We start from the raw sequence: 55,568 nt of genomic DNA, 5'->3' as shown, positions 1-55,568 counted from the left end.
CACCTGTCTCCGGCTTGGAACATGTCTATGCGCTGATAGGCGGCACGCCCTTCGGCGTGTTCGAGGTGGTTCAACAACAACAGGCGCAGGCGCTCACATTCGTCGGCACAGGCTTGCAGGCCTTCACCGTGGAGCTGCTTGAGGCGGTTCTTGGCAGCGTGGGTCGGCTCGTCCAGCTCAAGCCGCCCGGCCAGTGTTTCGAGACACTGTCGGATCGCCGCGTCAACCGCGGCGACTGCCGTCCAGTCGTTGCTCTGCAACGCCTGCTGCAATTCGCCGTGCAGCGCCATCAGGCGCTCGCTGTCACTTACGGGCGGCACTGACGCCCTCCCAGCCCTCGCGGAGAATGCTGAGCAGGTTGATCACCTCGTCCAGCCCTTCCAGCGACAGCGACACGCTGACGTCCGAAAGCCGATAGATGCAGTACTCATACAGACGCGCCAGCCCCTGAACCACCTCGCCACCGCCCTCTTCGTCGAGCGCACCGTTGAGGCCGTTGAGGATGTTCATGCACTTTTCCAGCGATACGCCCTTCTGCTGGTAACGCTTGTGTTCGATGTGGCCGCGGGCACGGGCCAGTTCGTCCAGCAGGCCGTCCATCAGCACCAGCACCAGTTCGTAAGGCGAAGCCGAGGCTGCACGCGCCTCAAGGTCTACCGAGCGGTAGCTGTCATAACTGTCGTTAGGGTGATAGCTGTTCATGAGAACAATCCGTTAGCTTGCGGTGTGGTTGGCATCGAGAACATTCCGCTGGTCTGCTCCATGCTCTGCATGGTCTGCATCATGGTGGTGAACTGCCGCAGGTAGCGGCTGTAATGGGTGTCGTACTGCTGCTGGAGGTTCTCGAACTGCTCGTCGATACGGCGCAGGTTCATGTCCAGCGTGTCCATGCGGTTCTTCAGCAGCCCGTTGGTGCTGCTGGTGTACGCGGCGACGGTCTTGTCCATGCTGTCGAGCAGCTTGTCGGTGCCAGTGAACAGCTCCTCGAAGCCCGCGGGATCATTAGCGACCGCGGCTTCGAAACGCTTGGCGTCGATCGTCAGCTTGCCGTTACGGTCGGCACTGATGCCGAACTCGATCAGGCTCTTGCCACCGAAATCGGCACGCAGCAGGCCGTTCAGGCGGCTCTCGATGGAGCGCACGCTGGAATCGCCGGCCAGAGCGCCACGCTTGGCACTTTCACCGCCACTGGCGGTCAGCGAATCGAAGCTGGTCATCAGCGCATTGAAGGCGTCGATAAAGGTCTGCGCCTTGGCCTGGGTGCCGGCCTTGTCCTGACCCACCGTGACAGTCAGCGGTGTGTCGCTCGCCGCGTGGGTCTTGCTCACGGTCAGGCTGACGCCATCGATGACGTCGGTGAAGGTATTGCTGGCGCTGGTCAGCTCGATGCCGCCGGCGCCATAGCTACCACCCAGCCGCACCATGGCGTCCTGAGCAGTGGATAGCTGGGTCGTGGTTGCGGTTGCGTTGCCTGCCATGGTGAGACTGAAGGCATTGGCGGCGCCGGTTTGCTCGCTGCTGACCACCAGGCTGACCGCGCCGTCGCTACGAACCAGCGTCGCTTGCACGCCCAGACCGGCGTCATTGATAGCCGTGGCGGCATCGCTCAGCGTGGCGTATTGGCTCAGGTCGAAGGCCTGGGCGTTCAGCGTCAAGGTCCCGCTCAGGCTGCCATCGACCAGGCCCTGCACCGCGACCTGTTGCTTGCTGGCCAGACGCTCGACGAAGAAGTCGTAGGTGCCGGCCTGTGCCGTAGTGCCCACGGAAGCGGTGGCGTAGCCCTCCTGACTGAAGGTCGCACTGTTGGTCAGCATGCTCGTCGTAGTGCTGTTGAGCTTGGTGATGGCCGACTTGAAGGTCGTCATCGACGTGCGCAGCGAGCTCAACGCGTCGCGCTGAGCCTTGTAGCGCGATTCGTTACGGTTAAGCCGATCCAACGAACCCTGAACTTCGTAGGTGGCCAACTGCGTCGACATCTGTTGTACGTAATCGGAATTTATAGCCATCACCATCCCCTCTTGAAACAGGTAGAGCAAGTTGGATGCCAGTTCTCGAATACCCGTATTACGGGCGTTTCAGAGCCGGCCATGCAGAAAAAAGGCTTCCGCAACGCGACAAGACGAGGAAACGGGGAAGCACCGTTTCCGCCTCGGCCGATGGCGGAACATCTGTCTATAAAGGCGACGTGAAAGGCGAGGGAGTTAAAGCGGCAACCGAAAAGGATTAATCCTTGTCAGCGCGAGCGGCTTGACGATCGTGGGTCGCGCCCCAAAGCGCCATGCAGTGGATTGCGCTGTGGAAGGCTTGGGCTCGAGACGAGCCTTTTGATCTGATGGCGCTCGCAGACTTTGATCGCCAGCAAGCTGGCTCCTACCAAAGGCGATACCTGCAGGTTGGGTGCGTCACGACAGACATCCGCCGCCGCGATATCGCGCTCCTGTAGGAGCCAGCTTGCTGGCGATCGGCGGACTAGAGGAAACCTCGACCGCCACTGGACGTAAGACGGGTGCGCTTTTCCCATCCAACGTTTCGCTTTAAAACACGCTGCATGGCTTATCCCGCCATGAGGCAGCGCGACGCGCTCTGCTCATGGGAAGGCGCTGAGAGGTCGAACGTTGCGCCTCAGTAGGCCTGAGGCGAGTAAAGCCGCGCGTCCTGCCCACCGGCGAGCAGTTGCTGAAGGATGTCGTGGTGCATGGCGAGCAGCTTGCCGTTGTGCTCGTTGAACTGCTGGCACTGAACGGCGAGGTCACCGACCTGGCGCCAGTGTTGCTGAAGGGATTCGCCGCGCTCACCCGTGCAGCTGGACAACAGCCGCCGCATGCCCACGCCCGAGGTTTCCAGACGGAAAGCCGCCAGTACCTTGCTGCGGCGCTGGGCACGCGCGGCAATGGCTTCGACGCGGACGGTGATCTGCAGGTTGATGCGATCGATCTCCGGAACATCGCGTTCCAGCAGCCGGCCGTAGAGCTCCTGCATCAGCTCGCGGAGGGCGAGGTAATCGCCGCAGTCCTGTTGCAGGTCGTCATCGACGACTGACAGCAACTTCTCACGCTGGCTCACGCATCGTTTCCACGGTGGTAGCTGAGCATGCTGCTGGCCAGCTCACCTACGTCGGTGGAGATCTCGCCGCGCTGCAGGGCTTGCTTGATGGCCGCTACGCGATCCAGATCAACCTCGGGCATAGCGCGCAGGGCATCCTGCATTTGCTCCAGCGGCAGGCTTGCGGCTGGACGTGCGGCTGCCTGGGTAGCAGGACGGGCGCTGGCCGGACGCGCCGCGGCGGTCTCGGTGGGCATTGCAATGGCGGGCTTGAACTGCCGGCTGATTTCCATGATTTCGTTCCAACTCAGTGGTTACTGCCTAACAAGCGACCGCTCGGGCGGATTACTTAAATCTTTTTTGCAATCGGACGGACGAGTGGCGGCGTTAGCGCCGTGCGGCGCCGGGTGTACCGTGATCGCCAGCAAGGACTTGGCGTCCCCCTGGCTCCTACAGCCGAAGCGACCTAGGCAATCTGGTTGCGCCACCAGGTCTGCGCCGCGAGGCCATCCTGAATCTTCTGTTCCTGCGCCATCAACAGTTGCTGCCACTGCTGCATCTTGGCCTCGATCACATGCTCGACCACCTTCTCGCTGCGCATGGCCTGCAGCAGCTCCTGCTGAATGCGCGTCAGGGCCTGCTCGGCCACCGCCAGTTCGCGGCGCTGCAGCTCGACCATCTTGTACAGCGTGGCCTTGTAGCGCTGCTGGTTGTCACGCTGGAGAGGGGTGCTCATCGGCACACTGAAGCCGCACAGGCGACTCAACCCGGTGATGTTGTTGCGATAGCGCTGGCAGAGGTTCTGCTGATACTGAACCTGCCCGAGCATCTGCTTGACCCGGTTGCCACGCAGGCTGGCCAGGCGCGTGAGCGTTTCGATCTGCTGCTTCATGGTTGTTTGATGATGCTCTGCAGGATGGTGAGACTGGTTTCCAGCTCCGCGGCCTCGCCCACTTCCTGGCGCAGGAAGCGCTCGATGGTGGGTGCCAGCTTCACGGCGCGGTCGGTTTTCAGGTCCGCGCCCGGACTGTAACCGCCCAGCGGGATCAGTTCCTTGATCTTCTCGTAGGTGCTGTAGAACTCCTTGAGCTGGCGCGCCGCGCCGAGATGCGGCGGCTGGCCGACCTGGCTCATGCAGCGGCTGACCGATGCGCAGATGTCGATGGCCGGGTAGTGCCCGGCATCGGCCAATCGGCGCGACAGCACGATGTGGCCGTCGAGAATCGCCCGTGCGCAATCGACGATGGGGTCCTGCTGGTCATCGCCTTCAGCGAGTACGGTGTACAACGCACTGAGGCTGCCATTGTCGTTGGCACCATTGCCGGCGCTTTCCACCAATTCCGGCAGCATGCCGAATACCGACGGCGGATAGCCCTTGGTGGCCGGCGGTTCGCCCAGGGCCAGGGCGATTTCGCGCTGGGCCATGGCGTAGCGGGTCAAAGAATCGACCAGCAACAGCACGTCGTTGCCCTGGTCGCGAAAATAGGCAGCGATGCTGTGGCACAGCTCGGTGGCCTTGAGACGCATCAAGGGCGACTCGTTAGCGGGCGCGACGACGACGACTGCCTTCTTCAGGCCCTCCTCGCCCAGCGAATGCAGCAAGAACTCCTGCACCTCACGACCCCGCTCGCCAATCAACCCGACCACCACCACGTCGGCCTTGGTCTGCCGGGTGATCATGCCCAGCAGCACGCTCTTGCCCACACCGGAACCGGCGAACAGGCCGACGCGCTGGCCCTTGCCGAGGGTCAGCATGGCGTTGATCGCGCGTACGCCGACGTCCAGCGGTTCACTTACCGGCTTGCGCTTGAGCGGGTTCACCGATGGCAGCTCGGTGGGCAGCGGATCGCGCCCGCTGAGCTTGCCCATTTCGTCCAGCGGCTCGCCAAGGCCGTTGACCACCCGGCCCAGCCAGGATTCGTCGATATGCAACTTGGCGTCATCCGGTGCCGGAAACACGCGCGAGCCGGAGGTCAGCCCCACCGGCTTCTTGAACGGCATCAGATAGGTGATATCGCGGTTGAAGCCCACCACCTGCGCTTCGAGCATGCTGCCGTCGCCCTGTTCGACGAAGCAGCGCTGGCCGGTCATGCGCTGGCAGCCGAGGCTTTCCAGCAACATGCCGGAGACGCGCACCAACCGGCCGCTGACCTTCGCCAGCTGCACCGTGTCCAGCGAGCGCAGCGCCTCGTCGAGCCGGAAGCTCTCGCGCAAGGACATTTCAGGCTTCCGCCCTGATGTGCTCGCCCAGCGTGTCCATGCATGAATCCAGGCGCTGCTGGCAGCCGATATCGGCTTCGGCCTGAGCCGTCACTACACGGCATTCGCCCAGCGCCAGCTTCTCGTCCGGGACCAGCCGCCAGACCGTTGCGCGCTCGGGCGCCAGCTCCTTGATGCGGGTGCATTCCTCTGGGTTGAGCAGGATGCGGACGTCTTCCTGATCGCCCGGCATGGCGGCCAGGGCTTCCTCGGCCAGCGTCAGCAGCTGGGTCGGATGGAGGGTCAGTTCGCAGCGAATCACCTGCTTGGAGACTTTCTGCACCAGCTCCAGTAACTGTTCGCGACGCGCCTGCTCGAACTCTTGTCGGAAGCGCTCGAAGCGCTCGACCAGTTCATCCATCGGCCGGGCCGCTTCGTCGAATGCGCGACGCCCCTGGGCACGGCCTTCTTCACGGCCGATGGCCTTGCCGTCCTCGACACCACGCTCGAAACCTTCGCGATGCCCGGCCTCTCGGCCCTGCTCCAGCCCCTGCTCGTAACCCTTGTCGATGCCTTCCTGAAATCCATCGGCGACCGCACGTTGCAATGCGGCCGGGTCGCCAGCGACGCTGTCGGCCAGTTCGGCGACGGTGCGCACGCGAGGCGGAAAGCGGAACGGACGCCAGGAGCGGCCCTCACCCTTGATGATCTTGATGCTCATCGGCGTTTACTCGACGGTCTGTTCGCGGAACAGCTGAACCTGCAGATCGCCGTCGTTGGACATGTCGCGAACCACCGCCATGATGTCCTTGCGCACCTGCTCCACCCGCGACAGCGGCACCGGGCCCTGGCGACGGTTGATCGATTCCATCTGCTGCGCCTGTCGCTTGGGCATCGCACCCTGGATGGCCTTGACCAGCGCGGGTTCGGCGCCCTTGAGCGCAACCACCCACTCTTCCAGCGGGATCACTTCCAGCAGGGTCTGCAATACGTCCTGGTTCTGCCGCGAGAGGATGAAGAAGTCATACATCTCATCCTCGATCTTGCCCACCAGCTCTTCGTTGTGCGCGCGCAACAACTCGAACATCTGGTCACGGTTGCCCTTGAAGCGATTCATGATGTCCGCCGCCTGCTTGACGCCGCGCACCTGCGAACCCTGATTCGAGAGCACCTGCAGGCTGCGATCGATGAGCTGTTCCAGCTCGGCGATGACGTCACTGTTGACCTCGTTGAGGTTCGCGATGCGGTAGAGCAGCTCGTCCTGACGCTCGGCCGGCATGCACTCGAGCACGTCGGTGGCCATGCCCGGCGGCAGGAAAGCGAGGAACACTGCCTGCATCTGCGCGTGCTCCTTGGCGATCAGCGCGGCGAACTGCTTCGGATCGAGCCACTCCATCTTGGCCATCTTGGCGCGGATCTCCTCGCCATAGATGGAGTCGAGCAGCGAACGGGTGATGTCGCCGCCCAGCGCCTTGCCGAGCATGCCGGACAGGTAGGTGCGCGAGGCGCCCTTGATGCTGCTCTGCTCCTTGTAATCGTCGAAGAAGCGGCTGATCACATCGGAAACCATCGGCTGCTTGACGTTGGACAGACGCGCCATCGCTTGGCTGATGCTGATGATTTCCTCACGGGAAAAGTTGCGCAGGATGCCCGCGGAAATGTCGTCGCCCATGCTCAGCATGAGGATCGCCGCCTGATCCAGCGAACTCACCGAGCGCAACTGCACCGGGCGCGCCTTGATTTCCTTGCTCGAGCCGGTCACCGACTCAGCTGGCTGGGTTGAGGTCTCTTTCATTGCGGCCTATCCAATGCTTGATGACTTCCGAAACGCGCTCCGGGTCGTTCTTGGCGAGCATCTGTAGATGCTCGATCTGTAGCTCCAGCCCCGAACCAGGCGCTGGCAGGCGAATTTCCGAGAGCGGATTGAGTTCGCCGAATACGTGGATGCCGTCGCCACTGGGCCGTGGGCTGGCCAATGCCGCGCGGGTCTCGGCCTCGATGGGCAGCGGCCCGGGCGCAGCCGCCAGGGTGCCTTCCAGTGCAACCGGGTCAGCTTCGCCTGGCGCGTTGCGCTGAGTCAGGCTGCGAACAGCCGGACGTACCACGATCAACAGCAGCAGCAACGCGATCAGGCCGGCCACGCCAAGCTTGGCCAGGGCATGCACTTGACTGTTTTCCCACCACGGCACTTCTTCAGTAACGGTTTCAACAGCGGCGAAGGGCAGCACGCTGAGGGTCAGCAGGTCGCCGCGCGCCTCCTTGAAACCGACGGCGCTGCGTACCATGGCTTCGAGCTCGGTACGGGCCTCTTCACTCCAGCCGCCTTCCGGCGCGGCGGCGGCGTTGAGCACCACAGCCACACTCTGCTGGCGCAGGGCAAAACCGGCGTGCTTCACGTGGATCACGCTCTGGTCGTAGTCCAGTTGACGGGTGGATTCTTCGCGCAGGGAGGTCGCGCCCTTGGTCTCGCCTGGGGCCGGCTTGGGCTCCTCGCCTTCCTTCGGCGGGGCCACAGGTCGGTTGGCCAGCGAGCCGGGCACGCCGAGCGCCAGTTGATCCAGCGCGCTTTCATTGCTCAGCACTTCGCGACGCAGGCGCGGGGTTTCGCCGTAGGACTGGAGCGTCTCTTCCTTCTGGCTGAAATCGATGTCAGCTGCGACGCTGATGCGGTAGTTACCGCTGCCCAGCACCGGCGCCAGCACTTCCTCGATATTAGCCACAGCTTTCTGCTGGTACTCCTCCACCGCACCCCAGCTCTGCGACGGGCCACCACCGACATTCAGACCGCGAGACAGCAGTGCACCGTATTGATCGACCACGCCGACATCTTCGCCCTTGAGGTTGGGCACGCTGCCGGCCACCAGATTGACGATCGCGCCAACCTGATCCGCGCTCAGCTTGTAGCCCGGTTCGAGCTGCACCATCACCGAGGCCTTGGTCGGTGCGCGCTTGCTGACCACGAAGGAGCTGTTCTCCTCCTGCGCCAGGTGCACACGGGCATGCTGGATGCCCTTGAGCGACATCACGGTGCGCGCCAGCTCGCCTTCCAGGCTGCGCTTGAGGCGCACGTCCTGGACGAACTGGCTGGTGCCCAGCGGCTCTTCCTTGTCGAACAGCTCGTAGCCGGCCGGCAGTGCGACCTTCACACCCTTGGCGGCGAGCAGCATGCGCGCACGGGACAGCTGGTCCTCACGCACCAGAATCTGCCCACTCTGCGGATGGATGCGGTATTGCACGGCTTCGGCATCGAGCACCTGCATCACCTCGGCGACCGGAAAGGCTTCACCGGCGCCATGCAGCGGCCGGAACGAGCCGTTGTCGCGCCACAGGTAAAAGGCCACGGCCACCGCCAGCGCGGCAGCGATCACCGCCATGCCGGCGAGCGTTACCCGCGGGTCGAGTTGGAAGCCACCTGCTGGCATCCTGCTTTTCAGTTTTTCAAACACGGCTTAGCTCTCACGCTCGATCACAGCGGCATTCTCATGACGTCATCGAACGCCGTGGTCAGTTTGTTGCGCACTTGCAGCAACGCGGAGAACGACACGCTGGCCTTCTGGCTGTCGATCATTGCGCCCACCAGGTCATCGCTCTTGCCGCTGTCCACCGCGGCCATGGCTGCGCCGGCCTGGTGTTGCTGGGCGTCGACCGAACGCATCGCCGCCATGAACATCCCGCCCGCATCGGGCGCCGCCTGTTCAGCCGGCTTGATGGTCGCGCCTGAGGCGACACCCTGGAGCTGCTGCATCCGGCCCAGCAGTTCCTGCTGTACCTGAGTGATTGAACTCATCGCTGGCTCTCCCTTGACTTGTTTGAATCAGAAATTCAGCTCAATGCCCTGCTCGCGCATGGCATTGAGGCGGTAGCGCAAGGCACGCGAGGTCATGCCGAGGCTGGCAGCGGCCTTGGTCTTGTGCCCGTCGAACTTGCGAATCGTGTCGATCACGTGCTGGTACTCGGCCCACTTGCCGCTGGCGCGCAGGGCGGCCTTGCCGGTCTCGGCGTTGGGTAGCGGCAGCCGCTCGGTGCGCACTTCGGCTTGTGCCGGTGCTGCCAGGCCGAGATCCTGCGGCTGAATGAACAGGCCGTTGCGCAGGACCAGGGCGCGCTGCACGGTGTTCTCCAGCTCGCGAGCGTTGCCCGGCCAGTCGTGTTGCAGCAGGGCGCGGCAGGCATCGCTGGTGAACAGTTCTTCACCGGCCTCCTGCGGCGCGTACTTGGCCACGAAACGGCGAGCCAGCGGCAGCACGTCTTCCTTGCGCTCACGCAGGGGGCTGATGTGCAGCGGCAGCACGTCGAGACGGAACATCAGGTCGGCACGGAAGCGCCCTTGCGCCACTTCCAGCTGCAGATCGCGGTTAGTGGCGGCGATGATGCGCACGTTGAGTTCGATTTCCTTGCGCCCGCCGAGGCGCTCCACACGCTGCTCCTGCAGTACGCGAAGCAGCTTGGCCTGCAATCCCAGCGGCAGCTCGCCGATTTCGTCGAGCAGCAGGGTGCCGCCATTGGCCAGTTCGAACTTGCCCGGCTGGGCCGTCACCGCACCGGTAAAGGCGCCCTTCTCGTGACCGAACAGAATCGATTCGAGCATCTGCTCGGGGATGGCCGCGCAGTTGACTGCAATGAAGGGTGCGTCGGCGCTGGCCGAGAAACGATGGATGTAACGCGCCATCAGCTCCTTGCCGGTTCCGGTTTCACCGGTGATCAGGATCGGCGCCCGGGTCAGTGACACACGCTGCGCCATGGCCAGCAAACGGCGGCCAGCCTGGGAACAGGAAACGAAACTTTCCTGGGCTGCATCGGCGAATTCCTGACGACGCAACAATGCGCTTAATTGGCTTTCGCTGAACGGAGACAACAAGTAGTCGACACAACCCAGTTCAAGTAAGGCGGCGGCCTTTTCCTGATCGGCGTATTGCACGACGGGAATAACGCTGATGGCGCGTCCACGACGAATCAGTGAATCGACCTGCGTATAAAGAGTTGGCTGTTGCATGCCGCTGATCAGGATAAAAACCAGCGACGCACCCTTCAATGCGGCGTTATCCAGATCATTCAGGCCGGCATAGGAAAAGACCGCACAACCTTCCTTGCGCAGACCCGCTTCAAGGAACTCGCAACCCGCCTCTGCGGGGTTGCCGACAATAAGTATTTTCTTGCGCGCCGGCGCTGGAGCGAATAGCTCTTCGCGGGAGTAGTTCATTGCATGACTGACACTATTCAATGTGACCACCTTGGCGCTGTTACGCCTGTTGCTCGAGCACAACGCCGGATTCGCTGAAAAATTTATTTAAGTCTTTCGGAACTTTTGTCGCCCTGCCTGTCCAACTCGCCGAACGAGACAGGTAACTGCAGCCGACCACTCCGAAACAATTGCGCGCACGCTAACAAGCCCGCCCGGAACTGCCCAATCAGTTCCGCTAAATTAAAATCAAATGCTCATCAGTGATCTCAAAAAAGATCAATTGATACCTATTGATTTAATTCTTTCTCGCGCCCAAGCCTAGACTGGCGGCACGCTAGAGCCGTGCCCGTGACCTCAGGCATTGCACACCCGCCCTGGCCAAACCTTCTTCTGCTTATACCAGCGCGACAGGCCTTCGCCAGCCGTGCAAGAACCAGGAACTACCGTTCACAACATGTCTGGCAATTCAAAAGTCCACCATGGCGTGCCCGCCCAAAGCCTGACTGTATTGAAACCGCAGAAGCTTGGCCGGCATCACCACAAGATTCCTCAGTTCATCAAGGAAACCACCAACAAGAACCCTCGTTTGATCGGCGACTACTTTCTGCGCAATTACCGGATCAGCCTTGAGCTGAGTAGGGTCGATGTTCAGGAGCCGGCAGATAACGCACCAGAATGCATCTACCGTTCGCCGATGGGAAAAGTTGGTTTTTCAATTGACCGGGCCCTGCTCACCGAGGCACTCGAGTGCTATTACGGCGGAACAATCGTGCCCAGTCAGGAAGCACCGCCGATCAGCACTTCCGAACAACGGATGCGTGATCGCCTGGGCTTGGATCTGACTTATATTTTTGCGCGCTCGATATCATCCGGCGACACATTCGGCGCACTTGAGCGCTATGAAAACGATTACGAAGAAACCACCTGGGAATATGTCGCTGAGTTCGAATACATCAGCCACCTGACCAATAGCCGCTCATCGATTTTCATTCATTTGGACACCGATCTGGTCGATGAACTGACCAGTCGCCTGGCCGGCCCGTTGCCTGCTCGGCTGACCGGCAATCCGGTCGATCACATCAAGCACCTGCCGGTACGCCTGGATTGCGTGGTCGCCTCGGTGCAGATGCCGCTGTCGCAGGTGCTTGCCCTGCAGCTCAACGACATTCTCATGGTGCGCCCGCTGGACCGCTACGAAGTGCGCATCAACCAGCAGAAGCTCTATCGGGGGACTGTCTTCGAAGAAGACGGCGCCTTGTTCCTCACTTCACTTGAAAGCGTGAAATCCCAATGACCGGTCAACTGTCCGACAACGAATTCGAGAACCTCATCAACGAGGGCGACCTGAGCCTCGACGGCACCGACGAGCCAGCCGCCGCGCCCGCTCCCCAGCCCCAGGCACCACGCCAGGACCTGAGCTTCTTCGGCAAGATCCCAGTGAACGTCACCCTGGAAGTGGCCTCGGCAGAGATTTCGCTGAAAGAATTGATGGAGTGCGACACCAGCAGCGTCATCGTGCTCGACAAAGTGGCCGGCGAGCCGCTGGACGTGAAGGTCAACGGCACCCTGTTCGCCAAGGCCGAAGTGGTGGTGATGAACGGCAGCTACGGCCTGCGTATCGTCGAACTGTCCGGCGTCGGCCTGGATGCGCTGACGCAATGAAGCTGCGCCACGGGCTGTCGCTGCTGTGTCTGCTGCTGGCCAGCCTGTTCCCGCTGGTGGCGCAGGCTGCCGGTGGCGAAATCACGTTGTTCAACCTGAACGATACCGAGAACGGCCAGGAATTCAGCATCAAGCTGCAGATCCTGATCATCATGACGCTGCTCGGCTTTCTGCCGGCAATGCTGATGATGATGACCTGCTTTACCCGCTTCATCATCGTGCTGGCCATCCTGCGCCAGGCCATTGGCCTGCAACAGAGCCCACCGAACCAGGTGCTGATTGGTATCGCGCTGATCGTCACCCTACTGGTGATGCGCCCGGTCTGGCAGGAAATCCACAGCGCCGCCTTCGAGCCCTTCCAGAACGACGAGATCAGCCTGGAGCAGGCGCTGGACGTGTCCAAAACCAGCCTCTCGGCGTTCATGCTGGCGCAGACCAACAAGACCTCGCTGGAAACCATGGTCTCGCTGGCAGGCGAGGAAGTGCCGGAGAATCTCGACGACCTGGACTTCTCCCTGCTGTTGCCGGCGTTCGTGCTCAGCGAGCTGAAAACAGCCTTTCAGCTCGGCTTCATGATCTTCGTGCCGTTTCTGGTAATCGACTTGGTGGTCGCCAGCGTGCTGATGGCGATGGGCATGATGATGCTGTCGCCGATGATGATTTCGCTGCCGTTCAAGTTGATGGTGTTTGTGTTGGTGGATGGGTGGGCGTTGTTGATGGGTACGCTGACCACCAGTATTCAGCCGTTTTAGGTGATGGGGATGAATGCTGTTCATGCGCGCTTGAACCCACCCATCGGACCCTCCTGTAGGAGCGCAGGGGGACGCCTAGTCCTTGCTCGCGAAGCTTTTTGGGTTCGGTGCCCTAGGCCCATTGCCCTGGCAGCCCGACGCATTGGTTTCGCCCTGCTGGGCGACTCACTTTTTTCAGTTGCCAAAAAAGTAAGCAAAAACGCTTGCCCCTGCATCCGGGTCTCGCTTCGCTCGACTTCCCTCATTCCATCCACGCTCCGGGGGCCGGCGTACAAGGGCCATCCCTGGCCCTTTACGCCTCTCGCGGCATCCATGCCGCTCGCTCCCCTCCGCGCGGATTCCATTCGGCCTCCTGAAAGGGGCGTTCGGCGTCGTCTGATGGTTCGTTCGCGGAAAAACCGGAAAAGCGTCTCGAGCCAACAACGCTGTGTTTACGTCCCGAGCAGAAACGAAAATCTCGTAGGGTGGAAAACTGCGAAGCATTTTCCACCGCAATCGTCGCTGCGAGGGATATCGAACCTTGCCCGCGAAAACCGGTGGGTAAGCTTCGCGTTACCCACCCTACGTCTAGCTTTTACAACCGCTTCGTTGCACGGGCCATCAGACACCACCGAATCGCCCCTTTCAGAAGGCCGAGCGCAGGTGGCGTGGAAGGGGTTGAGCGGCATGGATGCCGCGAGAGGACTGGGCGTACCCCCGACGATGGGCCAGGGATGGCCCTTCGCGGCGAGCCCCTGGAACGTCACCGGAGCGAGGGAAGTCGAGCGCAGCGAACCGGGGACGCCTAGTCCGGTGCAGGGGCAAGACTTTTTGGTTCCTTTGGGCGGGGCCGGCCATCCGGCGACTGCCAAAAGGGACTCGCCCAGCAGGGCGAAACCAATGCCTCAGCCAACCCTGCAAATAGGCCGTACCTCCCGAAGCGCAAACCTAAAAGCTTCGCGAGGAAGCTCGCTCCTACATGGGCTTACTGCCGCGCTAACCGGCATAACCACCCTCACCTCCCAGGTGCTCCCATGCTGACCCCAGACACCGCCGTCAATATCGTCTCCAACGCCATCCACGTCATCGTACTGGTGGTCTGCGTGCTGGTGGTGCCGAGCCTGCTCGGCGGGCTGCTGGTGAGCATTTTCCAGGCGGCCACCCAGATCAACGAACAGATGCTCAGCTTCTTGCCGCGCCTGCTGATCACCCTCGGCATGCTGGTGTTCGCCGGGCACTGGATCCTGCGCACCTTCAGCGACCTGTTCATCGAAACCTTCACCCAAGCCGGGCGGCTGGTCGGTTAGCCGTGGGCAACGAACCCATCATGCAGGCCGGTCAGTACCTGCAGTCGCTGCTGGGTTACTGGTGGCCGTTCTGCCGGATCATGGCGGTGTTCAGCCTGGCGCCGATGTTCAGCCACAAGTCGCTGAGCATCCGCGCGCGGGTGCTGCTGGCGATCGCGCTGACGGTGGTGCTCACCGCCGCCCTGCCGCCCACAGCGTCCATCGACCCGCTGTCCATGAAGGGCATTCTCACCGCGCTGGAGCAGATCGCCATGGGCCTGCTGCTGGGCGTGGCGCTGATGTTGGTGTTCACGGTATTCACGCTGATCGGCGATATCGTCTCGACCCAGCTGGGGCTGTCCATGGCGGTGTTCAACGACCCCATGAACGGTGTGTCGTCGGCCTCGATCGTCTACCAGCTGTATTTCATCCTGCTGGCGCTGCTGTTCTTCGCCACTGACGGCCACCTGGTGATCGTCACCATCATCTATCAGAGCTTCATCTTCTGGCCGATCGGCAGTGGCATCCATTTCGACGGCCTGCAGACCATCGCGATGTCGCTGAGCTGGGTCATTTCCGCCGCCCTGCTGATCGCGCTACCCATCGTCTTCTGCATGACGCTGGTGCAGTTCTGCTTTGGTCTGCTCAACCGCATCTCGCCAGCGATGAACCTGTTCTCCCTGGGGTTTCCGATGGCGATCATCGCCGGGCTGATCCTGATTTTCCTGACCCTGCCAAACCTGTCGGAAGCCTACCTGCACCTGACCCGCGAGCTGCTTGGCAACATCGGCGAGATTCTGCGGAGCGGCCGCGATGTCTGAGCAGAACAGCAGCCAGGAAAAAACCGAAGAGGCCTCCGAGCAGAAACTCAAGAAGAGTCGCGACGATGGCCAGGTCACCCGCTCCAAGGACGTCGCCACCACCGTCTCGCTGTTGGCCACGCTACTGGTACTCAAATTCAGCTTGGGCTTTTTTTTCGACGGCCTGCAGCAGGCGTTCAGTTACTCGTACATCGACTTTCACAAGAGCGAAATCACCGTCGACGACCTGCAGTTGATCCTCACCCACAACCTGCTGGTGTTCATCAGTGTGCTGTTGCCGCTACTGATCACGCCGATCCTGGTGATCGCCTTCGCCTTGGTGCCGGGCGGCTGGGTGTTCGCCTCGAAGAACTTCGCCCCCAAGTTCAGCAAGCTCAACCCCATCACCGGGCTGGGACGAATGGTTGGCGCGCAGAACTGGTCCGAGCTGCTCAAGTCGATGCTGAAGATCACCGCACTGCTGAGCATCGCCGCTGGCCAGCTGTACTACGCCGCGCCCAAGCTGATCGCCCTGCAGCGCAGCGACATCAGCAACGCCATTGGCAGCGCCTTCTCGCTGACCTTCGACCTGGCGATCTCGCTGCTGCTGGTGTTCGTGCTGTTCTCGTTCATCGATATCCCGCTGCAGCGCTTCTTCTTCCTGAAGAAAATGCGCATGACCAAGCAGGAGCGCAAGGAAGAGCACAAGAACCAGGAAGGCCGGCCCGAGGTAAAGGCGCGGATCAAGCAGCTGCAGCGCCAGCTGGCCCAACGGCAGATCAGCCGAGTGATCAAGGACGCCGACGTGGTGATCGTCAACCCGACGCATTACGCCGTGGCGCTCAAGTACGACCCGAAGAAGGCCGAAACACCTTTCGTCATCGCCCGTGGTGTCGATGAAACGGCGTTGTACATCCGCAAGCTGGCCCAGGCCAACAACCTGGAGGTGGTCGAGCTGCCACCGCTGGCACGGGCGATCTACTTCAGTACCCAGGTCAACCAGCAGATCCCGGCGCCGCTCTACACCGCGGTGGCCCATGTGCTGACCTACATCCTCCAGCTCAAGGCCTGGAAGCAGGGTCGCCGGGCCAAGCCCAAGCTGGCGAGTGACATCCATATTCCCGAAGAACTGTTCAACCGAGCCCGATCATGAATTTGATTCAGAAACTGACGCCGACCTTCAGCAGCGGACGGATTGGGATCCCGCTGATCATCCTGTCGATCCTGGCGATGATCATCCTGCCGCTGCCACCGCAGCTGCTGGACGTGCTGTTCACCTTCAACATCGCCATGTCGATTCTGGTGTTGCTGGTCAGCGTGTCGTCGAAAAGTCCGCTGGATTTCTCGCTGTTCCCGACGGTGATCCTGATCACCACGCTGATGCGCCTGACGCTCAACGTCGCCTCGACGCGGGTGGTGCTGCTCGAAGGTCATACCGGCACAGGCGCCGCGGGCAAGGTGATCGAAGCCTTCGGTGAGGTCGTCATCGGCGGCAACTTCATCGTCGGCCTGGTGGTGTTCATCATCCTGATGATCATCAACTTCATCGTCATCACCAAGGGCGGCGAGCGGATCTCGGAAGTGACTGCGCGCTTCACCCTGGACGCCCTGCCGGGCAAGCAGATGGCCATCGACGCCGACCTCAACGCGGGTCTGCTGAGCAACGACGAAGCCAAGGCGCGCCGCCAGGAAGTGGCCAAGGAAGCCGACTTCTACGGTGCAATGGACGGCGCCTCGAAGTTCGTTCGCGGTGACGCCATCGCCGGCATCCTGATCCTGCTGATCAACCTGTTCGGTGGTTTCGCCATTGGCGTCTTCGTCCACGATCTGGCGGCGGGCGAAGCCTTCAAGCAGTACGCCCTGCTGACCATCGGTGACGGTCTGGTCGCGCAGATCCCGGCGCTGCTGTTGTCCACCGCCGCAGCGATCATCGTCACCCGCATCAACGAATCCAGCGACATCACCAGCCAGGTTCAGCGCCAGCTGCTGGCCAACCCGGCATCGCTGTATACGGTGGCCGGCATCCTGTTCGTGCTCGGCCTGGTGCCGGGCATGCCGCACCTGGCGTTCATCGGCTTTGCCGCGCTGATCGGCTTCATCGGCTGGCGGGTGTCGCTGCACGAGCCGCCAGCCGCCGGTGCCGATCTGAAGGAAATCCAGGCCATCGGCCAGGCGATGGACAAGGAAAAGGCCCAATCGCTGGCCTGGGAAGACATTCCCCTGGTCGAGCGTTTGTCAATTTCGCTGGGCTATAAGCTGGTCGGGCTGGTCAACGAAGCCTCCGGCGCGCCGTTGCCAGCGCGGGTGCGCGGCGTGCGCCAGACGCTGTCCGAGCATCTCGGCTTCCTGCTGCCGGAAGTGCAGATCCGCGACAGCCTGCGGTTGAAGGCGTCGCAATATGACATCTACATCAATGGCGAAAAGATCGACGGCGCCGAACTGCATGCCGACCGCCTGATGGCGATTCCTTCGCCCGAACTCTATGGCGAGATCGACGGCATCCTCGGCACCGACCCGGCCTATCGCATGCAGGTGGTGTGGATTCAGCCCTCGGATAAATCCCGCGCGCTGAACCTTGGCTACCAGGTGATCGACTGCGCCAGTGTGGTCGCCACGCACCTGAACAAGGTGGTGCGCGAGCATTTGCCTGATCTGTTCAAGCACGACGACGTCGAGCACCTGATGCAGCGCCTGACCCTGCAGGCACCGAAGCTTGCCGAGAGCCTGAAGAACGCGCTGAGCTACACCCAGCAAATGCGCGTCTATCGCCAATTGCTGCTGGAAGAGGTGCCGCTGCGCGACATCGAAACCATCGCCAGCACCCTGCTCGAATGCAGCGAAACCACCAAAGACCCGGTGCTGCTGGCTGCCGACGTACGCTACGCATTGCGCCGCAGCATCGTTTCGATGATTGCCGGCGATCGTCGTGAACTGGCGGTGTTCGTGCTGGAAAATGCGCTGGAAAACACCTTGCTCAATGCGCTGGCGATTGCGCAGCAAGCCGGTCAGGTGAGCCTGGACAACATCCCGGTGGAACCGAGCCTGCTCAACCAACTGCAGAACAGCATGCCGGTGGTGAAGGAAAAACTGCGCAAGGATGGCCACCCACCAATCCTCACCGTGATGCCGCAGCTGCGTCCGTTGCTGTCGCGCTACGCACGGGTGTTCAGCCCGGGCCTTCATGTGCTGTCGCAGAACGAGATTCCAGATCGGGTCGGGGTGAACATTCTCGGGACGCTGGGTTAACCAGTCGCAGTCCTTGGCCCGCCGTGAGACGGCCAAGGGCGCCCAGTTCGTGCTGCCTGTCAGCGGCCTGCCCGAACGTCCAAGGATCGCCAGCAAGCTGGCTCCTACAAGTGCGGAACGGCGCTCCCGCTCACTGTCCGTGCGGGCTGCTTATGTAGGAGCGACCTTGGTCGCGATCAAGGATCCGTCGTGGCGACTCGCACGCAGACCAAGGATCGCCAGCAAGCTGGCTCCTACGGGTGCGGGGAGGCGGCCCCGCTCACTGTCCGTGCGGGCTGCTTATGTAGGAGCGAGCTTGCTCGCGATCAAGGGGCCCGCCGCGGCTACCTCTCGAAGCAGCGCTTGCTGCTATAGCGCCTACTGGGCAAACACGGCCCGCTTGGATTACTACAGGTTCTCGGCCAAGAACACCAAGCTCCGCCCATGGGCCAGCGCCGCAGCGTTCTGGTTGTACATGGGCCGTGCCCAGCAGTTGAAGCCGTGGTCGACGCCCGGATAGGTCTCGATCTGCGCTTGACCGACCTGGGCCATCTTTTCCTGGACGGCGGCCACCGCGTCGGAGTCGATGTGGTCGTCTTCTTCGGCGAAGTGGAACAGCGTCGGGCAGGTAATCCGCTCGGCCTGGTCCAGGCGTTTCTCGATGCTGCCGGGGTAGTAGCAGACTGCGGCATCGACGCCCGCATTGGCCGCGCTCAGAAACGACAGCACGCCGCCCATGCAATAGCCCACCGACGCCACGCGGCCGTTGCAGTCATCGCGCCCGCGCAGCAGCTCGACGCTGCGCCGTAGATCGTCGATCGCCAGGTCGAAATCCAGCGCCTGCATCAGCGAGAAGGCCTGCTCCCAGTCCTCCTCGCCATAACCAAGCTGGACACCCGGTTCGCTGCGCCAGAACAGGTCCGGGGCCACTACGACGTAGCCATCGGACGCGTACTGGTCGGCGACCGACTGGATGTGTTCGTTCACACCGAAGATTTCCTGAATCAGCACGATGCCCGGGCCATGGCCGGCGGGCGGCAGTGCCAGGTAGCCCTTGAAGGTCTTGCCGTCTTGCGCGGGAATGTCGATCCACTGTGAAGTCATGCCTGTCTCCGTTGGGTTGCGAGTTGCCGGACAATTTCAGGCGCACCTAAGAGCACCGGTCGAACAGGTGCGACAGGTACAAAGGGGCTGAGTTCGCGCGGGCTCAGCCCTGTGTTCAGTCACGCTATGTCCGCCTGTCATCACGGCAGAGGCAACGAGGAACATTCCGCCGCGCGCCTTGGGTCAGAGGTTCTGACTCGGCAGCCCGGCTCCATTAACATGCCGGGCTTGCTTCGACACATCACCAACACGGAGACGACCGATGCCTCAGGCGCCCGCGCCAGACGCTCATGCCCTTAGCGGCGAGCCGAACAACCCGCGTCTGTATCGAAAGATCGCCTGGCGGCTGATTCCGTTTCTGTGCTTCTGCTACCTGGCCGCCTACCTGGACCGCATCAATGTCGGCTTCGCCAAGTTGCAGATGGCCGAGCAACTGCAGCTCAGCGAAGCGGCCTTCGGCCTGGGTGCGGGCCTGTTCTTCGTCGGCTATATCCTCTTCGAAGTGCCCAGCAACCTGATCCTCAAGCGTGTTGGCGCGCGGGTCTGGATTGCGCGGATCATGATCACCTGGGGCGTGTTGTCGGCCTGCACCATGCTGGTCACCACGCCGGCGCAGTTCTACGTGGTGCGCCTGCTGCTGGGCGTCGCCGAAGCGGGCTTTCTACCGGGCGTGCTCTATTACCTGACATTGTGGTTCCCGACCTATCGCCGAGGGCGGATCATCGCGCTATTCATGATCGGCCTGCCGCTATCAAGCGTGATCGGCGCGCCCTTGTCCGGCTGGATTCTCGGTGCATTCGATCAGGTGCAGGGCCTGCGTGGCTGGCAATGGCTGTTCCTGCTCGAAGGCATTCCCAGCGTGCTGCTCGGCCTGATGGCGCTACGCGTGCTGCCCGACAGCCCGAAGCGCGCCGACTGGCTGGATATCAACGAGCAGGGCCAGGTGCTGCGCGACCTTACCCTCGATGAGGCGCAGAGCCCGGCCAGTGGCGAGACCTTTCGCCAGGGCTTCTTCAACCTCAAGGTGTGGATGCTCGGCGGCATCGACTTCGCGATCTTGCTGAGCGCGTATGCGCTGGGCTTCTGGATGCCGACCTTCATCCGCAACGCCGGCGTCAGTGATGTGTCGGAGATCGGCCTGCTGACCGCCGTGCCCAGCATCGCCGCGGTGCTCGGCATGCTTGTGCTGGGCGCCAGCTCCGACCGCTTCCGCGAGCGCCGCTGGCACATCATCCTGCCGTTCTGGATTGGCGCCGTCGCCATGGCAACCAGCACCGCGTTCACCGACAACGTGATCATGACGGTGCTGCTGTTCTCCATTGCCCAGGCGGCCATCATCGGGGCGGTTCCGGTGTTTTTCAGCCTGCCGGCGACATTTCTCACTGGCACCGCGGCAGCAACCGGCTTCGCCCTGGCCTGCTCCTTGGCGAACATCGCCGGCCTGGTCAGCAATACGCTGATTGGCGTCACGCTCGACCTCACCGGGGAAAGCGGTGCGGCGTTGTGGTTCTTCGCGGCGTGTCTGGTGCTCGGCTCGCTGCTGGTGATCGCGCTGCCGGCCAAGGTGGTGAATCGCTAATCGCGCCGCTTGGGCATCAATTCGCCAATCAACCGGGTGTATTCCTCACTCGGGCGATCCAGGGAGAAGCCCATTTCGAAACTGTCGCGGCGGGAATCTTTGCGCACCCACTGGCAGAGCACCACGATCTGCACTTCACGGGTTCGATCGCCCACGGTCGGCACGTGCAGGCACATCTCATAGCAGCCGTTCACGCCCAATGGCTGCTTGGCGACCAGGCGCAACCCGCCTTTCGACAGGTCAGCCACGTAACCCATAGGGTCGCCGCTGAGACGATTGGTGACCTGGATACGGCTGAGATGGCGGAAGGTGAGTCGGCTGTGTTGGCGCATGGCGAGGCTCTGGCAGTCCTTTGTTCCGCTGCGAAACGGCTGGGATCGTCCTCCCAGGCATAACGGTGGCGGCGTGCTTAAAGGCTGCAAGCGACCGAAACACAACGGAAATTAAGGGATCAGCCAATTATTTTTACAGCTAGCGGAGCGGGGCCAAGGCTCCGCTCCGCAACCCTGGCTAGCGCTCGGGGCGATCCTGCTTGTTGCGCTTCAACGCTTCTTCATCGCTGACCTCATCGGCCATGCCCGGCGGGACGTTGTAGGCGCCGCCTGGGACATCGTCACGATCACCGCCAGCAGCTTCGCCATTGGTGGTCCTGTCCGCCTGGTCGATGCGCTCCTCGTTGCGATCGTTGATCGTTTCCAGGTTTTCCTTGCCGCGTTCGGATTGATTCATGGGGACCTCCGTCTGGTTGCTCATTCGGACACCGCTCGGCATCTCTATAGGTTAGGAAGACGCGCGATCGCAGAAGTTGCATGCAAATCTGCCGAGATGGCCGGCCATTCGGCAGGCGCGCTGAACTAATCCGGCATAGCAACGGCCAAAAAATCATCTGGGGGTTTCCCCACTGCCACCGTGTGAACCTATGCAACTGACTCGAAGCCTGCCCGTCGACACCACGCCTGTAACCTGTGAGGTGGCAGCGCCTTCCAGGGCGCTTTACTTCGCCCTGCTCGACGCTCCCGATGACGCAGCCGTGCGCAATCGCGCCGCTGACTACCTCAATGCACAGTTGGACGAAGCCTCAGCGCTGCCCTGCGACCTGCCGCACGACCCAGCCGGGCTCGGGGATTGGCTGGACGCACACACGGCAAAGGTCGGCGGGCAGTATCAGGCCTACCTTGACGAACGCCGCGCCGGCGGGCCACGCCGCTACTTCACCAGCAAGGCTCATGCGCTGCACTTTCTGCGCGGTGTAGCGCCGACCAAACTGGTCGATGGCGCCTGGCTCTATGGCCTGCTGCAGCGCTGGGACGATGCGCGTTTCACTTCGCTGATTCAGACCTATCTCGAGGAGCTGGGCGAAGGTCAGCCGGAAAAGAACCACGTGGTGCTATACCGCAAGCTGCTCGCCAGCCAAGGCTGTGACGACTGGCAGACGCTGGATGACGACAACTTCGTCCAAGGCGCCATCCAGCTCGCATTGGCCGAGCACGCCGAGCAGTTCCTGCCTGAGGTGATCGGTTTCAACCTCGGCTACGAACAACTCCCGCTGCACCTCTTGATCAGCTCCTACGAGCTCACCGAGCTGGGCATCGACCCCTATTACTTCACCTTGCACGTGACGGTCGACAACGCCGACAACGGCCATGCGAAGAAGGCCATTCAAGGCTTGCTTGCGGCCTGGCCGCAGGTGGGCGACAGCGAAGAATTCTATCGACGAGTCATGAACGGCTATCGCCTGAATGACCTGGGTGCGAGCACGCTTTCGGTGATTGGCGGTTTTGAACCCGAGCAGGAAGTGATGCGCGTGCTGGAGAAAAAGGCCGGCGTCGGCCAGTTCGTGCATTCGGACTACTGCCGCTTCGATGGGCGTACCGTGAACCAATGGCTGGCCGAGCCGGAACAGATCCCGCAATTCATCGAGACGCTACAGCGCCGCCGCTGGATCAAGCGTCACGAAGACCCACAGCACAGCCGATTCTGGCAGCTGATTACCGGCGAACAAGCCCCGATGTTCGGCGTTTTCAGCGCCCACGAGCAGCAATTGATTCACGACTGGATCGCTGGCGACTGGCTGGCCGAGCAGACACCCACCCGTGGCAAGCCGCACCCGTCGCTTGCACAACGCCAGGTGCCGTTCAGCAGCCGTCGACGGACATCTACCGAGCGGCCGGCAAAGCCGGCGCTGGTGCAGCAGGGCCAGCACGTCAGCGACTTCGATCAGGAAGCCTTGCTGCTTGAACAGCAACTGACACAGCTACCCACACGTGAAGCACGCATGCGCCACCTGCTGCCGCTGTTGGCACCGACGCGCCACCACAGCGCGGCCGGACTGCTGGCCACCCGCATCTTCACCGGATTATTCAATTGAGGCGAACTCGCCAGGGAATCTGAAATGCCCACGGAAACTGCCCAGGACCGCGCGCTGCTGCACCTGGCCCAGGCGCTGCGCGAGCGCGGTTATCACTTCATCACCCCCACGCCGCTGACGCACGAGCGGGTCAACGCGCGGGTGGAAAACCAGCTGGCTAAAGATCTGGAAGGTGTCTTCGGCTGGAGCCGGCCGTTCCAGCATGAGCTGCTGCCGCCGGCAATTTTCAGCCTGATGGATCAAGCCGGCGTGCTTGCCCCCAGCGACTCACGCTGGCGTAGCCGGGTGCGGATGTCGAGCCTCGACGGCCAATTGTTCGTACACTCGGCCTACCCCACCGACGCGTCAGACGCCGTGTTTTTCGGCCCGGATACCTACCGGTTCGCCAATGCCATCCTGGCCCACCTGAACAACCACAAAGGTCAGATCGGGCGTGCCGTGGACATCGGATGTGGCTCCGGTGCAGGGGCCATCCTGACGGCACTGGCACGGCCACAGGCAGAGGTGCTGGCGGTGGACATCAACCCGGCCGCGCTGCGCATGACCCGCATTAACGCGGCGCTGGCCGAGGCTGACAACCTGAAGGCCCACCACAGCGATCTGCTCAATGACATAGATGGTCAGTTCGACCTGATCCTGGCCAACCCGCCCTATCTGGTCGATCCGGACGAGCGCGCCTATCGCCACGGCGGAGGACCCTTGGGGGCTGGGCTTTCCTTGGCGATTTTCGACAGCGCACTGGCGCGTCTCGCCCCGTGCGGCACCTTGCTGCTCTATACCGGCGTAGCGATGAAGGGCAATCAGGACCCATTCCGCCGCGAAATCGAGCAGCGTCTCGACGGTCACGGGCTGGAATGGCGATATCGAGAAGTCGATCCCGATGTCTTCGGTGAAGAGCTGCTCGACGGCGCCTATACCGAGTGCGACCGGATTGCGGCGGTGGTGTTGGAAGTCACCCGATCGGCGGGCTGAACGTTACCGCGTTGAAAACGCTTCGCGGTTTTCCACCCTACGACCGGCCCAGACGTAGGGTGGATAACGCCGCAGGCTTATCCACGGGCACCAGGACCTTTATATGGGCAGCAGCACCAGGCAGACCGACAATGTGATCAGCGAGCCGAGCGTCGAAAGCAACACCACGCGCGACACTCGCGACGCCTCGCGTCCATAGAACTCTGCGAGCATGTAAGGCCCGGTGCCGGTGGGTAGTGCGCTGAGCAAGAGCGCCGAATACGCCCACAGGGTCGGCAGCTCGAACACCTGAAAGGCCAGATACCAAGTGATCAGCGGCTGCACCACCAGCTTCAACGTGACCAGCGGCCAGACACCACTCACCGTGCCACCCGGCTGCGGTTGCGCCAGGAACAACCCCAGCGAAACCAACGCGCACGGTGCCGCCGCCGCGCCCAGCAACTTTAGCAGCGTCGCCACCGGCACCGGCAGATCCAACCCGCTCGCCGCCCATAACCCACCCAGCAGGGGCGCCACCACCAGCGGATTACGCAGCAGCGCGACACTGACCTTTCGCAACGTCTGGTTGAAGCCCTGCCCGGCGTGCAACCCGGTCTCCACGCACGCCAGCGCAATGGCGAACAGCACACAGACGACGATGATCGACGCCACCATAGCTGGCTGCAGCGCTTCGTCGCCCAGCACCAACATGCACAGCGGAATGCCGATGTAGCCGGTATTGGCATAGGACGCACCGAGCGCATCGAGACTGGCGTCGGCCAGCGGCTGCTTTTGCAACAGTCGATAACCAAGCGTGAAGCCGAACACACCGAGGCAGCCCACCGAGAACGCCGTGATAAAGCCTGGTTGCCAAAGCTGCTCCCAGGTGGAATTGCCGACGACACTGAAGAGCAGCGCTGGCAACCCCAGCCAGACCACGAATCGGTTCAGCTCGGAGGCGCCCGTCGGGCCCATGCGCCCGGTACGGCGACAGATGAAACCCAGCAGGATCAGAGCGAAGACTGGGAGGACGATGTTAACGACGGCGGACATGGACTCTCATTGTGTGGTGGCCGCCAGAGGGTGGTGGAAGGGGGCCGGCTGCCGACCTTAGCAAAAAAATGGCTCATCGCATGCCTGGAGGCGGATCGTCACTCGACTGGCAAACGGGTTTGGCTGGGTGTTTCGCTTTTCACAGCGATGGACCAGTGGGTTGGGACCTTGGTGGTGGACGGTTTTGCTTCGCTTGTTAGCGCACGGCCTGGCAGACAACCCCAGCCGCGCCTTTCATGAGGCCTGAACGCAGGCCGCACGCAGGGGTTGAGAAGCATGGATGCCGCGAGAGCCGCTAGTGGTTCGGGACGCGCAGCCGTGGAGGGCCCTTCGCGGCGGGCGCTGGAACGTCAATGGAGAGGGGGAACCCCGGCGCAGCCGGGGTCAGCGTATTTGCTAACTTTTCAGGGCCGGCCTTCCGGCGACTGACCAAAGTGAGTCGCTCAGCAGGGCGAAACCAAGCCCTCAATCAGCCCGCTAATCGCCGTGAAAGCGAAGCGCCTAACCCATACACCCAACCTCGCAAAATCGGCTACCGCCGAGCACGCTCCTTCTAATGCAACAAAGTCGACACCGGATACCCGTTCGGCTCGGCACGCCCTGCGGCAAACTCCGCTTCGACTCGGCCACGCATGGCATCCGCACCCTGCGGGAAGCCACTGCGGTCGCTGTAATCCCATTCCGTCACCAACTGGCCTTCGCTCGCCAGCCCCTTTGCACAGGAGATGTCCAGCGCAGTGATGCCGGCCACAGCGCCCGCTGCGATGGCAGCGTTGACCTGCTCGGTGCCCTTATCGATGCTCAAGCCGAGGCCGATAAGGTCCAGCGCATCGCCGCCGATGCGGCCGTAGATCCAGGGCTTGGGATCGTCACTCAGCAATAGCCCGACGCCGGTGGCGATTTCCCGCGCGCCACAGGCGCGAATCAGTCCTTCGTTGCCGGGCACGCCGAGAAAGCGCGCCAGTTTGCCGGGCATCAGCACCTCGGCCAGACCCAGCCCGATGCTGAACCAGCCGAGGCCACGGGCCAGCGTACGGGCAGAGTGGTTGGTATGGGTGACACGATGTGGAACGCTCATGAATCAGTCCCTCCTCAGGGCATGGAGAAGCAGCCGACCACGTCCCGCTAGCGAGACGCGAGGCCCGGCCCTCAGGGTTTGAGAACGACCTTGATACAGCCGTCATGCTTGTCGCGGAAGGTCTTGTACATCTCCGGACCCTGCTCGAGGCTGACGCTGTGGGTAATGACGAAGCTGGGGTCGATTTGTCCTTCCTGAATCCGCTTGAGCAGATCATCGGTCCAGCGGTTGACGTGGGTCTGGCCCATGCGGAAGGTCAGGCCTTTGTTCATCGCCGCGCCGAATGGAATCTTGTCGATCAGCCCACCATAGACGCCGGGAATCGAGATGATGCCAGCCGGACGGCAGACATAGATCATCTCGCGCAGCACGTGAGGACGGTCGGTTTCCATCATCAGCGCCTGCTTCGCGCGGTCGTACATGGAGTCGATGGAGCGCGCCGCATGGGCCTCCATGCCCACCGAGTCGATGCACTTTTCCGGGCCCTTGCCGCGGGTCAGCTCCTTGAGGCGTTCGAGCACGCTTTCTTCATCGAAGTTGATGGTGATGGCGCCACCGGCGCGGGCCATGGACAGCCGCTCGGGCACGTTGTCGATGCAGATGACCTGCTCGGCACCCATCATGATCGCGCTGCGGATGGCGAACTGGCCGACCGGACCTGCACCCCAGACGGCCACGGTATCGGTGGGCTGGATATCGCATTGCGCCGCGGCCTGCCAGCCGGTGGGCAGGATGTCGCCGAGGAACAGCACCTGCTCGTCGGTCATGCCATCCGGCACCACGACGGGGCCGACGTCGGCATAGGGCACACGGACGAATTCGGCCTGGCCGCCGGCATAGCCACCGGTGAGGTGTGTGTAGCCATAGAGGCCGGCGGTGGTGTGGCCGAAGACCTTGTCGGCCACGTCCTTGTTGCGGTTGGTGCGCTCGCAGACGGAGAAATTGCCGCGCCGGCACTGATCGCACTCACCGCAGACGATGGTGAAGGGCACCACAACACGGTCACCGACCTTGAGCTTTTTGTTCGCCGAGCCGACCTCCATCACTTCGCCCATGAACTCATGGCCCATGATGTCGCCGTGCTGCATGCCGGGCATGAAGCCGTCGTACAGGTGCAGGTCGGAGCCGCAGATGGCACAGGACGACACTTTGATGATGGCGTCGCGGGGGTCTTCTATCGACGGATCGGGTACATGGTTGTCGCAGCGAATGTCGTGCTTGCCGTGCCAGCGAAGGGCTCTCATTGGAAAAATCTCCTGCTTCGGTGTTCGAAAACGCCGCCGTGGTTGGTTCTTCCTGATGTCTTCGCCGCGCTGCGGCAGCTGCTCCTGACCCGACTGCTGCCATGCGGCAAGGTGTACGGCGTGCGTGCTATCAGATTTTTAGTAAGCAGCGTGCCGGCAGAGTTGCCTGGTTCCGGCGCAATGAAGCGAAATCACCGACGAACAGTGATCGTTTGCGCCGAATTGAAACGTTATATCAACTATTCACAGCGCGTTCGTGTCATTTCTGTGGCGATCATCGCGGGCCGGGCATAGCGCTTTTCGTAGGAGTGAGCTTGCTCGCGATCAGGGGCTGGCGCGGCTCCGGTGCAACAGCAGAATACGGATCGCCAGCAAGGACTGGGTGTCCCCCTGGCTCCTACAGAAGCCGCGGCCATCATCGCGGGCCTCATTGCCGCTCAGCCTTTGCCCGGGCGGATGGAGGCGTAACCGTTGCGATAGCTGGGGTATTGCGGCACCCAACCAAGCGCCCGCGCTCGGGCGTTGCTGCACCGTTTGCTGCCAGCACGGCGGGTCATGGCCTGCTCGGCCCATTGGGTCACGCCGAGTCGCTCGCGCAACCAGTCCACCACTTCGTGCAACGGCGCAGGGTCATCGTCGACACCCAGGTAGCAATCTTCCAGAGCGCCACCGTTCAGATCGGTCTGCAGCAGGCAGGCCAACAGGGCCGCAGCATCATCGCGATGGATGCGGTTGCTGTACTGCGGCGGATCGCGTTCGACCCGCAGACCCGAGCGCACCTGGTTCTGCATCCATGGCCGCACCGGGTCATACAACCCCGCCATGCGCACCCGCGTCGCTGGAAAGCCGCACTCAAGCGCCAGCTGTTCGGCCTCGAGCATCACCTGCCCGGTGTAGCCAGTAGGCTCGGTGGCCGAGGTTTCATCAATCCACTCGCCGCCGTTCTGCGCGTAGACACCAGTGCTGGAAACAAAGAAAACGCGCTGCGGGCGTTGCCCCCGCTGCTCAAGCCAGCCAAGCGCATTGCGCAGGCCCTCAACGTAGGCCTGCCGATAACCGGGCTCGTCGTGCTGGCTGGCCGAGGCGGCATACACCAGGTAGTCCAGCTTGCCATTAGGCCAGCCACGCGGCACCTCGCTCGAGGCAAGGTCGCCACGTACTGGAAGGATAGGTACCGGCAGGCTCGCCGCCTGACGTCGCAGGCCGTACACCGTCCAACCTGCGCGGCTCAGCTGCAGGCCGAGGCGAATACCGACATCGCCGCAGCCGGCGATCATTACAGAGGGTCGAGTTGCCATGGCGGTTGCTCCATAACCGATGCGGACCACCGATTCGGCCCGCCTTTTTTGAGTGTACTGCTGTCAGCAGGATTTCCGCTGATCCCTTAATAAGGGAACGGCTGCTGGCCAGTTGGTTCGAACACGAGCAAAGGCTATGCTAGCCCGCACTCTGATGGAATAACGCTATGACACTGACCGAACTGCGCTACATCGTCACGCTCGCCCAGGAATCTCACTTCGGCCGCGCTGCCGAACGTTGCCACGTCAGTCAGCCTACCCTCTCGGTGGGTGTGAAAAAGCTCGAGGACGAACTCGGCGTGCTGATTTTCGAGCGGACCAAAAGCGCGGTACGGCTGACACCGGTCGGTGAAGGCATCGTCACCCAGGCGCAAAAGGTGCTGGAGCAGGCGCAGAGTATTCGCGAGCTGGCCCAGGCCGGCAAGAATCAGTTGGCCGCCCCGCTCAAGGTTGGCGCCATCTATACGGTCGGCCCCTACATGTTCCCGCATCTGATCCCGCAGCTGCATCGCGTGGCACCGGACATGCCGTTGTACATCGAAGAGAATTTCACCCACATCCTGCGTGACAAGCTGCGCACCGGCGAGCTGGACGCGATCATTATCGCGCTGCCTTTCCAGGAAGCCGACGTTCTGACCCTGCCGCTGTATGACGAGCCCTTCTATGTGCTGATGCCCGCTGGGCATCCCTGGACGAAGAAGGAAACCATCGACAGCGAGATGCTCAACGACAAGAGCCTGCTGCTCCTGGGTGAGGGTCATTGCTTCCGCGATCAGGTGCTCGAAGCCTGCCCGACCACGCGCAAAGGCGAGGCGCCGAGCCACACCACGGTGGAATCCTCGTCGCTGGAAACCATCCGCCACATGGTCGCCTCCGGCCTTGGCGTGTCGATCCTGCCGCTGTCGGCGGTCGACAGCCATCACTACTCCCCTGGCGTGCTGGACATCCGTCCGCTGACGCCGCCTGTGCCATTCCGTACCGTGGCCATTGCCTGGCGTGCCAGCTTCCCGCGCCCGAAGGCTATCGAAGTGCTGGCCGACTCCATCCGTCTGTGCTCGGTTGCAAAACCGCCCGCCGACAAAGCCTGACGTCATGAGCGAGCTGGCAGCGGTCCCGGTGACCGCATTGAAGGGCGTCGGCGCGGCGCTGGCCGAAAAGCTCGCCAAGGTTGGCCTGGAAACCCTACAGGACCTGCTGTTTCACCTGCCACTGCGCTACCAGGACCGCACTCGCATCGTGCCGATCGGCGCCTTGCGCCCCGGTCAGGATGCGGTCGTCGAAGGCACCGTCACCGGCGCGGATGTGGTGATGGGCCGGCGCCGCAGTCTGCTAGTCCGTCTGCATGACGGCAGCGGCAGCCTCAGCCTGCGCTTCTACCATTTCAGCCAGGCGCAGAAGGAAGCCCTCAAGCGTGGCACCCAGGTACGCTGCTACGGGGAAGCGCGACCAGGCGCCTCGGGGCTGGAGATCTACCATCCCGAATACCGCGCGCTCACTGACAGCGAGCCGGTGGCCGTCGAGCAGACACTGACGCCAATCTATCCAACCACCGAAGGCCTGACCCAGCAGCGCTTGCGCCAACTGACCGCGCAAGCCCTGGCACGACTCGGCCCGCACAGCCTGCCCGACTGGTTGCCCGACGAGCTGACCCGCGACTACCGATTGGCCAAGCTGGACGAAGCGATTCGCTACCTGCACCGGCCGCCGCCCGATGCCGATCTGGAAGAGCTCGCCGAGGGCCGCCATTGGGCCCAGCACCGCCTGGCCTTCGAGGAGCTGCTGACTCACCAGCTTTCGATGCAACGCCTGCGCGAGAGCAGCCGCGCCCAGCACGCACCGCCCTTACCGGCTGCCCGCGACCTGCCGCAGCGTTACCTGCAAAACCTCGGTTTCCAGCCCACCGGCGCGCAGCAGCGAGTGGGTGCCGAGATCGCCTACGACCTCGCCCAGAACGAGCCGATGCTGCGCCTGGTGCAGGGAGACGTCGGTGCCGGCAAGACGGTGGTCGCCGCCCTCGCCGCCTTGCAAGCCTTGGAGGCGGGCTATCAGGTGGCCTTGATGGCGCCGACCGAGATCCTCGCCGAACAGCACTTCATCACCTTCTGCAAATGGCTCGAACCGCTGGGCATCGAAGTCGCTTGGCTGGCCGGCAAGCTCAAGGGCAAAGCGCGAACCGCATCGCTGGAGCGCATCGCCGCCGGCTGCCCAATGGTGGTCGGCACTCACGCGCTGTTTCAGGACGAAGTGCGGTTCAGCAGGCTCGCGCTGGTGATCATCGACGAGCAGCACCGGTTCGGCGTGCAGCAGCGCCTGGCGCTGCGCCGCAAGGGCGTCGAGGGACGACTCTGCCCGCACCAGCTGATCATGACCGCCACGCCGATCCCGCGAACCCTGGCGATGAGTGCCTACGCCGATCTGGACACCTCGATCCTCGACGAGCTGCCCCCCGGTCGTACGCCGGTCAACACCGTACTGGTGGCCGACAGCCGCCGCCTGGAGGTTATCGAGCGGGTGCGCTCGGCCTGTAACGAAGGCCGCCAGGCCTACTGGGTCTGCACCCTGATCGAGGAGTCCGAAGAGCTGACCTGCCAGGCGGCGGAAACCACCTTCGAAGACCTCTCCGCCGCGCTCGGGGGGCTTAATGTCGGGCTGATCCATGGCCGCATGAAGCCCGCCGAAAAAGCCGCGGTGATGGCCGAGTTCAAGGAAGGCCGCCTGCAATTGCTGGTCGCCACCACGGTGATCGAGGTGGGCGTCGACGTGCCTAACTCAAGCCTGATGATCATCGAAAACCCCGAACGCCTTGGCCTGGCCCAGCTGCACCAGCTGCGCGGACGGGTCGGTCGCGGCAGTGCCGCCAGCCATTGCGTGCTGCTCTACCACCCGCCGCTGTCTCAGACCGGCCGTGAACGTTTGGCGATCATGCGCGAGACCTGCGACGGCTTCATCATTGCCGAAAAGGATCTGGAACTGCGCGGCCCGGGCGAAATGCTCGGCACTCGACAGACCGGCCTGCTGCAGTTCAAGGTCGCCGATCTGATGCGCGATGCCGATTTGCTGCCTGCTGTGCGCGATGCAGCGCACGCATTGTTGGAACACTGGCCACAGCACGTAAGCCCCTTGCTAGAGCGCTGGCTGCGCCACGGCCAGCAATACGGGCAGGTTTGACGCTCGTCGGCAAACCCAAACCGCACTAACGCTAAGGCTATACTGCGCCGATCGGGAATAAAGACGGACTTTCCATGAATTCGGCTGCTGAAACCAAAAACAACATTACGCTCCCACCCATGATCGTTCAGCTGCTGGACAAGCTGGCGCTGCCTTACCGCGCCTGCGAGGACAGACCGGATCTTGATCCGGCCCGGCGCGTGCAGGCCATTCTGGTCGACGATGCCATCGGCGCGCTGCTGGTGCTCTATCCCAGCGACCATTTGCTCGATCTGCCACGTCTGGTTGATCTGACCGGGCGCCAGTTGGTGGCGGTTAAGCCCGAGCGGCTCACTCGAATGTTGTCCAAGCATGACCTGAAGGTCCTGCCCGGGCTGCCGCCGCTGACCAGCTCGCCCTGCCTGTACGAGGACCGGCTGTTGCAACAGCCGGAGCTGTTCATCGAATCCGGTCAGCCCGGCTTGCTGCTGGCGCTGGCGAGCCAGGATTTCAAGCAACTGCTCAGCAAAGCCAGCGCCGGTCAGTTCGCCGTTCCGTTGAGTACCATCCAGCCGAACCTCGACCGTCCCGAAGAGGACCGCGCGGAAATTACCAAGGCGGTGCAAAGCTTCACCGCGCGGCGCATTCAGAAGCGGCTGGAGGAAACCATCGAGATTCCTCCGCTGGCACAAACGGCACAGAAAATCATCAAGCTACGTGTCGACCCTGACGCCACAGTGGACGATATCACCGGTGTGGTCGAAACCGACCCGGCGCTGGCCGCCCAAGTGGTCAGCTGGGCCGCTTCGCCCTACTACGCCGCGCCCGGCAAGATCCGCTCGGTGGAAGATGCCATCGTGCGGGTGCTCGGTTTCGACCTGGTGATCAACCTGGCGCTCGGCCTGGCGCTGGGCAAGAGCCTGAGCCTGCCCAAGGATCAGCCGCAGCAGGCCACACCTTACTGGCAGCAGTCGATCTATACCGCGGCGGTGATCGAGGGGCTGAACCGCGCCATTCCGCGCACCCAGCGGCCCGAGGCGGGCATCAGCTACCTTGCCGGGTTACTGCACAACTTCGGCTATCTGGTGCTCGCGCATGTCTTTCCGCCGCATTTTTCGCTGATTTGTCGACACCTGGAGGTCAATCCGCATCTGAGTCACAGCGTGATCGAACAGCACCTGCTGGGCATCACCCGTGAGCAGATCGGGGCCTGGCTGATGCGCTACTGGGGGATGCCTGACGAGCTGTCGACGGCACTGCGCTTCCAGCATGACCCGCACTACCAGGGCGAGCATGCCGGGCATGCCAACCTAGTCTGCCTGGCGGTCCGCCTGCTGCGTAACCGTGGCATCGGCTCCGGCCCCTACAGCGAGATCCCGCAGGATCTCTTCGATCGCCTGGGGCTGAGCCGTGAGAAGGCCAACGAGGTGTTGAACAAGGTGCTTGATGCCGAAGCCGCGCTACGCGCCCTGGCGATGCAGATTCATCCTGCGCCGTGAGCCTTGGCCAGCAGCGCCTACGCGGCGCTGCTGGCAACCGAGCCCTGCCCGCTTCCGTTGTGCAACGGTCTAGCCCTCTGCACGGAAACTTACGCGTGCATCGACCAACCCCTCTCCGACCTGACTGATGCTGACCTCGGCGAGGCTCGCACCCGCGGCCTGAAGCTCGTCGAACCAGCGCAACAGCGACCCATAGGATGCGCTGGGGAGCGTTACCTGCAGGCTACCGTCATTGCCGAAATCGAAGCTCTCGATGGTCAGACCGCTCTGCTGCGCACTTTGCGTTACCAGTCCCTGCAACTGATCCGGTGCCAGCGAAACCGGGTTGCTGCGTGACATCTGTCGCGCCAACTCGGTGTTTTGCTCGAGATAGGCATGCAGCTCACGCTCCTGCTGGAAGTACGCTTGCGCATCACGCACGCGCTGCTGCGCAGGCGCCCAGAGCAGAACGTAGAACAACACCACCAGCAAAAAGGCGCCAAGCAAGGTAAGCGACAGGCGCTCGCGGGGTTGCAGCCGTTGCCAGCGCAGCCACAAAGGCGACTCGGCCAGGCGCACGCGCATCTGTTGTCTCAAATTCATCCCCGGCCTCCGATCACCACACGCGCGCTGACGGCATCACCGTCACGACTGGCCGACCCCAACTGGACGCTCTCCCCCGTTTGCCCGAGTCGCTGTCGCAGCTGCTCGAGCGCAGCGAAATCGCTGGCGCGCACCTGCAGGGCAAGATCACCTCGGGCCTGGTTGAAATCAAGCTGCCCGATCGACACCGGAATACCCTCGGCCAATGCCAGCGCCACTTCATTCAACAAGCGCATGAACTCTGCCGAAGCACCGGCGTTCTGGCTGATATGGTCGTCGAACTGAGCCCGCAGATTGACGATGCGTCGGTCCTCGGGAAACAGCTCGGTGTAGAGCGCCCGACTTGCCTCTGCGTATTGCTCGGCCTGGCTTTCCAGCGTCCAGGCCTGGAACAGGTTGAACACCAGTTGCACAGCCAACACCAGCGCCAGCACGATCATGACCGGCTTCCATTGACCCAGCCCGCTTCCCGCGGCGTGAATGGCGAAATCGCCCTGCGCCAGATTGAGTGCAGCCGCGCGACCCGAGGCCAGGAAACGATAGGGCTCGTCCAGCAGCTGGTAGTCGTCCAGCGGTGAGGGTGCTGCTTCCAGCGTGCCATGTCCGTGATGCGGCACAGGACACTGCCCAGCCAGGTGCGGCCACTGCGCGCTCTCGAAGGCCAGTCGCGCTTCCGGCTTGCCTCCGAGCAGCGCACGACCGTCGATGAACAGTAGCTGTGTACCGTCGCGCGGCAGCAAGTCGGCATCGACATGAATCGCGACGATGGTCAGGCCGAGCGCCTGGAGATCCTCCAGCCAGTCGGCCAGCAGCTGCCGGCGAATGGCGATGACCCGACGCCGCCCGTCATCCAGCGCATCGCCATGGGTCAGGTGCAGGTCATCGACGTTTTCGGCGAGCAGTTCTTCTACGGCATAAGCCAGTGCCTGATTGACCCAGCGCGCCTTGCGGGTCGGCAGGTTGACCGCGAACGAGCTGCAGACTTCGGCCGGCAGCACCAGGGTCACAGCCGCCGACGCCCGCTCGATGACGTTCGCCAACGGCATCCAGCCATCATCCCCTTCACCCGGCAGCCAGTAGACGCGCGTATCGCTGTCGATCCGGGAACCGCAATCAGCGGGCAGAAACAGGCAGTCCATCGGCTATCGATCTCCGTCATTGGTTGGTCGGGGCAGCCGTGGCGGCTGTCCCAGGTTGCGCTGCAGCACGCGAACATCGCCGTCGTCCTCACGCCGCAGCTGACTCACCAGTGCCAGGCGGCGGTCCGCCAGGCGCACCTCGCTGATGGCCTGAAAGAATTGACTGGTCACTGCGATGTTGGTGCTTTGAAGTTGGACACCGCTGAGCGCTGGTTGCGCCATGAAACTGGCCGTGTCACGGAACGGGGCAGATTGTCGTGCCTTCACCAGCGATTCGGCGGCGCTGGGGCTGAGGCTGTCGGCAAGGCTCGACAGCACCATGGCACTGGCCGTGTTGACGTTCAGCGGTGTATCCGCTGGCAGCACACTGACATAGGGCGCCAGACGCTGAAAGTCTTCATCGCGCATACCGAGCAGCAGGCGCAGTTCGGAGAGGTCCTCCAGCCGCCTGCCCGCCGTGCGATAAGGCGGATCAAGCAGCAGGTAGGCGTTGTCCTCCGCGCCCGTTTCGCCGCTGGGTTGCTGATCGCTGTCGATCCAGTCCATCAGCCGCTCGGCATAAGGCTCGGTGATCTGCAGGCGCAGCAGCAGCCGGCGAAACTGTGCGAGCGCTGCCGCGCTGGGCTGTTGTTCCTGCACCAGGCTGTTGAGATTGAAACGCCCGGCCAGGTCCTCGATTCGTACCTGGACCTGCCCCTGACCCTCGTCGAGATCGTACGCCGGTTGCGGCAGCGCCCAGGGCTCCAGCAGATGATCCACCGCCGGTTGCCCTGTGCCCTGACCGGACAGTTGCAGATCACGGCGCAGCATGGTTTGCGCCAGCGCCTCCCCACCCAGCGCGTAGTGCCAGGCCTGGCGCGCCTGCAGCTGGTTGCCGGTACCTCGGATCGACAGCTGCTGACGCGCAATCATCCCGGCGCAAATCACCGTAACGATGGCGACCACCAGCAGCACGGTGATGAGCGCGACGCCGCGCTGGGCCTTCATTGCATCTCTCCCACGCCGCCGGGCTCCGGTACGCCCTGGGAGTCGGGCTGGATGAATTGCGGAGCCGGCGTCGGGCCATCCGGCAACCGCAGCAGGCGGGTGATGGTGCCGTAACGCTGATGGTCAATGGAGACCTCCACGGCGAGCGGCAGCCGCCGCGCTTGTTCAGCCGGGTCACCGCGACCGAATTCGAACGGCGGCCATTCCTCGTGCCAGGTGTTCTCCGCATCCAGATAGCGCAGCCGCAGTGCCAACACATTGTCGAGCACAGGCTGCACCCGTGGCTCGCTGTCCACGTCGCGATCAAGCACCACCCAATAGACCCGCTCCAGCGTGTCGCCAACCAGCCGCCAGCGCACCCGCTGCAGGTTGGCCCGACGCATACCGGTGGGGTTTCGCCAGCCGCTGCGGGTCAGCTCCAGCGACACGCCGTCTGCGGCGCCGGCCATCTGGCCGATGAACGCGTTCTGCTCGTCGCCATAGCCGTCGCGCACCGGTCGTGGCATGGCCTGGATGAGGTCGCGTTCCAAACTCCACATCGCGCGCCCGAGTTCGCGCAGCTGCACTTCCTGCGCCCGCACCACCTCATCACTGCGCATTACCGCTTCGAGCATGCGGTAGGTGGCCAAGCCCAACAGCGCGAACAGCGCGATGGCGATCAGCAACTCGAGTAGCGTGAAGCCTGCGGTGGCACGAGGTGTGCGGATCTTCATGGGTCAACGCCAACGAAGCCGGTGAGGCTGGTCACCGCGCGCTCTTCGATGGAGCCGGCCCCGACACCCCGCCGCTGCTCGACGGCCGCGACCCAGACGCGAATACGCAGCAAACCGGGCGTGCCGCTGGTTTCCACTTCGCTCAGGGTCTGCCATTGACGGCCAGCGAACTCCAGGCGGGTATCTTCGCGGCCAACGCTCGGTGCCGGTTGTTGCAGCTGCAGCTCGGTGAGGCGGTTGTCGGCGATCCAGCCGGCCAGCGTCAGCGCTTCCAGCCGCCCAGCATTGCTCACGCTGCGCGCGGCCGCGGTCAATACCACAGCCGCGACGATGGCGAAGATCGCCAGCGCCACCAGCACTTCAAGCAGGGTAAAGCCAGCCGGGCGTGCGGGACGGTTCATCGACGGGTTTCCAGCAGCTCGGCACGCGGCATGCGAAAGCCATCGCTGGACACCGTCCAGCGGCTCCCTCCAGGTCGCTGATCGGATAGGGTCAGGGTGAACGGAGACAGCTCTCCGCTGGAAAGGATCAGCAGCTGCGGCTGCACGCGAGGGGCTCGCCGACGCTCTCGATCCTCGTCGTTGGACAGCCCGGCCGGGTCATCCTCGCGCTTGACCGGCGCCACCAATTGCAACGGCGTGCCGTCGAGTTCCAGCTCCAGGCGCATCCATTCGGGGGCCTGGTGCGCCTCGCGATCACCAACATCACGCCAGCGCGCATCGGCTTCGTCGTAGTGCATCACCCGGTAACCGTCCCGGTCGAACCGCAGGCCATATTCGCGGCTATCGAGTACGGCTTCGTCGGCCATCAGGCTGATCAGCGTAGCCACGCGCTGCGCTTCATCACGGATTTCACGCGACGAGCTGGTGTTACCGGTCGATAGCACCGCCAGGCCCACCAGGCTGCCAAGGATGACGATCACCACCAGCAGCTCGATCAGCGTGAAGCCACCGTCCCGGCGCGCCTGGGGCATGGATCAGAGGTCCCAGTTACCGATGTCCGCGTTCAGCTCAGAGCCGCCCTGCTTACCGTCGGCACCATAGGAGTACAGGTCGTACGCGCCTTCGGTGCCGGGCGACAGGTACTGGTATTCGTTGCCCCATGGATCCTTCGGCACACGCTTGAGGTAGCCGTCGCGGTTCCAGTTCTTCGGCTGCGGATTGCCGCCCGGCTTCTCGACCAACGCATCCAGCCCCTGCTGCGTGCTGGGGTAGGAATAGTTATCCAGCTTGTACATGTCGAGGGCGGCGCCGATGGCCTTGATATCGCCCTTGGCCACGGTGACCTTGGCCTGATCCGGGCGGTTCATCACCTGCGGCACTACCAGCGCGGCGAGAATCCCCAGGATCACCACCACCACCATGATTTCGATAAGGGTGAAGCCACCCTGTTTGCGTTCGTTCAACGTCATTCTCACTAGCCCACCAGTTGATTGAGAGAAAGGATCGGCAGCAGGATCGCCAACACGATTACCAATACCACAGCCCCCATGAACACCAGCATGAAGGGCTCGAAAAGTCCCACCATCAGCGATATTTGCGCAGCCAGATCGTTCTCCTGATTGCGCGCGGTGCGCGCCAGCATCTGATCCAGCTCACCGGATTTCTCACCGCTGGCAATCATGTGCAGCATCATCGGTGGAAACTCGCCGGTGGCATCCAGCGCGCGGGTAAGGCTACCGCCCTCACGCACGCGCTGCGCCGCCTCGATGACCTTGTCACGGATACGCAGGTTGGCGATCACCGCCGCCGCAATGCCCAGGGCATCCACCAGCGGCACGCCGCTGCGGGTGAGGATCGCCAGGGTCGAGGCGAAACGCGCGGTGTTAGTCGCCCGCGCCAGCCGACCCACCAGCGGAATGCGCAGGATGAAGGCATGCCAGCGGCGCTTTATCTTTTCATCACGCAGCGCCTGCCGCATCGCCAGGGCGGCGGCGACAATGCCAATGAGCATCAGCCAACCCCAATGCTGCACCACTTCGCTTACCGCGATCAGCCCTGTGGTCAGGGCCGGCAGCGCCTGCCCGGTATTGACGAACACCTTCACCACGTCCGGCACCACATAGCCCAGCAGCAGCACCACGATGGCCAGCGAGGCCACCAGCAGGATCACCGGATACAGCAGCGCCAGTTGAATCTTCTGCCGCGACTGCTGGCGTTGATCGGTGTAATCGGCCAGCTGATCGAGCACCAACCCGAGGTGACCGGCATGCTCGCCGGCCGCAACCGTGGCGCGGTACAGCTCGGGAAACGCCGACGGGTATTCACGCAGCGATCCCGCCAGGCTATGGCCTTCCATCACCCGTGCCCGAACGGCCAGCAGCATCGACTTGATCTTCTGTGACGACGACTGCGCCGCTGCCGCACGCAGCGCTTCCTCGATGGGCAACGCAGCCTGCACCAGGGTCGCCAGCTGCCGGGTCACCAGCGCCAGATCGCGCGCCGACAGCCCACGGCCAAACGCGAAACCTCCGCCACTGATGTCTTCCTTGGCCTTGGCCTGTTTGACCTCCAACGGCGACCATTGCTTCTCGCGCAACAGCTGCCGCGCCTGGCGCGCGCTGTCCGCCTCGATCAGGCCCTTCTGCTCGCGACCACGCGGATCGAGGGCGATGTATTCGAACGCCGCCATCAGCGCTCAGCCATCGCGGTCAGGTGCCCTAGCGCGGGGCAGCGGACACGAAACCGCTGGAGGGCAGTCGCCGGCCCAACGTCGGCGACGGCGGTATGGATGTATTCATCAGGGCTGGTCATGGCCGGGTAGCGATCCTTCTGCCAGTACTGCTCATGCGCTTATTCCTCGCGTGTCACGCGCAACACTTCTTCGATGGTGGTCACACCTTCTCGCACCTTGCGCAGGCCATCGTCACGAATGCTCGGGCCCAGGCGGCGGGCATGGCGAACCATGTCCTGCTCGGCCGCACGGGTGTGGATCATGCTGCGCAGGGTGTCATCGAACATCACCAGTTCGTAGATCCCGGTCCGCCCGCGATAGCCTAGCTGCCGGCACACCTCACAGCCTTCGGCGTGGTACAGCGTCGGGGCCTCGCTCGGGTCGAGGCCGAACAGCGTGCACTCAGCTTCATCAGCCACATAGGCGCGTTTGCAGTCATTACACAGCACGCGGACGAGGCGCTGGGCCAGCACGCCGAGCAGCGACGAGGAGATCAGGAAGGGCTCGACGCCCATGTCCACCAGGCGGGTCACGGCGCCGATGGCGCTGTTGGTGTGCAGTGTCGAGAGCACCAAGTGACCGGTCAGCGACGCCTGCACCGCCATGTCGGCGGTTTCCTGGTCGCGGATCTCGCCAACCATCACCACGTCAGGGTCCTGACGCAGGATGGCGCGCAAGCCGCGGGCAAAGGTCATGTCGACCTTGGTGTTGACCTGGGTCTGGCCGATGCCCTCGAGGTTGTATTCGATCGGATCCTCAACGGTGAGAATGTTGCGCGTGCGGTCGTTGAGCGTAACCAGGCTGGCGTAAAGGGTAGTGGTCTTACCCGAGCCGGTGGGGCCAGTGACGAGGATGATCCCGTGCGGCTTTTGCACCGCCTGCTCCATAATCTTGCGATCCCGGTCGCTCATGCCCAGATGGCGCAGCGTTAGGCGACCGGCCTGCTTGTCCAGCAGACGCAGCACAACGCGTTCGCCGTTGGCCGAAGGCAGCGTCGACACCCGGATATCGACCTCCCGCCCGCCGACCCGCAGCGAAATCCGACCGTCCTGCGGGATGCGCTTCTCAGCGATGTCCAGCCGCGCCATGACCTTGATCCGCGATACCAGCAATGCCGCCAGCTCGCGCTTGGGCTGCACCACTTCACGCAGAATGCCATCGATGCGAAAACGGATGACCAGGCGCTTCTCGAAGGTTTCGACGTGGATATCCGAGGCGTTTTCCTTGATCGCCTCGCCGAGGATGGCGTTGATCAGGCGGATGATCGGCGCGTCGTCTTCCTGCTCCAGCAGGTCTTCGGTTTCCTGGATCTGGTCGGCCAGGCTATGCAGATCCATGTCGTCGCCGAGGCCTTCAACCATCTGCATGGCAGCCGAAGAGTCATGCTGGTAGGCCGCGCTCAAGGCCTGCTCGAACTCGTCCTGCGCCAGCCACTGCATCGCCAACGGCCCGCCGGCGACGCGCTGTGCTTCCTGCAAGGCGGTCAGCGGCGCACCTTCGCGCGCGCACAAACGCAGGCCTTCCGGGCGTTCCAACAGAAGCACGCCGTGGCGGCGAGCGAAGGCGAACGGCAGCCGCCTGGGCTGCGCTTCTTCCATCAGGATCATTTCATTCACGTCTAGATCGGCCATGTGAATTTCTCATGAGTAATGCGATCGAACGTCGTCGGCATTCCGAAGCCAGCGCAACCAAATGCATTGGACTACAGGGAATCCATGACATTACAGGCCCTGATCCGTTTTTTTTGCACATGCGCCGCCCCGACCGGCACCAAGGTCGCATACAGACAAGCCCGCCGACGAATACAACGTCTATGGTCCGTCATTCATGATTGCGCCGCGCATAACCGGGTACGGAACCTTAGACGAAGGTCGAACCCAATACCGACGCAGCCTGCAGCGATACAAAGCAACCTAATGGTCACGTCGTGAACGAATCGCCATTGTTGCGTTCCGATTAAAACAGTTGTTTGATTTCCGCAGCCCTTGCAGAATGCCGCGCCGCAGCAGGCTCAAACCAACTAGTGCAGGGCCCGTTAGCCGATCCACACCCAGTCACCATCCGCAGTGGCCGGGCGAAAAGTAACACCAGCGGTGCGATAACCGGTTTACCGGGCAGCACGCTGGTTACGATCAAGCAGGAGAACAAGAACAATGCACATTGGTGTTCCTCTCGAAACCAGGCCCGGTGAAACGCGCGTTGCCGCGACACCGGAAACCATCAAAAAGCTGATCGGGCAAGGGCATCGGGTGACGGTGCAGAGCGGAGCTGGCGTACAGGCCAGTGTTCCGGACAGTGCCTTCGAAGCGGCAGGCGCAACCATCGCCGATGCCGCTGCGGCGTTCGCAGCAGAGATCCTGCTGAAGGTGAACGCACCGAGCGAAACCGAACTGGCTCAGATGCAGCCAGGTACGGTCTTGGTCGGCATGCTCAACCCCTTCGACAACGAAAACATTGCACGCATGGCCGAACGCGGCATCACTGCCTTCGCCCTGGAAGCGGCGCCGCGCACCTCGCGCGCGCAGAGCCTCGACGTGCTCTCCTCCCAGGCCAACATCGCCGGCTACAAGGCCGTGATGGTCGCCGCCAACCAGTACCCGCGCTTCATGCCGATGCTGATGACCGCCGCCGGTACGGTGAAAGCCGCACGCGTGCTGATTCTCGGCGCTGGTGTTGCCGGTCTGCAGGCCATCGCCACGGCCAAGCGTCTGGGCGCGGTGATCGAAGCCTCGGACGTGCGTCCGGCGGTGAAGGAGCAGATCGAATCGCTCGGCGCCAAATTCGTCGACGTGCCCTGCGAGACCGATGAAGAGCGTGAATGTGCCGAGGGTGTCGGCGGCTATGCCCGGCCGATGCCGGCCAGCTGGATGGCCCGCCAGGCACAGGCCGTGCACGAGCGCGCCAAGCAGGCCGACATCATCATCACCACTGCGCTGATTCCGGGCCGCAAGGCGCCGACCCTGTTGCAGGAAGAAACCGTGCAGCAGATGAAGCCCGGTTCGGTGGTGATCGACCTCGCCGCCTCCCAGGGCGGTAACTGTCCATTGACCGAAGCCGATCAGGTGGTGGTCAAGCACGGCGTGACCCTGGTTGGCTACACCAACCTGGCGACCCTCGTGCCGGCGGACGCTTCGGCGCTATACGCCCGCAACCTGCTGGACTTCCTCAAGCTGGTGATCGATGGCGAAGCCAAGTTCCAGCTCAATCTTGAAGACGACATCGTCGCTGCGTGCCTGATGTGCCGTGACGGCCAGGTCGTACGCACCAACGGTTAAGGGAGCCTGAACATGGACATGATTTCTGATGGCATCTACAACCTGATCATCTTCGTGCTGGCGATCTACGTCGGCTACCACGTGGTCTGGAACGTCACCCCCGCGCTGCACACCCCGCTGATGGCGGTCACCAACGCCATCTCGGCGATCGTCATCGTCGGCGCCATGCTGGCCGCCGCCCTGACCGTCACCCCGATGGGCAAGCTGATGGGCACCCTGGCGGTGACCCTGGCCGCCGTTAACGTCTTTGGTGGCTTCCTGGTTACCCGGCGCATGCTGGAAATGTTCAAGAAGAAGGAGCGCGCTGGCGCCAAGGCGGAGTCCAAGCCATGAGCATGAACCTGATCACCCTGCTGTATCTCATCGCTTCGGTGAGCTTCATCCAGGCCCTCAAAGGCCTGTCGCACCCCACCACCTCGCGCCGCGGCAACCTGTTCGGCATGATCGGCATGGGCATCGCCGTGGTCACCACGGTGTTCCTGGTGTTCAAACTCGGCTCACAGCTGGCCGAGAGCGCCAGCCCTTGGAGCGGCCTGGGCTTCATCGTTCTTGGTCTGCTGATCGGCGGCACCATCGGCACGCTGATGGCCAAGCGCGTCGAGATGACCAAGATGCCCGAACTGGTCGCCTTCATGCACAGCATGATCGGTCTGGCCGCGGTATTCATCGCCATCGCTGCCGTGCTCGAGCCGCAGTCGCTGGGTATCGTCCAGGCCATCGGCTACCCGATTCCGGCCGGTAACCGCCTGGAGCTGTTCCTCGGTGCAGCCATCGGCGCCATCACCTTCTCCGGTTCGGTGATCGCCTTCGGCAAGCTGTCCGGCAAGTACAAGTTCCGCCTGTTCCAGGGCGCACCGGTGTCGTTCCCCAACCAGCACAAGATCAACCTCGCCGTCGGCGTGGCGATCCTGGTGCTGGGCCTGATCTACACCTTCAGCGGCAACTTCACCGCGTTCATGATTCTGGTGGCGCTGGCTTTCGTCATCGGTGTGCTGATCATCATCCCCATCGGCGGCGCCGACATGCCGGTGGTGGTCTCGATGCTCAACAGCTACTCGGGCTGGGCGGCGGCCGGTATCGGTTTCTCGCTGAACAACTCGATGCTGATCATCGCCGGTTCCCTGGTGGGCTCGAGCGGCGCAATCCTCTCGTACATCATGTGCAAGGCGATGAACCGCTCCTTCTTCAACGTCATCCTCGGCGGCTTCGGTGGCGAAGCGGATGCCGGCCCCGCAGCTGGCAGCCAGGAACAGCGTCCGGTCAAATCCGGCTCCAGCGATGATGCCGCTTTCCTGCTGTCGAACGCCGACACCGTGATCATCGTTCCCGGCTACGGCCTGGCGGTGGCGCGCGCGCAGCATGCGCTGATGGAGCTGACCGAGAAGCTGACGCATATGGGCGTGACCGTGAAGTACGCGATCCACCCCGTCGCCGGTCGTATGCCCGGCCACATGAACGTACTGCTGGCCGAAGCCGAAGTACCGTACGAGATGGTCTTCGAGATGGAAGACATCAACTCCGAGTTCGGCCAGGCCGACGTGGTGCTGGTGCTTGGCGCCAATGACGTGGTCAACCCGGCGGCGAAGAACGATCCCAAGTCCCCCATCGCCGGCATGCCGATCCTCGAGGCGTACAAAGCCAAGACGGTCATCGTCAACAAGCGCTCCATGGCCAGCGGTTATGCCGGTCTGGATAACGAGCTGTTCTACATGGACAAGACCATGATGGTCTTCGGCGATGCCAAGAAGGTCGTCGAGGACATGGTCAAAGCCGTGGAATAAGCGACACCGCGACACCGAAACCCCTCCCGGCCTTGCCGCGAGGGGTTTCGTTTTTAGCGCCCTCAGCAGCCGAACACTTCGGCGCCTGAAGCACCGGTACAGTAGTTCTGCTCGCGCAACTGAACCGACACAATTCAAGCTCCCTGTGACTGTTACGTAACAGCCTGGCACGCGACTCTATCTGCCCATAACCCATCCCCGTTAATTGCGGGAAGGAGCGGCTCATGGAGCGCATACTGACTCGGAGGCAAACACTTGCAATCGGCCTGCCGCCGCTGCATAGGGTGCTGCAGCAGCTACGCCTGTGGCAACAACGCATGCGGACCCGGCGGCAGCTGGCCGCGCTCGACGAGCGCCAATTGGCGGACGTCGGGATCAGCCACAGCGAGCGCTTGGACGAGCTGAACAAGCCTTTCTGGCGCTGATACGGTGCTTTCCAGGCGACGTCGTCGAGCCGTAAGCTGAACGGCATGCCCCGCCCGACGGTCAAAGCGACTATCGGCGGGAAGCCGCGTCTATTCTGGAGAACACCATGAACAAGTATTTGTTGTCAGTTGCCACCGCTGCCTGCCTGGTGGCAGGCACCGCGTCGGCGGGAAGCATCACCGGCACCATCGACGCCATCGGCGCCTCGCTGGTCAACACCGTGGAAGGCACCTCCGATATCACCTCGAACCTGGGCGATGACAAGCTGGTACTCGACGCCAAGGACGATGCGGCCCGCTTCGTTGCCAGCAATGGCGAATCCCGTGGCGCTCAACTGGAAGCGGCACTGAAGCACATCCGCACCCAGGCACCGGCCCTGCACGCCACTGACCTTCAGCTGGCCGGCGCGATACTGGCGCTCTGATCCGCGGCGTGAGCGAGCATGAGGCTGGCTCTGGGGCTGGCGTTTCGCTAGCCTTGCCGGCTGATTGTCCAGCCTCAGGATTCACATGCGTTCGCTTTACCTTGTACTCGCCGGCTGCTGCGTCTGCGGCAGCGCGCAGGCCTTCGACAGCCTCATCGGCAGCACCGTCGCGTCTTCCTACGTCGCCAGCCAGGTGACCAGCGCCCCCTTCGACAACAAGCTGATCCTCAACGCCCGCGACGACGCCGCCGGGTTCGTTGCCAGCCACGGCGAGCTTCGTGGCGCTCGCCTGGAAGGAGCCTTGCGCTGGCTACGCGAGCGGCAACCGCAGCTGACGGCCAGCGACCTTGAACTGGCCGAGGCTATCCTCGTCCAATCACCCACTCCGCTCCCTCGAGAAGACTCATGAACCTCAAGCTGATCGCCGCGCCTTTTGCCCTGGCCCTTCTTGCCAGCGGTGCTCAGGCACAGACGCTGGTGGCAACCAGCAATATTGTCGTCAACGCCCTGGACCGCAGCATCAATTTCACCTCCGACGTGACCAGCCGCATCAGCGACATGAAGGTCGTCAGCGAAGCCCGCGATGAAGCCGCCGGCTTTGTCGCCAGCGGTGGTGAAATTCGTGGCGCGCGGCTGGAAGCCGCGCTCGGCCGCCTGCGCGGTGCATTCCCGGAAGCACAACAAGCCAGTGACCTGGCGCTGGCCGAAGCCATCCTCGCTCAGTGAAACCGTCCTGGGCCCGCTGGCTGGGCGTTGCGCTCACTGCGGTCATGGCGTTCGGCAATGTGTGCCTTGCCGAACTGCGCCTGACCCTGGATGACGCCGACCTGCAACCGGCCGAACGGGCAGCCAGCCAGCAATTGCTGGACGAAGCGGTAGCCGCGCTGCCGCCGCGGATGATGGAACGTCTGGACCGGGACGTCCGCGTCCGCTGGCATGACGGGCTGACCCACGAGGTTTATGGAAGTGCCGGCGGCGACCTGCTGCTGCTCAATCGGCGCCTGTTGCCAGCACTGACCGATGCCAGCGCGGCCAATCAACGTACGGAACGACCGCACGGCACGGTGCGGCGCGAGATGCTGGCGACACTGGTCCATGAGATTGCCCATCTGTATGACCGCGCCCACCTCTGGTCCGCGGAAACCCATCGGCAACTGGGTTTCTGTAATCAACGCGCCGACAGCCTCGGCCTGGTCGGGTTGCCGGACAGTTGCCGCGGCCAGACCGAGCGCCGATTTACCCTCAGTGATGATCCATATCTGCTTGATCTTGCCGGCTGGCCGCAACGCGTCGGCGAGCGTGGCGAGCGCGAGCGCGAAAATGCGCAACAGGCGCGCAGCCCCGATGCCTATGAGCTGACCAGCCCACTGGAATTCGTTGCGGTGAACTTGGAGTACTTTCTTCTGGACCCCAGCTACGCCTGCCGTCGGCCACTGTTGCATCGCTATTTCACTGAGCATTTCGGCTGGCAACCGGCCAGAGCGGAGGCATGCAAAGGCGCACTGCCGATCCTCAATGCCGGACACGACTTTGCGCGCACCCCGCTGATCGAGCTCGACCCCGAGCGCGTCTACGCCGTTGACTATCTGTTCGCCGAGGCCAACGACGCATGGGTCAGTCGCTGGGGCCACAGCATGCTGCGCCTGGTTATCTGTGCGCCAGGTCGGCCGCGCGGGTCAGACTGCCGCCTGGATCTGGACCATCACCTGGTGCTGTCTTTCCGCGCCTTCGTTGGCGACGTGCAGCTGTCGAGCTGGGACGGACTCACCGGCGTCTATCCGTCACGCCTGTTCGTCCTGCCGCTGGGCCAGGTGATCGACGAGTACACCAAGGTCGAACTGCGCAGCCTCGCCTCGATCCCGCTGAAACTGCAGCGTGACGAGATCGAGAACCTGGTGACCCGCAGCGCCGAAATGCACTGGAGCTACGACGGTGATTACTACTTCCTGTCCAACAATTGCGCGGTGGAAACGCTCAAGCTGCTACGCAGCGGCACCGCCCGCCCCGAACTCGTTGCGCTGGACAGCATCCTGCCCAGCGGCCTGCTGGAGCTCCTGATCAGCCGTGGCCTGGCCGATGCCAGCGTACTCGACGACCCACAAGAGGCGCTGCGCCTGGGGTATCGCTTCGATTCCTACCGTGATCGCTACCAGGCCATGTTCACCGTGCTTCGCGAGCGTCTGGGCTTGCCGCAGACGGATGTCGAAGCCTGGCTAGAGCTAAGCGCCGAACAACGCCGTCCTTGGATCGAAAAAGCCGACCTGCGCGCCAGCGCTGCCCTGCTGCTGGTCGAACAGGCGGCGCTGCGCCGGCATCTGCTGCTGGCTCAAGAAGAGTTGAAAAATCGTTATCTGAGCGGCCGCGAGCACGGCGACAGGAGCCTGGCCAAGGCGGACGAAACCCTGCAGGGCATCCTTGCCAACAGCGGTTATCTGAGCCAGCCGGCGCAATTGCTCGACGGCAACGGCTACGGGCTACCGCAGGCCAGCGAATGGCAGCGCCTGGAGTCGGAAAGCAACCAACGCCAGGCGCGCTTGAATCAGCTTACCGATGCGCTGAACGCCGAGGTGCGCCTGTTGCTCGGCGAAGAGCGACGGCTGGAGCTCGAGAGCGTCGAAACCAATCTGGCGCAGATCAGTGAACACCTACGCGGATTGCACAAGGCTGGCGGGGGTCTGCAGCTACCCTGACCCCCGTCCGCCGCGCCGTGCCCCCGTTAACGCCGATCTCGGAGGCGCCAGCTTGCTGGCGATACACATCCCGCGCAAGGTGCTAGGCCATGCGCAACGCCCATGATCACGGGCAAGAATTGGGGCGCCTCCCTCGCTCCTACAAAGCGAAGCGGATCGGCAGCGCCACATGAAGGCGCAGCCGGAGGCACCTGCCAGCAACGTGCCGGTACTTTTTCCGAGGCGAAAAAAAACCTCGAACTTCGTTGGGGGAGGGGGAAGTTCGAGGTCTAAATCCGGAACGCCATAGGCGTATCCAGAGATCTGCCAACACTTAACACAACAAGGAGCATCGAAGGGCTTTTACACCCTTCGTAGCCTATGACCAGGCTTCCGATCCGTCAGTTCAATACGGATCGAAAAATAATTTCATAACGGGGCGTGACCGCTCTAAAACGGGGCGTCCCGAGGCTGCACGAACGCGACGCGCCCTTGTCCAGCCGCCTCTCACCGCATTTTCACGCAGCTTCCCTAACCTGGCGCATTCCGCCAACGCCCCTTTCCGGCTATCCGCTGTGAGAACTGACGTCTGCTCGCCGCTGAGCGAGCCGACTACGGAACGTCGACTCGCAGGTGTCGTCAGTGCGCCTCGTCCCAGTTATTGCCGACGCCCGCCTCGACCAGCAGCGGCACGTCCAGCTGGGCTGCTCCGCTCATCAACGGAAGAATCTGCTCGCGAACCTGCTCGACCAGATCCTCACGGACCTCGACCACCAATTCATCGTGCACCTGCAGGATGACGCGCGCATCCAGCCCGCTCTCCTGCAGCCAGTTGTCCACCGCGATCATGGCGCGCTTGATGATGTCCGCCGCGGTGCCCTGCATCGGCGCGTTGATCGCCGTGCGCTCGGCACCTTTGCGCATGGCGCCATTCTTCGAGTTGATCTCGGGTAAATACAGCCGCCGGCCGAACAGCGTCTCCACATAGCCCTGCTCCGCGGCCTGGGTGCGGGTGCGTTCCATGTAGGCGAGCACGCCGGGGTAGCGGGCAAAGTAGCGGTCGATATAGGCCTGTGCTTCGCCACGCGAAACGTCGATCTGCTTGGCCAGGCCAAAGGCGCTCATGCCATAGATCAGACCGAAGTTGATCGCTTTGGCGCTGCGCCGCTGATCGTTGCTGACCTGGTCCAGCTCGACGCCGAACACTTCGGCCGCCGTGGCACGGTGGACGTCCAGGTCGTTCTGGAAGGCGTACAACAGCCCGGCGTCCTGCGCCAGGTGCGCCATGATGCGCAACTCGATCTGCGAATAGTCGGCGGCCAGCAGCTTGTAACCCGGCGCCGCGACGAAGGCCTGACGGATCCGGCGGCCTTCTGCCGTGCGGATCGGGATGTTCTGCAGGTTCGGGTCGCTGGAAGACAAACGTCCGGTCGCGGTCACAGCCTGGTGGTAGCTGGTGTGGATACGTCCGGTGCGCGGATTGATCTGCTGTGGCAGCTTGTCGGTGTAGGTGCCTTTGAGCTTGCTCAAGCTACGGTGCTGCATGATCACCTTGGGCAGCGGGTAGTCCCGCTCAGCCAGCTCGGCCAGCACGCTTTCCGCCGTAGACGGCTGACCGCCAGCGGTCTTCGACAGCACCGGGCAGCCAAGCTTGTCATAGAGGATCGCGCAGAGCTGCTTCGGCGAGCCCAGGTTGAATTCCTCGCCGGCGATCTCGAACGCCTCACGCTCCAGCTCGACCAGCTTGTTACCCAGCTCGACGCTCTGCAGCCCGAGCAGATTGGCGTCGACCAGCGCGCCGTTGCGCTCGATGCGCGCCAGCACCGGCACCAACGGCATCTCGATTTCGTTGAGGACCTTGAGCAGCGAAGGTGTGGCTTCGAGCTTGCTCATCAGCGTTTGGTGCAGGCGCAACGTCACGTCGGCGTCTTCCGCTGCATAAGGCCCGGCCTGCTCGACGGCGATCTGGTCGAAGGTCAGCTGCTTGGCGCCCTTGCCGGCGATGTCCTCGAAGCGGATGGTGCCGCGGCCCAGGTACTTGAGCGCCAGGCTGTCCATGTCATGGCGGGTCGCGGTGGCGTCGAGCACGTAGGATTCGAGCATGGTGTCGAAGGTCATGCCCCGCATCTCGATGCCGTAGTGCATCAATACGTTCATGTCGTATTTGCCGTGCTGGCAGATCTTGCGCTTGCTCGGGTCTTCCAGCAGCGGCTTGAGCGCCGCGAGCACGGCGTCGCGATCGAGCTGCTGCGGCACGCCCATGTAGCTGTGGGCCAGCGGTACGTACGCCGCTTTGCCCGCTTCGATGGCAAATGACACGCCCACCAGCTGTGCCTTCTGCGCATCGAGGTTGGTGGTTTCGGTGTCGAAGGCGAAGCAATCGGCGGCCTTCAGTTGTTCAAGCCAGGCGTCGAACTCGGCTTGCTCGAAAATCGTGCTGTACTCGGCTTCGGCCTGGATCGAACAGCCCTCGGGCTGCACCTCGCAATCCCCTCCGGCGGCCTTGGCTTCACGCAGCAGATCGTCAAGCCAGTTCTTGAACTCCAACTCGCGATATAAGGCGATCAGCGCCTCGCGGTGCGGCTCACCGGGCATCAGGTCGCCGACCTGTACGTCCAGCGCCACATCGATCTTGATCGTTGCCAGCTCGTAGGACATGAACGCAGCGTCACGATGTTCCTCGAGTTTCGCGGCCAGCGACTTGGCACCGCGGATCGGCAGGTCGCAAACCTTGTCGAGATTCTCGTAGAGCCCCTTGATGCCGCCTTCGATGCCGTTGAGCAGGCCGCAGGCGGTCTTCTCACCAACGCCAGGAACGCCGGGGATGTTGTCGACCTTGTCGCCCATCAGCGCGAGGAAGTCGATGATCAGCTCCGGACCAACGCCGAACTTGTTCTTCACGCCTTCGATGTCATAGACGCTGCCGGTCATGGTGTTGACCAGGGTGACATGCGGACACACCAGCTGCGCCATGTCCTTGTCGCCGGTGGAGATGATCACGTCGCGTCCCAGCGCCGCGCATTGGCGCGCCAGTGTTCCAATCACGTCGTCGGCTTCGACGCCGTCGACGCACAGCAGCGGCATGCCAAGGGCGCGGACGCTGGCATGCAGCGGCTCGACCTGGCCGCGGAGGTCGTCGGGCATCGGTGGACGGTGGGATTTGTATTCAGCGAACAGCGTGTCGCGGAAGGTCGGGCCCTTGGCATCGAAGACCACCGCGAAGGGGCTGTCCGGGTACTGCCGGCGCAGCGACAGCAACATGTTCAGCACGCCCTTGACCGCCCCGGTGGGCTTGCCGGTCGAGGTGGTCAGCGGCGGTAGGGCGTGGAAGGCGCGGTAGAGGTAGGACGAACCGTCCACCAGAACGAGAGGCGCTTGGCTCATGAGCAGGATCAACCTTTTCGACGGGTCCGCGGCTAGAATGCACAGGACCACTTGACGACAAAGGGACAAGGTTATCATGCGCACATTCAAACCTTTGCTGCTGGCCGGGCTGCTGGCACTGGTGCCGCTGAGCGGTTTCGCTCAGGAATCGGTCGATGGCGAACCCGACGTCACAATTCGCCAGGAAGGTGATCGCACGATTGAGGAATACCGGGTCAATGGCTTCCTCTATGCAGTGAAGATCACGCCCAAGGTCGGCAAGCCGTACTTCCTGGTGCGCGCCGATGGCGACAGCAACTTCATCCGCGCCGATAAGCCGGACATGCTGATCCCGGCCTGGAAAATCTTCAGCTGGTAACCTGGCAGCACACCTAACGGAAGGCAGCCCATGTCGGTTTTTACGCCCCTGCAACGCGAAGAGCTCGAGGTATTCCTGGCGCCCTATGGGCTTGGGCGGCTGCGGGATTTCGAGGGCATCGCGGCTGGCAGCGAAAACAGCAATTTCTTCGTTAGCCTGGAGCAGGGTGAGTATGTACTGACCCTGATCGAGCGCGGCCCGCGCCAGGATCTGCCCTTCTTCATCGAGCTGCTCGACGTGCTGCATCGCGCCGGACTGCCGGTGCCGTATGCCCTGCGTACCGACCGCGGCGAAGCGCTACGTACGCTGGCGGAGAAGCCGGCCCTGCTGCAACCGCGCCTGGCCGGCAAACACGTCAGTGCACCCAACCCCCATCAGTGCGCTGAAGTGGGTCGGTTACTGGCGCGACTGCACCTGGCGACCCGCGACCACATCATCGAGCGGCGCAGCGACCGTGGGCTGGACTGGATGCAGGAAGAAGGCCCGAGCCTGGCGCTGTCGCTAGACGACGCGCAAATGCCGCTGCTGCGTGACAGCCTTGCAGAGATTGCCGAACTGAAGCCGAAGCTTCTGGCGCTGCCGCGAGCCAACCTGCACGCTGACCTGTTCCGCGACAACCTGCTCTTCGAGGGCAGCCACCTGACCGGCGTGATCGACTTCTACAATGCCTGTTCCGGGCCAATGCTCTACGACATAGCCATCGCCATTAACGACTGGTGCTCGCACCCCAACGGCGAGATCGATGAGACGCGCAGCCAGGCATTGCTGGCTGCCTATTCCAGCCTGCGCCGCTTCACCCCGGCCGAGGCCGAACTATGGCGCCCGATGCTACGCGTCGCCTGCGTGCGTTTCTGGCTGTCGCGCTTGATCGCGGCGCAGAAGTTCGCTGGCCAACCGGTGTTGATCAAGGATCCCGACGAATTCCGCCGTATGCTTAGCGCCCGTCAGCACTGCCACAGCGCCCTGCCGTTTGCCTTTTAAGGCCCTCTTCAAGCGGAAGGCCGCCCCGCGCGCCGTGCCGGAAAAACCCTTCACGCCGTGCGCAATCAAACAGCCATGCTCGCGGTCAAAGTTCCTGCACCTAAGACCGTACGGGATGTACGCATGAACAGAGCAATGCCCCAGGAGGGGATTTCAGGAACGTTTTCGCCGGTTAAACGTCAAGTACAGCCCGTCCAGGCGCATCGTTGCACCTGGAAAGATACAGCCGGCACCAGCAAGCAGCTTGCGGCTATGGGTTTAGCCGCTGCGCCGAGCAGCAACCCTGTCCCCTGGCGCACTGCCCGCTCGGACGGCCCTATTCATACGCCGCTGCCCACCGCCGTGGCGCTCAACATCCTGATGCACCTGCCCGTCTCGGCCAGGCCGCATTGTTTTCAGGGAAAACACGCATGACCTCACGCTATGTAATCAATGCCTCGGTTACCCCGAAAGGTAGTCTGGAGACGCTGTCCCAACGGGAAGTCCAGCAACTGAGCGAAGCTGGTTGTGGCAGTACGTACACGCTGTTCCGCCAGTGCGCCTTGGCCATTCTCAATACCGGCGCGCGCATCGATAACGCCAAGACCATCCTTGAGGCCTACGACGACTTCGAAGTACGTATCCACCAACAAGATCGCGGTGTGCGTCTGGAATTGCTCAATGCGCCGGCCGATGCCTTCGTCGACGGCGAGATGATCGCCAGCACCCGCGAAATGCTGTTCAGTGCGCTGCGTGACATCGTCTACACCGAAAGCGAACTGGGAAGCCCGCGCATCGACCTGAGCAGCTCCCAGGGCATCACCGATTACGTCTTCCATCTACTGCGCAACGCTCGCACGCTGCGTCCCGGCGTCGAGCCGAACATGGTGGTGTGCTGGGGCGGACACTCGATCAGCACCGAGGAATACAAGTACAGCAAGCGCGTCGGCCACGAGCTGGGCCTGCGCAACCTGAATATCTGCACCGGCTGCGGCCCTGGCGTGATGAAGGGCCCGATGAAGGGCGCGACCATCGCTCATGCCAAGCAGCGCATCGTCGGCGGCCGTTACCTGGGCCTGACCGAGCCGGGCATCATCGCCGCCGAGGCGCCGAACCCGATCGTCAACGAGCTGGTGATCCTTCCGGATATCGAAAAACGCCTGGAAGCTTTCGTCCGCGTCGGTCACGGCATCATCATCTTCCCCGGCGGCGTCGGCACGGCGGAGGAATTCCTCTACTTGCTGGGCATTCTGCTACACCCGGACAACCGCGACGTGCCCTTCCCGGTCATCCTCACCGGCCCGGAAAGTGCCGCGCCGTATTTGCAGCAGCTGCGTGACTTCGTCGGCGCCACCCTCGGCGAAAAAGCACAGGGCTTGTACCAGATCATCATCGACAACCCGGCCGAGGTAGCCCGGCAGATGTCCGAAGGCTTGAAAGCGGTCAAGCAGTTCCGCCGTGAGCGTAACGACGCCTTCCATTTCAACTGGCTGCTGAAAATCGAGGATGGCTTCCAGCACCCGTTCGACCCGACTCACGAAAACATGGCCAGCCTGCAGCTGACCCGCGACGTGCCGCCCCATCTGCTGGCGGCGAACCTGCGTCGGGCGTTCTCCGGGATCGTCGCGGGTAACGTCAAGGACAAGGGCATTCGCCGCATCGAGCAGTTCGGCCGCTACGAAATCAATGGCGACACGGCGATCATGAAGCCACTGGATAAGTTACTGCAGGCATTTGTCCAGCAACACCGCATGAAACTCCCCGGCGGCCGACCCTACGAGCCGTGCTATCGCGTAGTGACCTGACGGAGCGGGCCGTGGGCAATGCAGCATCGACGTCCGATCTGTCGTGGAGCCGCAAGCAGCAGCTGCGCTCCCCCTCGGAGCCCCGGCCCACCTCCGCATCATGGAAACCATGCACGCCTCCATAGCTGTCTGTTGAGTATCGGCTCAATCATTCACTGTTAACGTCTGCCCATCGGCCGGGATAACCAGCCGGTGGGCCACACCGGCGCCAATCGCTGCAGCTGCCAATTCCGCTCGGGTAACTGGGCAATGGCTGATCGCTTCTAGATGGTTGGCAATCACCCTGCCCCGACTCAGTTGCGTGAACTCAAGTACCTCGTCTACGCCCATGATGATCTCATCGCCTATGTCGAAACGTGCACCCCCTGCGGGAACGACGCAGACCTGAGGTTGATGCCGCAAGACGAACTCCCGAACTGTCGCAGTGAGAAGGGTGTCGCCAGCCAGATACAGGCTGGGCTCGTTGGGTAGCTCAATCAGATAGCCGACGCCGTGCTCCATCAGCTTCCCGACCAGGCCCTTGCCATGAGTGCAGCCGACCGTGCGGATAACCCCACCCAGAAACGGGCTCGGCTGCTCATGATCGTCAGGAAGCGACTGGACGTTCAGGCCCCGTTCCGCGAGATGCGACGCATCGTGCGGGGTGCAGATGACGGGCGTCTGCCGCTCTCTAAGCCAGTGCTTGGCTGCCCGGTCGAGGTGATCGAAGTGGCCTTTCTGGCAGTGGGTAATCAAGCAGTGCGTCACCTCCTCGAGCGCATCGCCTGTTGAATCGGGCAGATCAACTACCGGGTTTCTCTGCCTAGCGGACAGTATCCGCAGGGGAGGAAGCGCTCCTTTTCTGGCCAGCATGGGGTCGACGAGAATGCGGTAAGGACCCAGTTCGACAATGATTGTGGCGTTGCGAATTTGCTGAATTTTCATGATGAAGCCCCCTTCAGGTA

Annotated in this window: 55 protein-coding genes (1 of these 55 cut by a window edge); 25 read left to right on the top strand and 30 right to left on the bottom strand. The window is 62.9% G+C overall.

Annotated elements, in window-relative coordinates:
- The 12 genes from RT21_RS15880 to RT21_RS15825 all read right to left on the bottom strand — a co-directional run.
- Positions 1-320, bottom strand: the 5' portion of a protein-coding gene (locus RT21_RS15880) for a hypothetical protein (protein ID WP_046163484.1). It extends 1 nt beyond the left edge of the window; only the first 320 of its 321 coding nucleotides appear in the window; its start codon is at positions 318-320; the stop codon is cut by the window's left edge — 2 of its three bases fall inside, at positions 1-2.
- Positions 304-702, bottom strand: coding sequence for a flagellar export chaperone FliS (gene fliS, locus RT21_RS15875; RefSeq protein WP_045422669.1), 399 nt, complete (start codon positions 700-702; stop codon positions 304-306). The genes RT21_RS15880 and fliS overlap by 17 nt, the downstream gene beginning before the upstream one ends.
- Positions 699-2,006, bottom strand: coding sequence for a flagellar filament capping protein FliD (gene fliD, locus RT21_RS15870; protein ID WP_046163483.1), 1,308 nt, complete (start codon positions 2,004-2,006; stop codon positions 699-701). Before fliD ends, fliS begins: the two co-directional genes overlap by 4 nt.
- 616 nt (positions 2,007-2,622) lie before the next feature.
- Complete coding sequence (flgN, locus tag RT21_RS15865) at positions 2,623-3,063, bottom strand: flagellar protein FlgN (protein WP_045422671.1); 441 nt, start codon at positions 3,061-3,063, stop codon at positions 2,623-2,625.
- Positions 3,060-3,335, bottom strand: a complete 276-nt coding sequence (gene flgM, locus RT21_RS15860) for a flagellar biosynthesis anti-sigma factor FlgM (protein ID WP_046163482.1) — start codon at positions 3,333-3,335, stop codon at positions 3,060-3,062. The genes flgN and flgM overlap by 4 nt, the downstream gene beginning before the upstream one ends.
- A 173-nt stretch (positions 3,336-3,508) precedes the next feature.
- Positions 3,509-3,934 (bottom strand): flagellar FliJ family protein, encoded by a 426-nt coding sequence (locus tag RT21_RS15855; protein WP_046163481.1) that lies wholly within the window; start codon positions 3,932-3,934, stop codon positions 3,509-3,511.
- Positions 3,931-5,262, bottom strand: coding sequence for a flagellar protein export ATPase FliI (gene fliI / locus RT21_RS15850; protein ID WP_046163480.1), 1,332 nt, complete (start codon positions 5,260-5,262; stop codon positions 3,931-3,933). Before fliI ends, RT21_RS15855 begins: the two co-directional genes overlap by 4 nt.
- 1 nt (position 5,263) lies before the next feature.
- Entirely contained in the window at positions 5,264-5,962 is a 699-nt protein-coding gene (gene fliH, locus RT21_RS15845; protein ID WP_046163479.1) for a flagellar assembly protein FliH, read from the bottom strand.
- 6 nt (positions 5,963-5,968) lie between these two features.
- Positions 5,969-7,036, bottom strand: coding sequence for a FliG C-terminal domain-containing protein (locus tag RT21_RS15840; RefSeq protein ID WP_046163478.1), 1,068 nt, complete (start codon positions 7,034-7,036; stop codon positions 5,969-5,971).
- The gene (gene fliF, locus RT21_RS15835) at positions 7,008-8,687 is read right to left on the bottom strand and encodes a flagellar basal-body MS-ring/collar protein FliF (RefSeq protein ID WP_046163477.1); all 1,680 of its coding nucleotides are present in this window, start codon (positions 8,685-8,687) and stop codon (positions 7,008-7,010) included. Before fliF ends, RT21_RS15840 begins: the two co-directional genes overlap by 29 nt.
- Positions 8,688-8,707: 20 nt before the next feature.
- Positions 8,708-9,028 (bottom strand): flagellar hook-basal body complex protein FliE, encoded by a 321-nt coding sequence (locus RT21_RS15830; RefSeq protein WP_046163476.1) that lies wholly within the window; start codon positions 9,026-9,028, stop codon positions 8,708-8,710.
- Between the two features lie 27 nt (positions 9,029-9,055).
- Positions 9,056-10,441, bottom strand: coding sequence for a sigma-54-dependent transcriptional regulator (locus tag RT21_RS15825; RefSeq protein WP_046163475.1), 1,386 nt, complete (start codon positions 10,439-10,441; stop codon positions 9,056-9,058).
- Positions 10,442-10,877: 436 nt separating this feature from the next.
- On the opposite strand from RT21_RS15825, the gene RT21_RS15820 reads away from it, so the two are divergent.
- The 7 genes from RT21_RS15820 (at position 10,878) to RT21_RS15785 (ending at position 18,148) form a co-directional block, all read left to right on the top strand.
- Positions 10,878-11,717 carry a FliM/FliN family flagellar motor C-terminal domain-containing protein gene (locus RT21_RS15820; RefSeq protein WP_046163474.1) on the top strand — a complete coding sequence of 280 codons (840 nt, stop codon included), beginning with the start codon at positions 10,878-10,880 and terminating at the stop codon, positions 11,715-11,717.
- Positions 11,714-12,085: a flagellar motor switch protein FliN gene (gene fliN, locus RT21_RS15815; protein ID WP_046163473.1), complete on the top strand. Its 372-nt coding sequence runs from the start codon at positions 11,714-11,716 to the stop codon at positions 12,083-12,085. Before RT21_RS15820 ends, fliN begins: the two co-directional genes overlap by 4 nt.
- Positions 12,082-12,837: a flagellar type III secretion system pore protein FliP gene (fliP, locus tag RT21_RS15810; protein ID WP_046163472.1), complete on the top strand. Its 756-nt coding sequence runs from the start codon at positions 12,082-12,084 to the stop codon at positions 12,835-12,837. Before fliN ends, fliP begins: the two co-directional genes overlap by 4 nt.
- 1,013 nt (positions 12,838-13,850) lie before the next feature.
- Positions 13,851-14,123 carry a flagellar biosynthetic protein FliQ gene (locus tag RT21_RS15800; RefSeq protein ID WP_021209062.1) on the top strand — a complete coding sequence of 91 codons (273 nt, stop codon included), beginning with the start codon at positions 13,851-13,853 and terminating at the stop codon, positions 14,121-14,123.
- A 20-nt stretch (positions 14,124-14,143) separates the two neighbouring features.
- Complete coding sequence (gene fliR, locus RT21_RS15795) at positions 14,144-14,923, top strand: flagellar biosynthetic protein FliR (RefSeq protein ID WP_046163470.1); 780 nt, start codon at positions 14,144-14,146, stop codon at positions 14,921-14,923.
- Positions 14,916-16,055, top strand: a complete 1,140-nt coding sequence (gene flhB, locus RT21_RS15790) for a flagellar biosynthesis protein FlhB (RefSeq protein ID WP_046163469.1) — start codon at positions 14,916-14,918, stop codon at positions 16,053-16,055. Before fliR ends, flhB begins: the two co-directional genes overlap by 8 nt.
- Positions 16,052-18,148: a flagellar biosynthesis protein FlhA gene (locus RT21_RS15785; RefSeq protein WP_046163468.1), complete on the top strand. Its 2,097-nt coding sequence runs from the start codon at positions 16,052-16,054 to the stop codon at positions 18,146-18,148. Before flhB ends, RT21_RS15785 begins: the two co-directional genes overlap by 4 nt.
- Positions 18,149-18,535: 387 nt before the next feature.
- Here the strand turns inward: RT21_RS15785 and RT21_RS15780 are convergent, their stop codons facing one another.
- Positions 18,536-19,231, bottom strand: a complete 696-nt coding sequence (locus RT21_RS15780) for a dienelactone hydrolase family protein (RefSeq protein ID WP_046163467.1) — start codon at positions 19,229-19,231, stop codon at positions 18,536-18,538.
- Between the two features lie 262 nt (positions 19,232-19,493).
- Here RT21_RS15780 and RT21_RS15775 point away from each other — a divergent pair, with 262 nt between their 5' ends.
- Positions 19,494-20,810, top strand: coding sequence for an MFS transporter (locus RT21_RS15775; protein ID WP_046163466.1), 1,317 nt, complete (start codon positions 19,494-19,496; stop codon positions 20,808-20,810).
- Here the strand turns inward: RT21_RS15775 and RT21_RS15770 are convergent.
- Together RT21_RS15770 and RT21_RS15765 are read right to left on the bottom strand one after the other, a co-directional pair.
- Positions 20,807-21,142, bottom strand: a complete 336-nt coding sequence (locus RT21_RS15770; protein WP_046163465.1) for a PilZ domain-containing protein — start codon at positions 21,140-21,142, stop codon at positions 20,807-20,809. The genes RT21_RS15775 and RT21_RS15770 overlap by 4 nt on opposite strands.
- A gap of 178 nt (positions 21,143-21,320) precedes the next feature.
- Positions 21,321-21,539, bottom strand: a complete 219-nt coding sequence (locus RT21_RS15765) for a hypothetical protein (RefSeq protein WP_046163464.1) — start codon at positions 21,537-21,539, stop codon at positions 21,321-21,323.
- Between the two features lie 190 nt (positions 21,540-21,729).
- Between RT21_RS15765 and RT21_RS15760 the strand changes: the two genes are divergently transcribed.
- Positions 21,730-23,178, top strand: coding sequence for an iron-containing redox enzyme family protein (locus RT21_RS15760; protein WP_046163463.1), 1,449 nt, complete (start codon positions 21,730-21,732; stop codon positions 23,176-23,178).
- Between the two features lie 24 nt (positions 23,179-23,202).
- Complete coding sequence (locus tag RT21_RS15755; RefSeq protein ID WP_046163462.1) at positions 23,203-24,150, top strand: methyltransferase; 948 nt, start codon at positions 23,203-23,205, stop codon at positions 24,148-24,150.
- 99 nt (positions 24,151-24,249) lie between these two features.
- Here RT21_RS15755 and RT21_RS15750 read toward each other — a convergent pair whose 3' ends face one another.
- From RT21_RS15750 to RT21_RS15735, 4 genes are all read right to left on the bottom strand, one after another.
- Positions 24,250-25,182, bottom strand: coding sequence for an AEC family transporter (locus RT21_RS15750; RefSeq protein WP_046163461.1), 933 nt, complete (start codon positions 25,180-25,182; stop codon positions 24,250-24,252).
- 553 nt (positions 25,183-25,735) lie between these two features.
- Positions 25,736-26,260 (bottom strand): hypothetical protein, encoded by a 525-nt coding sequence (locus RT21_RS15745; protein WP_046163460.1) that lies wholly within the window; start codon positions 26,258-26,260, stop codon positions 25,736-25,738.
- Between the two features lie 71 nt (positions 26,261-26,331).
- A complete protein-coding gene (locus RT21_RS15740; RefSeq protein WP_045422723.1) occupies positions 26,332-27,504 on the bottom strand; it encodes a zinc-dependent alcohol dehydrogenase in 1,173 nt (390 codons plus the stop codon).
- Positions 27,505-27,941: 437 nt separating this feature from the next.
- On the bottom strand, positions 27,942-28,802 hold the full coding sequence (locus RT21_RS15735) for a Rossmann-fold NAD(P)-binding domain-containing protein (RefSeq protein WP_046163459.1): 861 nt from the start codon (positions 28,800-28,802) through the stop codon (positions 27,942-27,944).
- 167 nt (positions 28,803-28,969) lie between these two features.
- On the opposite strand from RT21_RS15735, the gene RT21_RS15730 reads away from it, so the two are divergent.
- From RT21_RS15730 to RT21_RS15720, 3 genes are all read left to right on the top strand, one after another.
- Positions 28,970-29,890 carry a hydrogen peroxide-inducible genes activator gene (locus RT21_RS15730; RefSeq protein WP_045422729.1) on the top strand — a complete coding sequence of 307 codons (921 nt, stop codon included), beginning with the start codon at positions 28,970-28,972 and terminating at the stop codon, positions 29,888-29,890.
- 4 nt (positions 29,891-29,894) lie between these two features.
- Positions 29,895-31,970: an ATP-dependent DNA helicase RecG gene (gene recG, locus RT21_RS15725; RefSeq protein WP_046163458.1), complete on the top strand. Its 2,076-nt coding sequence runs from the start codon at positions 29,895-29,897 to the stop codon at positions 31,968-31,970.
- A 74-nt stretch (positions 31,971-32,044) separates the two neighbouring features.
- Positions 32,045-33,448, top strand: a complete 1,404-nt coding sequence (locus RT21_RS15720) for an aminoacyl-tRNA deacylase and HDOD domain-containing protein (RefSeq protein WP_045422733.1) — start codon at positions 32,045-32,047, stop codon at positions 33,446-33,448.
- A 69-nt stretch (positions 33,449-33,517) separates the two neighbouring features.
- On the opposite strand, the gene RT21_RS15715 is transcribed toward RT21_RS15720, so the two are convergent.
- The 9 genes from RT21_RS15715 to gspE form a co-directional block, all read right to left on the bottom strand.
- Positions 33,518-34,030: a type II secretion system protein M gene (locus RT21_RS15715; RefSeq protein ID WP_046163457.1), complete on the bottom strand. Its 513-nt coding sequence runs from the start codon at positions 34,028-34,030 to the stop codon at positions 33,518-33,520.
- Positions 34,027-35,169, bottom strand: coding sequence for a type II secretion system protein GspL (gspL, locus tag RT21_RS15710; protein WP_046163456.1), 1,143 nt, complete (start codon positions 35,167-35,169; stop codon positions 34,027-34,029). Before gspL ends, RT21_RS15715 begins: the two co-directional genes overlap by 4 nt.
- Positions 35,170-35,172: 3 nt before the next feature.
- The gene (gene gspK, locus RT21_RS15705; RefSeq protein ID WP_046163455.1) at positions 35,173-36,156 is read right to left on the bottom strand and encodes a type II secretion system minor pseudopilin GspK; all 984 of its coding nucleotides are present in this window, start codon (positions 36,154-36,156) and stop codon (positions 35,173-35,175) included.
- On the bottom strand, positions 36,153-36,869 hold the full coding sequence (gene gspJ, locus RT21_RS15700; RefSeq protein ID WP_046163454.1) for a type II secretion system minor pseudopilin GspJ: 717 nt from the start codon (positions 36,867-36,869) through the stop codon (positions 36,153-36,155). Before gspJ ends, gspK begins: the two co-directional genes overlap by 4 nt.
- A complete protein-coding gene (gene gspI / locus RT21_RS15695; protein WP_046163453.1) occupies positions 36,866-37,270 on the bottom strand; it encodes a type II secretion system minor pseudopilin GspI in 405 nt (134 codons plus the stop codon). The genes gspJ and gspI overlap by 4 nt, the downstream gene beginning before the upstream one ends.
- Entirely contained in the window at positions 37,267-37,842 is a 576-nt protein-coding gene (gene gspH, locus RT21_RS15690) for a type II secretion system minor pseudopilin GspH (RefSeq protein WP_046163452.1), read from the bottom strand. The genes gspI and gspH overlap by 4 nt, the downstream gene beginning before the upstream one ends.
- 3 nt (positions 37,843-37,845) lie before the next feature.
- A complete protein-coding gene (gene gspG / locus RT21_RS15685; RefSeq protein WP_045422747.1) occupies positions 37,846-38,280 on the bottom strand; it encodes a type II secretion system major pseudopilin GspG in 435 nt (144 codons plus the stop codon).
- A 5-nt stretch (positions 38,281-38,285) separates the two neighbouring features.
- Complete coding sequence (gene xcpS, locus RT21_RS15680; protein WP_046163451.1) at positions 38,286-39,500, bottom strand: GspF family T2SS innner membrane protein variant XcpS; 1,215 nt, start codon at positions 39,498-39,500, stop codon at positions 38,286-38,288.
- A 161-nt stretch (positions 39,501-39,661) separates the two neighbouring features.
- Complete coding sequence (gene gspE / locus RT21_RS15675; protein WP_046163450.1) at positions 39,662-41,173, bottom strand: type II secretion system ATPase GspE; 1,512 nt, start codon at positions 41,171-41,173, stop codon at positions 39,662-39,664.
- Between the two features lie 522 nt (positions 41,174-41,695).
- On the opposite strand from gspE, the gene RT21_RS15670 reads away from it, so the two are divergent.
- The 8 genes from RT21_RS15670 to RT21_RS15635 all read left to right on the top strand — a co-directional run bounded on the left by RT21_RS15670 (position 41,696) and on the right by RT21_RS15635 (position 48,138).
- Entirely contained in the window at positions 41,696-42,817 is a 1,122-nt protein-coding gene (locus tag RT21_RS15670; RefSeq protein ID WP_046163449.1) for a Re/Si-specific NAD(P)(+) transhydrogenase subunit alpha, read from the top strand.
- Positions 42,818-42,829: 12 nt separating this feature from the next.
- Positions 42,830-43,150, top strand: a complete 321-nt coding sequence (locus RT21_RS15665; RefSeq protein ID WP_021209089.1) for an NAD(P) transhydrogenase subunit alpha part 2 — start codon at positions 42,830-42,832, stop codon at positions 43,148-43,150.
- Complete coding sequence (locus RT21_RS15660; protein WP_045422754.1) at positions 43,147-44,598, top strand: NAD(P)(+) transhydrogenase (Re/Si-specific) subunit beta; 1,452 nt, start codon at positions 43,147-43,149, stop codon at positions 44,596-44,598. Before RT21_RS15665 ends, RT21_RS15660 begins: the two co-directional genes overlap by 4 nt.
- Positions 44,599-44,822: 224 nt before the next feature.
- The gene (locus tag RT21_RS15655) at positions 44,823-45,023 is read left to right on the top strand and encodes a DUF1127 domain-containing protein (protein ID WP_046163448.1); all 201 of its coding nucleotides are present in this window, start codon (positions 44,823-44,825) and stop codon (positions 45,021-45,023) included.
- 107 nt (positions 45,024-45,130) lie between these two features.
- Positions 45,131-45,448, top strand: coding sequence for a DUF2388 domain-containing protein (locus RT21_RS15650; protein ID WP_046163447.1), 318 nt, complete (start codon positions 45,131-45,133; stop codon positions 45,446-45,448).
- Positions 45,449-45,533: 85 nt separating this feature from the next.
- Positions 45,534-45,857 (top strand): DUF2388 domain-containing protein, encoded by a 324-nt coding sequence (locus RT21_RS15645; protein WP_045422760.1) that lies wholly within the window; start codon positions 45,534-45,536, stop codon positions 45,855-45,857.
- On the top strand, positions 45,854-46,174 hold the full coding sequence (locus tag RT21_RS15640; protein WP_045422762.1) for a DUF2388 domain-containing protein: 321 nt from the start codon (positions 45,854-45,856) through the stop codon (positions 46,172-46,174). The genes RT21_RS15645 and RT21_RS15640 overlap by 4 nt, the downstream gene beginning before the upstream one ends.
- 44 nt (positions 46,175-46,218) lie before the next feature.
- Positions 46,219-48,138, top strand: a complete 1,920-nt coding sequence (locus tag RT21_RS15635; protein WP_046163577.1) for a DUF7844 domain-containing protein — start codon at positions 46,219-46,221, stop codon at positions 48,136-48,138.
- Positions 48,139-48,756: 618 nt separating this feature from the next.
- Here the strand turns inward: RT21_RS15635 and polA are convergent.
- On the bottom strand, positions 48,757-51,501 hold the full coding sequence (polA, locus tag RT21_RS15630) for a DNA polymerase I (protein WP_046163446.1): 2,745 nt from the start codon (positions 51,499-51,501) through the stop codon (positions 48,757-48,759).
- 76 nt (positions 51,502-51,577) lie between these two features.
- Here polA and RT21_RS15625 point away from each other — a divergent pair, with 76 nt between their 5' ends.
- The 4 genes from RT21_RS15625 (at position 51,578) to ppnN (ending at position 54,624) form a co-directional block, all read left to right on the top strand.
- On the top strand, positions 51,578-51,859 hold the full coding sequence (locus RT21_RS15625; RefSeq protein WP_046163445.1) for a DUF2782 domain-containing protein: 282 nt from the start codon (positions 51,578-51,580) through the stop codon (positions 51,857-51,859).
- 30 nt (positions 51,860-51,889) lie between these two features.
- Positions 51,890-52,840, top strand: coding sequence for a homoserine kinase (locus tag RT21_RS15620; RefSeq protein WP_046163444.1), 951 nt, complete (start codon positions 51,890-51,892; stop codon positions 52,838-52,840).
- A 123-nt stretch (positions 52,841-52,963) separates the two neighbouring features.
- Complete coding sequence (locus RT21_RS23630) at positions 52,964-53,254, top strand: hypothetical protein (protein ID WP_156155723.1); 291 nt, start codon at positions 52,964-52,966, stop codon at positions 53,252-53,254.
- Entirely contained in the window at positions 53,251-54,624 is a 1,374-nt protein-coding gene (ppnN, locus tag RT21_RS15615; protein WP_046163443.1) for a nucleotide 5'-monophosphate nucleosidase PpnN, read from the top strand. Before RT21_RS23630 ends, ppnN begins: the two co-directional genes overlap by 4 nt.
- Positions 54,625-54,768: 144 nt before the next feature.
- Here ppnN and RT21_RS15610 read toward each other — a convergent pair whose 3' ends face one another.
- A complete protein-coding gene (locus RT21_RS15610; RefSeq protein ID WP_046163576.1) occupies positions 54,769-55,548 on the bottom strand; it encodes an MBL fold metallo-hydrolase in 780 nt (259 codons plus the stop codon).
- Positions 55,549-55,568 lie beyond the last annotated feature (20 nt).

Source organism: Pseudomonas sp. 10B238 (genome assembly GCF_000970615.1).
Classification (GTDB): Bacteria; Pseudomonadota; Gammaproteobacteria; order Pseudomonadales; family Pseudomonadaceae; genus Stutzerimonas.
Note: the sequence above shows the minus strand (reverse complement) of the source record. Positions and strands in the feature narration are given on the sequence as shown.

Coding starts and splice junctions, on each gene's coding strand:
- RT21_RS15640 (WP_045422762.1), top strand. CDS start 45,854: ATGAACCTCAAGCTGATCGCCGCGCCTTTTGCCCTGGCCCTTCTTGCC.
- RT21_RS15755 (WP_046163462.1), top strand. CDS start 23,203: ATGCCCACGGAAACTGCCCAGGACCGCGCGCTGCTGCACCTGGCCCAG.
- RT21_RS15720 (WP_045422733.1), top strand. CDS start 32,045: ATGAATTCGGCTGCTGAAACCAAAAACAACATTACGCTCCCACCCATG.
- fliD (WP_046163483.1), bottom strand. CDS start 2,006: ATGGCTATAAATTCCGATTACGTACAACAGATGTCGACGCAGTTGGCC.
- fliS (WP_045422669.1), bottom strand. CDS start 702: ATGAACAGCTATCACCCTAACGACAGTTATGACAGCTACCGCTCGGTA.
- RT21_RS15650 (WP_046163447.1), top strand. CDS start 45,131: ATGAACAAGTATTTGTTGTCAGTTGCCACCGCTGCCTGCCTGGTGGCA.
- RT21_RS15785 (WP_046163468.1), top strand. CDS start 16,052: ATGAATTTGATTCAGAAACTGACGCCGACCTTCAGCAGCGGACGGATT.
- RT21_RS15620 (WP_046163444.1), top strand. CDS start 51,890: ATGTCGGTTTTTACGCCCCTGCAACGCGAAGAGCTCGAGGTATTCCTG.
- gspE (WP_046163450.1), bottom strand. CDS start 41,173: ATGGCCGATCTAGACGTGAATGAAATGATCCTGATGGAAGAAGCGCAG.
- flgM (WP_046163482.1), bottom strand. CDS start 3,335: ATGGAAATCAGCCGGCAGTTCAAGCCCGCCATTGCAATGCCCACCGAG.
- gspJ (WP_046163454.1), bottom strand. CDS start 36,869: ATGAAGATCCGCACACCTCGTGCCACCGCAGGCTTCACGCTACTCGAG.
- recG (WP_046163458.1), top strand. CDS start 29,895: ATGAGCGAGCTGGCAGCGGTCCCGGTGACCGCATTGAAGGGCGTCGGC.
- RT21_RS15750 (WP_046163461.1), bottom strand. CDS start 25,182: ATGTCCGCCGTCGTTAACATCGTCCTCCCAGTCTTCGCTCTGATCCTG.
- RT21_RS15825 (WP_046163475.1), bottom strand. CDS start 10,441: ATGAACTACTCCCGCGAAGAGCTATTCGCTCCAGCGCCGGCGCGCAAG.
- RT21_RS23630 (WP_156155723.1), top strand. CDS start 52,964: ATGAACAGAGCAATGCCCCAGGAGGGGATTTCAGGAACGTTTTCGCCG.
- RT21_RS15660 (WP_045422754.1), top strand. CDS start 43,147: ATGAGCATGAACCTGATCACCCTGCTGTATCTCATCGCTTCGGTGAGC.
- gspH (WP_046163452.1), bottom strand. CDS start 37,842: ATGCCCCAGGCGCGCCGGGACGGTGGCTTCACGCTGATCGAGCTGCTG.
- RT21_RS15715 (WP_046163457.1), bottom strand. CDS start 34,030: ATGAATTTGAGACAACAGATGCGCGTGCGCCTGGCCGAGTCGCCTTTG.
- RT21_RS15625 (WP_046163445.1), top strand. CDS start 51,578: ATGCGCACATTCAAACCTTTGCTGCTGGCCGGGCTGCTGGCACTGGTG.
- RT21_RS15655 (WP_046163448.1), top strand. CDS start 44,823: ATGGAGCGCATACTGACTCGGAGGCAAACACTTGCAATCGGCCTGCCG.
- RT21_RS15800 (WP_021209062.1), top strand. CDS start 13,851: ATGCTGACCCCAGACACCGCCGTCAATATCGTCTCCAACGCCATCCAC.
- RT21_RS15670 (WP_046163449.1), top strand. CDS start 41,696: ATGCACATTGGTGTTCCTCTCGAAACCAGGCCCGGTGAAACGCGCGTT.
- RT21_RS15610 (WP_046163576.1), bottom strand. CDS start 55,548: ATGAAAATTCAGCAAATTCGCAACGCCACAATCATTGTCGAACTGGGT.
- RT21_RS15780 (WP_046163467.1), bottom strand. CDS start 19,231: ATGACTTCACAGTGGATCGACATTCCCGCGCAAGACGGCAAGACCTTC.
- RT21_RS15745 (WP_046163460.1), bottom strand. CDS start 26,260: ATGAGCGTTCCACATCGTGTCACCCATACCAACCACTCTGCCCGTACG.
- RT21_RS15775 (WP_046163466.1), top strand. CDS start 19,494: ATGCCTCAGGCGCCCGCGCCAGACGCTCATGCCCTTAGCGGCGAGCCG.
- fliP (WP_046163472.1), top strand. CDS start 12,082: ATGAAGCTGCGCCACGGGCTGTCGCTGCTGTGTCTGCTGCTGGCCAGC.
- polA (WP_046163446.1), bottom strand. CDS start 51,501: ATGAGCCAAGCGCCTCTCGTTCTGGTGGACGGTTCGTCCTACCTCTAC.
- RT21_RS15855 (WP_046163481.1), bottom strand. CDS start 3,934: ATGAAGCAGCAGATCGAAACGCTCACGCGCCTGGCCAGCCTGCGTGGC.
- gspG (WP_045422747.1), bottom strand. CDS start 38,280: ATGACGTTGAACGAACGCAAACAGGGTGGCTTCACCCTTATCGAAATC.
- xcpS (WP_046163451.1), bottom strand. CDS start 39,500: ATGGCGGCGTTCGAATACATCGCCCTCGATCCGCGTGGTCGCGAGCAG.
- gspK (WP_046163455.1), bottom strand. CDS start 36,156: ATGAAGGCCCAGCGCGGCGTCGCGCTCATCACCGTGCTGCTGGTGGTC.
- fliR (WP_046163470.1), top strand. CDS start 14,144: ATGCAGGCCGGTCAGTACCTGCAGTCGCTGCTGGGTTACTGGTGGCCG.
- flhB (WP_046163469.1), top strand. CDS start 14,916: ATGTCTGAGCAGAACAGCAGCCAGGAAAAAACCGAAGAGGCCTCCGAG.
- RT21_RS15635 (WP_046163577.1), top strand. CDS start 46,219: ATGGCGTTCGGCAATGTGTGCCTTGCCGAACTGCGCCTGACCCTGGAT.
- gspI (WP_046163453.1), bottom strand. CDS start 37,270: ATGAACCGTCCCGCACGCCCGGCTGGCTTTACCCTGCTTGAAGTGCTG.
- RT21_RS15735 (WP_046163459.1), bottom strand. CDS start 28,802: ATGGCAACTCGACCCTCTGTAATGATCGCCGGCTGCGGCGATGTCGGT.
- ppnN (WP_046163443.1), top strand. CDS start 53,251: ATGACCTCACGCTATGTAATCAATGCCTCGGTTACCCCGAAAGGTAGT.
- RT21_RS15665 (WP_021209089.1), top strand. CDS start 42,830: ATGGACATGATTTCTGATGGCATCTACAACCTGATCATCTTCGTGCTG.
- fliH (WP_046163479.1), bottom strand. CDS start 5,962: ATGAGCATCAAGATCATCAAGGGTGAGGGCCGCTCCTGGCGTCCGTTC.
- RT21_RS15765 (WP_046163464.1), bottom strand. CDS start 21,539: ATGAATCAATCCGAACGCGGCAAGGAAAACCTGGAAACGATCAACGAT.
- fliN (WP_046163473.1), top strand. CDS start 11,714: ATGACCGGTCAACTGTCCGACAACGAATTCGAGAACCTCATCAACGAG.
- gspL (WP_046163456.1), bottom strand. CDS start 35,169: ATGGACTGCCTGTTTCTGCCCGCTGATTGCGGTTCCCGGATCGACAGC.
- RT21_RS15760 (WP_046163463.1), top strand. CDS start 21,730: ATGCAACTGACTCGAAGCCTGCCCGTCGACACCACGCCTGTAACCTGT.
- RT21_RS15840 (WP_046163478.1), bottom strand. CDS start 7,036: ATGAAAGAGACCTCAACCCAGCCAGCTGAGTCGGTGACCGGCTCGAGC.
- RT21_RS15820 (WP_046163474.1), top strand. CDS start 10,878: ATGTCTGGCAATTCAAAAGTCCACCATGGCGTGCCCGCCCAAAGCCTG.
- RT21_RS15770 (WP_046163465.1), bottom strand. CDS start 21,142: ATGCGCCAACACAGCCGACTCACCTTCCGCCATCTCAGCCGTATCCAG.
- fliI (WP_046163480.1), bottom strand. CDS start 5,262: ATGTCCTTGCGCGAGAGCTTCCGGCTCGACGAGGCGCTGCGCTCGCTG.
- RT21_RS15645 (WP_045422760.1), top strand. CDS start 45,534: ATGCGTTCGCTTTACCTTGTACTCGCCGGCTGCTGCGTCTGCGGCAGC.
- RT21_RS15830 (WP_046163476.1), bottom strand. CDS start 9,028: ATGAGTTCAATCACTCAGGTACAGCAGGAACTGCTGGGCCGGATGCAG.
- RT21_RS15730 (WP_045422729.1), top strand. CDS start 28,970: ATGACACTGACCGAACTGCGCTACATCGTCACGCTCGCCCAGGAATCT.
- RT21_RS15740 (WP_045422723.1), bottom strand. CDS start 27,504: ATGAGAGCCCTTCGCTGGCACGGCAAGCACGACATTCGCTGCGACAAC.